Source organism: Aureisphaera sp. (assembly GCF_059726885.1).
Genome location: NZ_AP041051.1, coordinates 3,668,479 through 3,726,149, shown reverse-complemented (window position 1 = coordinate 3,726,149; position 57,671 = coordinate 3,668,479). Strand labels below are relative to the sequence as shown.

The 57,671-nt window shown below is 38.9% G+C and carries 54 protein-coding genes and 1 tRNA gene (1 of these 55 running past the window's edge); 24 read left to right on the top strand and 31 right to left on the bottom strand.

What is annotated here, in order from left to right; all coding sequences use genetic code 11:
• Nucleotides 1-113: 113 nt before the first annotated feature.
• From AC6JAD_RS16735 to AC6JAD_RS16725, 3 genes are all read right to left on the bottom strand, one after another.
• Complete coding sequence (locus AC6JAD_RS16735) at nucleotides 114-2,612, bottom strand: DUF5916 domain-containing protein (RefSeq protein WP_461303806.1); 2,499 nt, start codon at nucleotides 2,610-2,612, stop codon at nucleotides 114-116.
• Between the two features lie 204 nt (nucleotides 2,613-2,816).
• Entirely contained in the window at nucleotides 2,817-3,509 is a 693-nt protein-coding gene (locus AC6JAD_RS16730; RefSeq protein WP_461303807.1) for a helix-turn-helix transcriptional regulator, read from the bottom strand.
• 46 nt (nucleotides 3,510-3,555) lie between these two features.
• Complete coding sequence (locus AC6JAD_RS16725; RefSeq protein WP_461303808.1) at nucleotides 3,556-3,933, bottom strand: VOC family protein; 378 nt, start codon at nucleotides 3,931-3,933, stop codon at nucleotides 3,556-3,558.
• A gap of 160 nt (nucleotides 3,934-4,093) precedes the next feature.
• On the opposite strand from AC6JAD_RS16725, the gene AC6JAD_RS16720 reads away from it, so the two are divergent.
• From AC6JAD_RS16720 to AC6JAD_RS16710, 3 genes are all read left to right on the top strand, one after another.
• A complete protein-coding gene (locus AC6JAD_RS16720) occupies nucleotides 4,094-5,104 on the top strand; it encodes a helix-turn-helix domain-containing protein (RefSeq protein ID WP_497865770.1) in 1,011 nt (336 codons plus the stop codon).
• Between the two features lie 81 nt (nucleotides 5,105-5,185).
• Nucleotides 5,186-6,337 (top strand): pyridoxal phosphate-dependent aminotransferase, encoded by a 1,152-nt coding sequence (locus AC6JAD_RS16715; protein ID WP_461303810.1) that lies wholly within the window; start codon nucleotides 5,186-5,188, stop codon nucleotides 6,335-6,337.
• Nucleotides 6,338-6,467: 130 nt separating this feature from the next.
• Entirely contained in the window at nucleotides 6,468-7,211 is a 744-nt protein-coding gene (locus AC6JAD_RS16710) for a GIN domain-containing protein (protein ID WP_461303811.1), read from the top strand.
• A 159-nt stretch (nucleotides 7,212-7,370) separates the two neighbouring features.
• Here the strand turns inward: AC6JAD_RS16710 and AC6JAD_RS16705 are convergent, their stop codons facing one another.
• The gene (locus AC6JAD_RS16705; RefSeq protein ID WP_461303812.1) at nucleotides 7,371-8,303 is read right to left on the bottom strand and encodes a DUF6268 family outer membrane beta-barrel protein; all 933 of its coding nucleotides are present in this window, start codon (nucleotides 8,301-8,303) and stop codon (nucleotides 7,371-7,373) included.
• A gap of 603 nt (nucleotides 8,304-8,906) precedes the next feature.
• On the opposite strand from AC6JAD_RS16705, the gene AC6JAD_RS16700 reads away from it, so the two are divergent.
• The 9 genes from AC6JAD_RS16700 to AC6JAD_RS16660 all read left to right on the top strand — a co-directional run bounded on the left by AC6JAD_RS16700 (nucleotide 8,907) and on the right by AC6JAD_RS16660 (nucleotide 19,365).
• Complete coding sequence (locus tag AC6JAD_RS16700; RefSeq protein ID WP_461303813.1) at nucleotides 8,907-10,145, top strand: tyrosine-type recombinase/integrase; 1,239 nt, start codon at nucleotides 8,907-8,909, stop codon at nucleotides 10,143-10,145.
• Nucleotides 10,146-10,280: 135 nt separating this feature from the next.
• Entirely contained in the window at nucleotides 10,281-11,843 is a 1,563-nt protein-coding gene (locus AC6JAD_RS16695; protein ID WP_461303814.1) for a hypothetical protein, read from the top strand.
• Between the two features lie 95 nt (nucleotides 11,844-11,938).
• Nucleotides 11,939-12,220 carry a helix-turn-helix domain-containing protein gene (locus tag AC6JAD_RS16690; protein ID WP_461303815.1) on the top strand — a complete coding sequence of 94 codons (282 nt, stop codon included), beginning with the start codon at nucleotides 11,939-11,941 and terminating at the stop codon, nucleotides 12,218-12,220.
• Nucleotides 12,221-12,226: 6 nt separating this feature from the next.
• Complete coding sequence (locus AC6JAD_RS16685) at nucleotides 12,227-12,841, top strand: hypothetical protein (RefSeq protein ID WP_461303816.1); 615 nt, start codon at nucleotides 12,227-12,229, stop codon at nucleotides 12,839-12,841.
• A complete protein-coding gene (locus AC6JAD_RS16680; RefSeq protein ID WP_461303817.1) occupies nucleotides 12,834-13,895 on the top strand; it encodes a hypothetical protein in 1,062 nt (353 codons plus the stop codon). Before AC6JAD_RS16685 ends, AC6JAD_RS16680 begins: the two co-directional genes overlap by 8 nt.
• 357 nt (nucleotides 13,896-14,252) lie before the next feature.
• On the top strand, nucleotides 14,253-15,104 hold the full coding sequence (locus tag AC6JAD_RS16675) for a hypothetical protein (protein ID WP_461303818.1): 852 nt from the start codon (nucleotides 14,253-14,255) through the stop codon (nucleotides 15,102-15,104).
• 98 nt (nucleotides 15,105-15,202) lie between these two features.
• Complete coding sequence (locus tag AC6JAD_RS16670; RefSeq protein ID WP_461303819.1) at nucleotides 15,203-15,856, top strand: hypothetical protein; 654 nt, start codon at nucleotides 15,203-15,205, stop codon at nucleotides 15,854-15,856.
• Nucleotides 15,841-18,921, top strand: coding sequence for a coiled-coil domain-containing protein (locus AC6JAD_RS16665; RefSeq protein WP_461303820.1), 3,081 nt, complete (start codon nucleotides 15,841-15,843; stop codon nucleotides 18,919-18,921). The genes AC6JAD_RS16670 and AC6JAD_RS16665 overlap by 16 nt, the downstream gene beginning before the upstream one ends.
• A gap of 3 nt (nucleotides 18,922-18,924) precedes the next feature.
• Nucleotides 18,925-19,365, top strand: coding sequence for a hypothetical protein (locus AC6JAD_RS16660; RefSeq protein ID WP_461303821.1), 441 nt, complete (start codon nucleotides 18,925-18,927; stop codon nucleotides 19,363-19,365).
• 238 nt (nucleotides 19,366-19,603) lie between these two features.
• Here AC6JAD_RS16660 and AC6JAD_RS16655 read toward each other — a convergent pair whose 3' ends face one another.
• The 5 genes from AC6JAD_RS16655 to AC6JAD_RS16635 all read right to left on the bottom strand — a co-directional run bounded on the left by AC6JAD_RS16655 (nucleotide 19,604) and on the right by AC6JAD_RS16635 (nucleotide 22,896).
• Nucleotides 19,604-20,128 (bottom strand): SHOCT domain-containing protein, encoded by a 525-nt coding sequence (locus AC6JAD_RS16655; protein WP_461303822.1) that lies wholly within the window; start codon nucleotides 20,126-20,128, stop codon nucleotides 19,604-19,606.
• 261 nt (nucleotides 20,129-20,389) lie between these two features.
• Nucleotides 20,390-21,358, bottom strand: coding sequence for a hypothetical protein (locus AC6JAD_RS16650; RefSeq protein ID WP_497865766.1), 969 nt, complete (start codon nucleotides 21,356-21,358; stop codon nucleotides 20,390-20,392).
• Nucleotides 21,330-21,509, bottom strand: coding sequence for a hypothetical protein (locus AC6JAD_RS16645; RefSeq protein ID WP_461303824.1), 180 nt, complete (start codon nucleotides 21,507-21,509; stop codon nucleotides 21,330-21,332). Before AC6JAD_RS16645 ends, AC6JAD_RS16650 begins: the two co-directional genes overlap by 29 nt.
• A 370-nt stretch (nucleotides 21,510-21,879) precedes the next feature.
• The gene (locus tag AC6JAD_RS16640; protein ID WP_461303825.1) at nucleotides 21,880-22,599 is read right to left on the bottom strand and encodes an SOS response-associated peptidase; all 720 of its coding nucleotides are present in this window, start codon (nucleotides 22,597-22,599) and stop codon (nucleotides 21,880-21,882) included.
• A 33-nt stretch (nucleotides 22,600-22,632) separates the two neighbouring features.
• Complete coding sequence (locus tag AC6JAD_RS16635; RefSeq protein WP_461303826.1) at nucleotides 22,633-22,896, bottom strand: hypothetical protein; 264 nt, start codon at nucleotides 22,894-22,896, stop codon at nucleotides 22,633-22,635.
• Between the two features lie 164 nt (nucleotides 22,897-23,060).
• Here AC6JAD_RS16635 and AC6JAD_RS16630 point away from each other — a divergent pair, with 164 nt between their 5' ends.
• Nucleotides 23,061-24,290 (top strand): hypothetical protein, encoded by a 1,230-nt coding sequence (locus AC6JAD_RS16630; RefSeq protein WP_461303827.1) that lies wholly within the window; start codon nucleotides 23,061-23,063, stop codon nucleotides 24,288-24,290.
• Nucleotides 24,291-24,589: 299 nt separating this feature from the next.
• Here the strand turns inward: AC6JAD_RS16630 and AC6JAD_RS16625 are convergent, their stop codons facing one another.
• The 4 genes from AC6JAD_RS16625 to AC6JAD_RS16610 all read right to left on the bottom strand — a co-directional run bounded on the left by AC6JAD_RS16625 (nucleotide 24,590) and on the right by AC6JAD_RS16610 (nucleotide 26,738).
• Nucleotides 24,590-24,916 (bottom strand): hypothetical protein, encoded by a 327-nt coding sequence (locus tag AC6JAD_RS16625; RefSeq protein WP_461303828.1) that lies wholly within the window; start codon nucleotides 24,914-24,916, stop codon nucleotides 24,590-24,592.
• 12 nt (nucleotides 24,917-24,928) lie between these two features.
• Nucleotides 24,929-25,228, bottom strand: a complete 300-nt coding sequence (locus AC6JAD_RS16620) for a helix-turn-helix domain-containing protein (protein WP_461303829.1) — start codon at nucleotides 25,226-25,228, stop codon at nucleotides 24,929-24,931.
• Between the two features lie 975 nt (nucleotides 25,229-26,203).
• Nucleotides 26,204-26,288, bottom strand: a tRNA-Ser gene (locus AC6JAD_RS16615).
• Nucleotides 26,289-26,348: 60 nt separating this feature from the next.
• The gene (locus AC6JAD_RS16610; RefSeq protein WP_461303830.1) at nucleotides 26,349-26,738 is read right to left on the bottom strand and encodes an acyl-CoA thioesterase; all 390 of its coding nucleotides are present in this window, start codon (nucleotides 26,736-26,738) and stop codon (nucleotides 26,349-26,351) included.
• Between the two features lie 97 nt (nucleotides 26,739-26,835).
• Between AC6JAD_RS16610 and AC6JAD_RS16605 the strand changes: the two genes are divergently transcribed.
• On the top strand, nucleotides 26,836-27,474 hold the full coding sequence (locus tag AC6JAD_RS16605) for an NAD(P)H-dependent oxidoreductase (RefSeq protein ID WP_461303831.1): 639 nt from the start codon (nucleotides 26,836-26,838) through the stop codon (nucleotides 27,472-27,474).
• A gap of 204 nt (nucleotides 27,475-27,678) precedes the next feature.
• Here AC6JAD_RS16605 and AC6JAD_RS16600 read toward each other — a convergent pair whose 3' ends face one another.
• From AC6JAD_RS16600 to AC6JAD_RS16570, 7 genes are all read right to left on the bottom strand, one after another.
• Entirely contained in the window at nucleotides 27,679-28,209 is a 531-nt protein-coding gene (locus AC6JAD_RS16600; RefSeq protein WP_461303832.1) for a GNAT family N-acetyltransferase, read from the bottom strand.
• Nucleotides 28,210-28,302: 93 nt separating this feature from the next.
• Nucleotides 28,303-28,833, bottom strand: a complete 531-nt coding sequence (locus tag AC6JAD_RS16595) for a DUF5655 domain-containing protein (protein WP_461303833.1) — start codon at nucleotides 28,831-28,833, stop codon at nucleotides 28,303-28,305.
• Nucleotides 28,834-28,843: 10 nt separating this feature from the next.
• On the bottom strand, nucleotides 28,844-29,254 hold the full coding sequence (locus tag AC6JAD_RS16590) for a DUF1761 domain-containing protein (protein ID WP_461303834.1): 411 nt from the start codon (nucleotides 29,252-29,254) through the stop codon (nucleotides 28,844-28,846).
• A 63-nt stretch (nucleotides 29,255-29,317) separates the two neighbouring features.
• Entirely contained in the window at nucleotides 29,318-30,148 is an 831-nt protein-coding gene (locus AC6JAD_RS16585) for a DUF6597 domain-containing transcriptional factor (protein WP_461303835.1), read from the bottom strand.
• A complete protein-coding gene (locus AC6JAD_RS16580) occupies nucleotides 30,145-30,753 on the bottom strand; it encodes a methyltransferase domain-containing protein (protein ID WP_461303836.1) in 609 nt (202 codons plus the stop codon). The genes AC6JAD_RS16585 and AC6JAD_RS16580 overlap by 4 nt, the downstream gene beginning before the upstream one ends.
• Nucleotides 30,754-30,804: 51 nt before the next feature.
• Entirely contained in the window at nucleotides 30,805-31,287 is a 483-nt protein-coding gene (locus tag AC6JAD_RS16575; protein ID WP_461303837.1) for a hypothetical protein, read from the bottom strand.
• A gap of 12 nt (nucleotides 31,288-31,299) precedes the next feature.
• Nucleotides 31,300-31,836, bottom strand: coding sequence for a hypothetical protein (locus AC6JAD_RS16570; RefSeq protein WP_461303838.1), 537 nt, complete (start codon nucleotides 31,834-31,836; stop codon nucleotides 31,300-31,302).
• A 159-nt stretch (nucleotides 31,837-31,995) separates the two neighbouring features.
• On the opposite strand from AC6JAD_RS16570, the gene AC6JAD_RS16565 reads away from it, so the two are divergent.
• On the top strand, nucleotides 31,996-33,207 hold the full coding sequence (locus AC6JAD_RS16565; RefSeq protein WP_461304011.1) for a DegT/DnrJ/EryC1/StrS family aminotransferase: 1,212 nt from the start codon (nucleotides 31,996-31,998) through the stop codon (nucleotides 33,205-33,207).
• On the opposite strand, the gene ribB is transcribed toward AC6JAD_RS16565, so the two are convergent.
• The 6 genes from ribB to AC6JAD_RS16535 form a co-directional block, all read right to left on the bottom strand.
• The gene (ribB, locus tag AC6JAD_RS16560) at nucleotides 33,185-34,333 is read right to left on the bottom strand and encodes a 3,4-dihydroxy-2-butanone-4-phosphate synthase (RefSeq protein WP_461303839.1); all 1,149 of its coding nucleotides are present in this window, start codon (nucleotides 34,331-34,333) and stop codon (nucleotides 33,185-33,187) included. The two genes, AC6JAD_RS16565 and ribB, sit on opposite strands and share 23 nt — an antisense overlap.
• A gap of 66 nt (nucleotides 34,334-34,399) precedes the next feature.
• Entirely contained in the window at nucleotides 34,400-36,394 is a 1,995-nt protein-coding gene (locus AC6JAD_RS16555) for an LptF/LptG family permease (RefSeq protein ID WP_461303840.1), read from the bottom strand.
• Between the two features lie 12 nt (nucleotides 36,395-36,406).
• On the bottom strand, nucleotides 36,407-37,048 hold the full coding sequence (gene lolA1, locus AC6JAD_RS16550) for an outer membrane lipoprotein periplasmic chaperone LolA1 (RefSeq protein ID WP_461303841.1): 642 nt from the start codon (nucleotides 37,046-37,048) through the stop codon (nucleotides 36,407-36,409).
• A 1-nt stretch (nucleotide 37,049) separates the two neighbouring features.
• Entirely contained in the window at nucleotides 37,050-39,446 is a 2,397-nt protein-coding gene (locus AC6JAD_RS16545) for an FtsK/SpoIIIE family DNA translocase (RefSeq protein WP_461303842.1), read from the bottom strand.
• A gap of 71 nt (nucleotides 39,447-39,517) precedes the next feature.
• The gene (locus AC6JAD_RS16540) at nucleotides 39,518-39,880 is read right to left on the bottom strand and encodes a diacylglycerol kinase (protein ID WP_461303843.1); all 363 of its coding nucleotides are present in this window, start codon (nucleotides 39,878-39,880) and stop codon (nucleotides 39,518-39,520) included.
• A gap of 130 nt (nucleotides 39,881-40,010) precedes the next feature.
• On the bottom strand, nucleotides 40,011-41,693 hold the full coding sequence (locus AC6JAD_RS16535) for an MFS transporter (RefSeq protein WP_461303844.1): 1,683 nt from the start codon (nucleotides 41,691-41,693) through the stop codon (nucleotides 40,011-40,013).
• Nucleotides 41,694-41,842: 149 nt separating this feature from the next.
• On the opposite strand from AC6JAD_RS16535, the gene AC6JAD_RS16530 reads away from it, so the two are divergent.
• From AC6JAD_RS16530 to AC6JAD_RS16520, 3 genes are read left to right on the top strand one after another with little or no spacing between them, the layout of a single operon-like run.
• On the top strand, nucleotides 41,843-42,355 hold the full coding sequence (locus AC6JAD_RS16530; RefSeq protein ID WP_461303845.1) for an RNA polymerase sigma factor: 513 nt from the start codon (nucleotides 41,843-41,845) through the stop codon (nucleotides 42,353-42,355).
• A gap of 57 nt (nucleotides 42,356-42,412) precedes the next feature.
• Entirely contained in the window at nucleotides 42,413-43,336 is a 924-nt protein-coding gene (locus tag AC6JAD_RS16525; protein WP_461303846.1) for a FecR family protein, read from the top strand.
• Nucleotides 43,329-45,647 (top strand): FecR domain-containing protein, encoded by a 2,319-nt coding sequence (locus AC6JAD_RS16520; RefSeq protein WP_461303847.1) that lies wholly within the window; start codon nucleotides 43,329-43,331, stop codon nucleotides 45,645-45,647. Before AC6JAD_RS16525 ends, AC6JAD_RS16520 begins: the two co-directional genes overlap by 8 nt.
• A 4-nt stretch (nucleotides 45,648-45,651) precedes the next feature.
• Here the strand turns inward: AC6JAD_RS16520 and tpx are convergent, their stop codons facing one another.
• From tpx to AC6JAD_RS16505, 3 genes are all read right to left on the bottom strand, one after another.
• A complete protein-coding gene (gene tpx, locus AC6JAD_RS16515; protein ID WP_461303848.1) occupies nucleotides 45,652-46,152 on the bottom strand; it encodes a thiol peroxidase in 501 nt (166 codons plus the stop codon).
• Nucleotides 46,153-46,297: 145 nt separating this feature from the next.
• On the bottom strand, nucleotides 46,298-46,942 hold the full coding sequence (locus AC6JAD_RS16510) for a peroxiredoxin (protein WP_461303849.1): 645 nt from the start codon (nucleotides 46,940-46,942) through the stop codon (nucleotides 46,298-46,300).
• A 180-nt stretch (nucleotides 46,943-47,122) separates the two neighbouring features.
• Entirely contained in the window at nucleotides 47,123-48,604 is a 1,482-nt protein-coding gene (locus tag AC6JAD_RS16505; RefSeq protein WP_461303850.1) for a Na+/H+ antiporter NhaC family protein, read from the bottom strand.
• Nucleotides 48,605-48,919: 315 nt separating this feature from the next.
• On the opposite strand from AC6JAD_RS16505, the gene AC6JAD_RS16500 reads away from it, so the two are divergent.
• Nucleotides 48,920-50,329 (top strand): phage tail-like protein, encoded by a 1,410-nt coding sequence (locus AC6JAD_RS16500; RefSeq protein ID WP_461303851.1) that lies wholly within the window; start codon nucleotides 48,920-48,922, stop codon nucleotides 50,327-50,329.
• Between the two features lie 65 nt (nucleotides 50,330-50,394).
• Here the strand turns inward: AC6JAD_RS16500 and AC6JAD_RS16495 are convergent, their stop codons facing one another.
• A complete protein-coding gene (locus AC6JAD_RS16495) occupies nucleotides 50,395-51,612 on the bottom strand; it encodes an aminotransferase class I/II-fold pyridoxal phosphate-dependent enzyme (protein WP_461303852.1) in 1,218 nt (405 codons plus the stop codon).
• 168 nt (nucleotides 51,613-51,780) lie between these two features.
• On the opposite strand from AC6JAD_RS16495, the gene AC6JAD_RS16490 reads away from it, so the two are divergent.
• The 5 genes from AC6JAD_RS16490 (at nucleotide 51,781) to AC6JAD_RS16470 (ending at nucleotide 56,232) form a co-directional block, all read left to right on the top strand.
• Nucleotides 51,781-52,254, top strand: coding sequence for an Lrp/AsnC family transcriptional regulator (locus AC6JAD_RS16490; RefSeq protein WP_461303853.1), 474 nt, complete (start codon nucleotides 51,781-51,783; stop codon nucleotides 52,252-52,254).
• Nucleotides 52,241-52,879 carry a CPBP family intramembrane glutamic endopeptidase gene (locus AC6JAD_RS16485; protein WP_461303854.1) on the top strand — a complete coding sequence of 213 codons (639 nt, stop codon included), beginning with the start codon at nucleotides 52,241-52,243 and terminating at the stop codon, nucleotides 52,877-52,879. The genes AC6JAD_RS16490 and AC6JAD_RS16485 overlap by 14 nt, the downstream gene beginning before the upstream one ends.
• A gap of 97 nt (nucleotides 52,880-52,976) precedes the next feature.
• Complete coding sequence (gene lpdA / locus AC6JAD_RS16480) at nucleotides 52,977-54,377, top strand: dihydrolipoyl dehydrogenase (protein ID WP_461303855.1); 1,401 nt, start codon at nucleotides 52,977-52,979, stop codon at nucleotides 54,375-54,377.
• 336 nt (nucleotides 54,378-54,713) lie between these two features.
• Nucleotides 54,714-55,619: a T9SS type A sorting domain-containing protein gene (locus tag AC6JAD_RS16475; protein ID WP_461303856.1), complete on the top strand. Its 906-nt coding sequence runs from the start codon at nucleotides 54,714-54,716 to the stop codon at nucleotides 55,617-55,619.
• Nucleotides 55,620-55,695: 76 nt separating this feature from the next.
• The gene (locus tag AC6JAD_RS16470) at nucleotides 55,696-56,232 is read left to right on the top strand and encodes an NADPH-dependent FMN reductase (protein ID WP_461303857.1); all 537 of its coding nucleotides are present in this window, start codon (nucleotides 55,696-55,698) and stop codon (nucleotides 56,230-56,232) included.
• 7 nt (nucleotides 56,233-56,239) lie between these two features.
• On the opposite strand, the gene AC6JAD_RS16465 is transcribed toward AC6JAD_RS16470, so the two are convergent.
• A protein-coding gene (locus AC6JAD_RS16465; protein WP_461303858.1) for a TraB/GumN family protein crosses the window boundary here: on the bottom strand, nucleotides 56,240-57,671 show its 3' portion. Its footprint extends 2,051 nt past the window's final position; the window shows 1,432 of its 3,483 coding nt (coding positions 2,052-3,483); its start codon lies beyond the right edge, outside the window; it ends in the stop codon at nucleotides 56,240-56,242.

Sequence of the window (57,671 nt, the reverse complement as noted above, 5' to 3'; positions counted from 1 at the left end):
GTTGAAGTTTAATTACGAATTTCAATTGTTTCCGGAGGTGCCCATACTGTTTGGGCACCTCTTCTTTATCTACAGTGGCTAATTACTTAAAAATGATTGAAAACAATACATGATTAAATGTCTTGTGGTCCTCTAACCTTCTTCTTATTTCTAAGTAGGGAAGGAACCTGGTTAAAGTCCAAGAAATATTGAAGTTTTACAGAAACCGTATGTGTAATGGGTTGCTCAAAAAGTGTGTCGATACTTTCTAGGTAGGAGTCACGTGCAGCATTGTCGAAATTGGCAAGCTGATTTCTATATAAGGCCGTAAGGAAACTCCCTGGGGCAAATTGCCAAGAATAACTTAAATCAAAGTTCCATGTGGTGAAATTAATATCTGGATTATCTGGAATGGTCGTAGTTGTATAGCCCGTTTCATTGGTAACATACCCATCATCCTGAAGGGAAAATAATTGACGATCGTATTCTACGGTTCCCCAATAGTTACGAAGCGTAAGTGCCAAGGTATTGTTTGGGTTAAAATTGAAACTGGTATTGAAAGTTTGTTCCACTTCCAATCTTTTACGATCTCCAATAATTACATCGTCGTCTACTTGAGTTACATAACCTCGGTCGCCCGTATAGTAGTCCCAGGAAACGGTATAGGATAGTTGAAATTTATCGTTCATCCTAAACCTTGGACTGAAGCCTAACCACCAATTACCATAATCCCGGTCCTCATCGAAAAAGGTTTCAACACCAGTCCATGCATTTACAGAAAGCCTTTTGTTGGTGTTAGAAAGATACCATCCATTCACATTTGCCCCATTTTTGGTAATAAAGAAGCTACCCTCTTTTCTGGGTTCAAAGTAGTCGAATTGCCTTCCAGGCTGCAAATTTATGTTGAATCCGCCACGGTGCAGTTTTTTGGTAGTACCATTGGCCCAAAACCCGAACCCGAATCCCGTAAATGTACTAGGGCTGGCCAATCGTGTATAGTTCACATAGGTTCCAACGGCATATCTGTTCCATTTTTCGGTAGGTTCGAAGATGCGGTAACTGGCATCGACACCAAAATTGTTGAAGTTATTTCGAAATTGTAATCCGATGTCATTTATATCGTATTCGGTATCCGCGTACCTATGATCAAAACTATACCGAAGATTCCCGTGGGTTTTCCTTATAAAAAAGAAAGAACTATATCCCGTAGTGGTTTCTCCCGCATCCCTTACATTACTCATTTTAAGGTCGGTTCTTATGTTATAGGTATTGCGTTTGTTCGATATGCTAGAAACAATTCCAGTAACATTGGCGTCCCTAAAAGAACCACTTCTTAGTACATTGGTATTAATAAGCCCGATAGAGGAATTTCCATTAAATTGTTGGTCGGCTACAAGAATATTATAATTTGCAAAGGGTTCTACTTCCTGTTCCCGTACTTCACCCGTCACAGTGTTTCTAATCGTAGCATTGGTGCTTTCGGTAATCGAGTTAAATATTCCGAGACCAAGCCCATTTTTAGTACGTCCCGACACTTTTACCGCGTTCAGGACCTTCACTGTTTGTGGCATGTCCAAAACTTCTTCATCATCTGATACATCCGGGCTCGTACTAGGGGCGCTTCCAATTCTTCGGGAAAAGAATAGGTTTCCTTTATTGAATAAATCCACGCCTTCCGTAAAAAACTGCCGCTGTTCGGAGAACGTCTGCTCAAAGGGCCCTAAGTTTAGGGAAACATTGTCGAAACGTGCCTGGCTAAAATCAGGGATCAATGTGGCATCTAAAGTGAAGTTCTCCGTAATTCCGAATTTCACATCCAAACCAGCATTATAATTATCTTCCAATTCACCGTCAAAGCTGTTCTGAACGGTAGAGACAAATGGATAAAAGGCCATTCGTATAGGAGGATCTAAATTGGATAACCCTTTTAATTCACCATGGTACAATCCGATATTCCCTTTTGAAATATCGATAGGGTTCCAGGTATATTGAGAATCATCCCTTCTAAAGCGTCGGTGAAACTGAACACCCCAAGTTTCTAGGTTCTTGTTGTCAAAACGCAAGCAACGGTAAGGTATTTTCATTTCTACAGCCCAGCCGTCATCGTTAATCTGTACTGCGCTGCTCCAAACGGCATTCCACCCAAAATCTTCTCCAATGCTGGGATTGGCAATGGCATCGGCCTGCGTGCCCGATGCAAATACGAAAAATTCGGTATCGTTTTGAGCGTCGTTATTGGGGTTAAGGATGAATCCGAAAAAATCTGATTGCCCAAAGTTGTCACGGCTCGATAACTGCTTGGCAATAAGTGCGGGATCGTCATAAAGATAGGCTCCTACATAAATTGCCTGGTCATCATAGGTTAATTTCACAATGGTTTTAATAGAATCGGTATCCTTTACGCCCATATCGGGTCTAAATTGTGTGAAATCCTTGGCCTCGGGCACATTGGCCCAAATTTCGTCATCTAATACACCATCGATTTTAGGTGCAGTTTCGGTTCTTACGATCTGAAGCGTTTTCTTCTCAATAGTCTCTAAGGTGCCCTCCGATTCAGGAGCTTCCTGTACTTCTTGTGCAGCAGCCCCGAAAAAAAGGAATAGAGCAAATACTGCGAATAGGTGAGTTTTCATTTATTGGTAGTTGATTGATGATGTTGTTGTAAAGACCCATTTATTTTTAAATCGTTACAGCTTATGATTAATTAATTAACTCTAGATGTGTGGAAATATTGGCACGGGCATTAAATAGAGCTATAATTGAGGGAGTTACAAACTGTGTTAAAAAGCCGCTAAAAAAGAATTGAAATGGAAAGAAGATTGAGAATGCCCATGGCATTATTTGTCATCGAAGGGACAGTTAGCGAAATAATCCTGAATACTGAATTTTCTATCTTCAAAGGAATCTTGAAGTATTTTGAAATGGGTTATCCTATCAATCCTAAAGGCCCGATAATCGTTTCTTAAATGGCACCAAGCGATGAGAATCCATTTGTGAAAAGCCGAATACATGGCACAGGGTTCTATTTTTCGGAAGGAAACATGGGGGTCGTTTGCTTTTTGATAATTAATCTCAACATAGTTGAAGTGGGTAATGGCCAATTGAATTTCAGATAGGGCATCACTGGAAAACTCTTCATATTCCCAGTTAAGTACAAAAATTTTGTCACTGAGCAATTCACTTTTCTCCTGAACAGTAGTCCTGAAGACGGATTTAATCTTTGTAAGTGCATCGTTGAAGTCGTTCACAAATGAAGTATCCTTGGATTGACTTACCAAATGCTGCGCTGTGACCAATGCGTTGGCTTGTTTTTCGGTAAACTGTACGGGAGCCACCGTATAGTTTTCGACCAAACTATAGCCCCTACCTTCAATAGAGTATACAGGAATCCCAGCCTCCTCTAGTTTTCGTATGTCCCTATAAATGGTGCGGACACTTACACTGTATTTATCGGCCAGTTCAGAAGCGGTCAACAATCGCTTCGATTTTAACAAGGTGAGGATCGATATGAGTCGGGATAATTGTGACATAAAACAAAGATAGCGAACCCTTTTCAGGATTCGCTATGCATGGGGGTTATCCCATAGAGTGTAGAGCGACACGGTTACCTTCCGTGTCAATAAACTGTGCAATGAAGCCGTTTTCTTGAATGTCCGTTTTAGGCATGACTACAGTACCTCCCGCACCTACTACCTTAGCCAAGGGAACGTTCAGATCGTCACCACCGTTTAAATAGACCGTAGAGCCATCTGCCGAGGGGTTCATTCCTTCCATTTCTAGTAGGGCACCTCCGACCTTGTTATTTTCCATGTCATAAGGAAAGATACCGTACTTCATATCTTTGTCACCCATGTCATGATCAATAATTTCCTGTCCTAATACTTCAGAATAAAACTTTTTTGCCCTATTGTAATCACTTACAGGAATTTCAAACCAATTAATTGCGTTTTTCATGATTATGTTGTTTTTAAAAATTTGTTCTACTGCAAAATTATTTGGGCGAGTGACAGAGGGTGTCAGGGGTGATCTTTAATTTTCAATAAGATTAGCATAAATTTAAAATAGATATACAGCTCGAATTAGTAATTTGGGCTACAAAGTCTATCAATTAAGTATGGGACATGTGGTTTTGGTATCGGTGATTAGTAGTTTGGGTTTAGGCCTTAGCTTTTTTTTCGGGACCATTTTTATTAAGAGCAAAAAGAGACACAATACCATTTTGGGCCTGCTATTGTTATTCCTCGCATTGCGAATCGCAAAATCTGTCTTTTATAACTTTATGGAATTGCCATTGTTTATAAAGAATCTTGGATTAGCTGCGAACCTTGCCGTAGGACCGCTTCTTTATTTATATGGTACATCGTTAAATAGGTCCTTGGGAAGGATTAAGGCCAAGCATCTATTGCATTTTCTCCCCAGTTTTGTATATGTCCTTTTTTCTGCGGTTATTCCTAACACAAAGGATAGTACATTTTGGTATTACAGCTATACCATTATTTTGTTACAAGCCGCATGCTATGCGGTGTTGAGTATTCATTTGTACCGTATGCACATGAATCGGTGCGACAAAAAAATGAAATCCTGGTATTTGCATTTGGTTTTGGCCCTAGGCAGTATTTGGCTGGTTTATAGTTTGATATTCTTGGGCCTTATACCTATGTATATGGCAGGTCCCATGTCGTATTCGTTCCTTATTTTTTTCCTTACCTATTTGGCATTTAATAGACATGAGATTTTTTCATTGAACGGCATTGAGAAATACAGAATTTCGAAGATGTCATACGATCAGGGAGTAGGGCATATGGAAAAACTGGATCACATTATCAGGGAACGCAAATTGTACTTAGATCCTAACCTAAGCTTAGGGAAGTTGGCAGAAATGATGAATTTACCCCCGCGGGAGGTCTCGCAAATCATCAACAGACATTCTAACAAAAACTTTGCAAGCTATATTAATGGGTACCGTATTGAAGAAGCCAAATTGCTACTGGAAATGAGAAACACGGAAAGCAAAATAATTGGTATTGCACACGATTCTGGATTCAACAACCTATCTACATTTAATGTGGCATTCAAAGCAATGACACATCAAACCCCTACGGAATACCGATCTAGGTTTCGTTAATTTTTCGAGAAACCATTTTTGAAAACATGTTTTCAATAGCCTTTCGAACTACTTTACTGTTTATTTACTCAAAAACAAATTATGAGTACAATAGACAGAAGAACGTGGATTAAGAAATCTACATTGGCTACAGCCGGAATAAGCACTTTAGCATTCAATGGTTTTGGAGCAATTCAACCCAAATCCCTTTTGGAAACAGAAAACCCCTTCGACGAAAATGTGCGAAGATTACTTTACAATGAAAACCACAATGGCCCAAGTAAAGAGGTTAGAAAGACCATTAAATCCCTAGTGGGAAGAAGCAATCGATATGCTACTTTTCATGAATACGATCATACAGAACTAAAGCGTTTAATCGCACATCAAGAAGGGGTGTCTCCAGAAAATATCCTGCTGGGACATGGATCTTTCGAGCCATTAATTTGGATGGCTACACATTTTGGAAGCAAAGGGGAAGAAATAGTAGTTCCTAGCCCAACATTCGATGTAGTGGGGTTGTTTGCAAGGAAATTGGGAGCAAGTGTCGTACCCGTAGAAGTGAATAATGATTTTAAGATGGATTTGGATGCTATGGAATCCAAGGTTAGCTCCAAGACAAGTCTGGTTACTGTTTGCAATCCCAACAACCCTACAGGAACGAGTGTTGACCCTAACGTATTAAAATCTTTTTGCAAGCTGGTTTCAAAGAAATGCCCAGTACTCATTGATGAGGCTTATATCCATTATTTAGAATCATGGCAAACGCACACTATGGCACCCTTAATTGCAGAAGGGCATAATGTGTTGGTTACAAGGACATTTTCCAAAATCTATGGCATGGCTGGACTTCGTATAGGTTTTATGATGGGCCCAAAAAAATTGATCAAAGAACTGGAAACAAAATTTACTTTGGGGTTCCCGGGAAATATGCCTAATTCATTGAGCGTAGGGGCGGCAATTACGGCACTGAAGGATCAGGAATTCATTCACCAATCCAGAAAGTATAATGAACAGGCTAAAGAAATGTTTTATGCCTTGCTCAATGAGTTGAACTTACCCTATGTTAAAAGCCACACGAACTTTGTGTATTTCGATGTGACTAAGTTTAAGGAATACAAAAGCCTCATGTGGTCGTACAAAATCCTATTGGCGGGAGGTTGGCCTACCAAACCAAATTGGGCAAGGGTGACCATGGGATCTATGGAAGACTTAGACTTTTTGAAGGAAAAGATGATTGGGAAAAAATGGTTGTGAATTATTTCGGAAATGTCGCAGGGTCATAAATAAAACATGCCCAAGTGTAACGTTTTGAAAATACTTGAATCTATAGAGTAATCACAGTAGGGCAGCCTACAGGTAGAATCATCATTCAAAAAACACCATTATGAAAAAACAAACACTATTTTTTGCAGCATTTTTGATCGCTGCCATGAGCACAGCCTTTGCCCAAAAGGTTGTAAACGTGGACTCTTTCGATAAAGTAATCGTTAGCCCACATATAGAAGTAACCTTTGTACAGGGAGAGACCGAATCTGTTACCATAGAAAATTCTTTGGTAGATGATTCTAAACTGAATATTGAAGTGGAAGGAAAAACGTTGAGGGTTTACCTAGACGGAACCAAGAACATTCCGAAACAAAAAAAGGTGTATGTAGATGGAAGAAAAATGAAGCGCCCACTATATAAGGGAACACAGGTAACGGCCACCATTACTTACATAGCTGTAGATGAGTATTCGCTACGTGGAGAAGAGGACATGACCTTTCAAAGCCCTATCGAGCAGGAAAAATTACGATTGAAAATCTATGGGGAGTCCGAGGTTTCTTTTACAGAACTTCAATTGGAGGAATTGCATACGACCATTTATGGGGAAAGTACACTTATGGTCAATGCAGGAAGTATTGGGGAACAAAAGATCGTGGCTTATGGGGAAAGTAAAATAGACATGACCCAAATCGAAAATCGTAAAAGTAGGCTCACGGCCTATGGAGAGGCAGAGTTCGAGCTAAATACTTCAGATCTAATAAAGATCACGGCTTACGGAGAAGCTTCTGTGGGGTATACGGGTTCTCCCGACGTTAAAAAGGGACTGTCTTTTGGCGAGGTTAAAATCTATACACTGGACTAGTTTTAAAACATATTCATAAAAGTAAAAGCCCGCAACGAAAGTTGTGGGCTTTTTTGTTCTAGGCAACAAGTTAATTCTCTATTTGTGCTGCCCTTGCAACGGTCATTAGTGCGTTAACAGCTTGATTAAATTGAAGGGCCATGATTGCCACAAAAAAGGTTAGTTTTTACTTTCCTGAGTTTTAGGCGTTGTAGCAGGACGTTGCATTCCCAAACGGATGCCTACGGAGAAATAAGCTCCAGATCCGGGATCGAAATCGTAGATGTCGTTCACATCTTCATCCACAATTTTTAATGTGGACAGCGGAATGAATCCACCATCCAGGGTAGCGGAGAGGTATTTGGTAAATCTATAGCGGTACGAAATACCTGTTTTTACGATGTTGTACTGTAACTTGCTATTGGTAACGAACCTTCCGGGATCGGAGACAAATACAGTTGCCGAGTTGTTTCCGAAGAATCCTTCTGGTCTTGCATAGGCTGAGATACTGTGCATTTTATCAATCGTGTAAAACAATCCCGTTAGGGGTAGCCCTATAGAGTAACTAAATTGATCATTAAGCCGTTGACTGAAAGATATCATGGGCAGGACCATGGGTTCCCCAAATTGGGTGCCATACAGGGCTCCGAACATAAGTGTCGTATTCCGGTTCCAGTCGCCCCATCTCTTGGTAAAGGCGGCGATTCCCGTGTAGACCAGATCCTCGGTAGAGATGCCATCCTCAAAATTAGAGGTGAGGTTTACCCCAGCCGAAAGCATAAGCCCCCAATTGTTTTTTAGCTCACGCCTGTAGATGAGGTTGGTGCGTATTTGCTGAAATTTATCATAGGTGTGCAATGAGACTACCGCAGGCATTTCGTCATAGGACAATTTATATTGTTTATAGCCTATGCTCACTCCGAACATCCCTTTTTTTATGGGTTTCATAAGGTTTCCTTGTACGCCTATGGTTTCAATACTGGTACCGTTTAAATCGGGTACCAGGCCAAATTCTGAAGTTAGGATGTCTATATCGCCCGATGCCATGTTGGGCATTTGGGCATAGGTGAGGAAAACACTTAAACAAAGGAGAACTGGGAGGGTCTTTTTCATGTTTTTTAGCTATGGCCCAAAAGTAGACCAGCCTAAAACAGCAAAAAAAAGGGATATACCACTACCCGTATTTTATAGATGAAATATTAAAGTTAATAGATAAACCTCCCAATAGGGATTTATCGATACAAAACCCTTTTTGGTAGAGACTTCCTGCGTTTATGGCTTGGCAAGAAAGGGGATAGGGTAGAATTGGCTTTGCCGCTACTTTATTGGTAGCCAACAATGCAATATGGGGTTACTCGCTTCGCTCGTGATCCCAAAAGGGGAGACTTGCAAGCAAAAACGCATCGCTTCGCGATTCCCTTTTTTATTCACGTTCACTACCAAAAGCAAGCTTTCTTCGTTTCGGTGAATAAAAAAACGCCTCACCTTTCGGTGAAGCGTTTTGCTTGCGGAGAAAGAGGGAGCGCAAAGGTGCAAATTGACCTACAGTCCCAACCCGTTTAAATAATACAAAGGAATTTTAAGTCCAATAATAATAGGGTTTTAAGAGTATAATTCAATTTTTGTTTGGTTTGTATTGTTTTTGATTGGTTTGATAATAGCCGTACAAATGCCGTACAAAAATATTATATTTGTATTGCTCAAATACATTACATAATGGCAACTATTAATTTCTTGTACCGCTCTACTAAGGCAAGTGCACCCCTTATTCTAAGATTGCTATTTCGTTACAACGACAAGGATTATGTTTTCGGCGCAAGAACTAAGTTTGAGGTATCAAAACATTACTTTACAAAAGAACACACTCAAAAACGTCCGAAAGATATTGAAGTAACCAATAAGCAGCTGAAAGTTAATACAGAATTAAACAATATTGAAAACCACGTTTTGGGAGCGTTCAGAGGAACAGATCTGAAATCGATTTCAAAAGATTGGTTAAAACTTCAGATAGAATTGTACTACAATCCGCCTCAACAACTGGCTGAAATTCCTATTACCCTAATTGAATACATTGATTTTTATATTGATTATCGTAAGCATGAGATTAAACCCACTTCAATAGTAAAGTACAATGTTATCAAACATAAATTGGAGAGGATGCAGATAAAGCGGAAATCCCCAATTTTTATTAAGAAAATTAATGACAACTTCAAAAATGAATTTGTTGCCTATCAAAAATCAAAGGGCTATGCTCAAAACACAATACAAAGAGAACTCACATTTATAAAGACATTTTGTAAACACGCTCGATATTTAGGACTTGAAACAGACCCGCAATTAGATAGCCTTAAACTGGAAAAAGTGAAAGCAGAAAAAATATATTTAAGCTTTAAGGAACTGGAAGCAATAGAAAAAGCCAAATTAGAATACGACTATTTAGAAAATGCTCGTGATTGGCTAATAATAAGTTGTTATACGGGACAACGTATTTCAGACTTTTTGCGCTTTACTAAGGATATGATACGGCTTGAAAACGGCAAAAGTCTGTTAGAGTTTACTCAAAAGAAAACCAATAAAGTAATGACCGTTCCACTTCATAATAAAGTGTTGCATATACTTGATAAAAGAAACGGAAACTTTCCCCGCTCCATTTCAGATCAACGTTATAATGATTACATTAAAGTTGTTTGTGAGAAAGCCAAATTAAATGAAAAAGTACAAGGTGGAAAACAACTAAGAACTGATAACGGAATACGGAAAGTATCAGGAAAATATCCTAAGTGGGAATTAGTTACCTCACATATCGGAAGACGTTCGTTTGCAACCAATTTTTACGGTACAATTCCTACTTCATATTTAATCTATATTACAGGGCATAGTAGTGAAGCAATGTTTTTAAACTACATAGGAAAAAGTAACAAGGATTTGGCTATGGAAATAAGCAACTATTTTTAAACGATTGCAAAATGAAAAAAAATTATTAAGCAGGATGTATCACTTTGGGGGGATGGGGGAGTTTTATGAAATAGTAGAAAGATTTAATTGTAAATTATATAACTAAAGTTTACAGGCAACAAAAATACCGTTCAAATGGCAAAATCTGATGAATATGAAGCATCTATAAGAGTTACAAAAAAAGCTACTCAAGAAGATGCGGAAAGATTAAATATTGAACCTGGAGCGGAATATACAATTATTCCCGAACCGAAAAACAAAACGGAATTATTTGAACGCTTCAAAAAACTAAATGCCCAACGCCTATTTGAAGCACGCCAAAGATTATTTGAAAAGAAATACGGCAATGCCTCAAAAAAAGTGATTGAAGACGAACTATACCAGATTAATCATTTTATAAGCGAAGCAAATAGGCTTTCTACTACTAAAAGTTTTGAAAATAAGTATGTAGATGATGCGTACCAAAGAAATTTGCACGAGTATTCAAGGCTTACCAATGGTTACTATGAAAATCCCAACAAACCTTTTTCAGCATTTGGATATTACAATAATAATGCACCGTTAATCTATGGAGAGTATGTTTTATTCAAAGAATGGTTAGAAAGTGAATTGAATAAATACAAATCAAAGACAAAACTTACTAAAAATTTCATAGAACAACTAAGAACCTATTATGGTATTATGAATTGGGTTTTTGAAGATGAAAAAATAGAAATAGTGCCAAAAGAATTTACCCACGAAAGTCTAAAACGGAATAACCCCATTGGCGAAAATATTTTAGAATTTTACTATTTACCTACAAGTAGGTTTTTTTCCGATGCCGAATATCAAAAAAAGTTAGATAGCGGCTACAGTGGGAAAAAAGATGCCACCCTTGACCCTTATCCATTTATCATGTATGGCGCATATTTTGGTAGAATAGACTTATACACTAAACTTGCTTTTACGACTTTAGATGATAATAAGCCATATTTAAACGGAAACAATACGTTGGAATATCTTGAGGACTACATACCTTACTTTAAAGAATATTCCAACGGTTTCAAAAAGGGATATAACGATTTTGAAGAAAAATGTATTAAGCCCCATCCACAAATGGTTGGAGATAAACGGGATTTCACAATTAAAGTACACGAGTTTCTAACGAAACAAATTTTATTTGAACACGACTGGCTTAATAACCATAGTGGTTTTAAAACCCGACACACCAACGAGCCAACGGGCGGAAAAATAATAAATGCATTCGAAGACGGGCAAAAGCAAGGTTACTTTTACAAGGCTTGGACAATAGTTTTTTCCTATAGCCACCTGTTTGAACCTTTGTTTGCTGAAACAATGGGAAAAAGAACCGAAAAGGATAAAAGTAAACTAGATACTCAACAAATTCAAAAAACAAGTGACGCAAATCCCGATAAAGTTTTAACTAAACACTCTCACATATTCAGAAATAATGCTTTTGAAGTTTGGCAGTCGATGTATGACGGCTTCGACATCAAAGGGAGCAGTAGAGCCGATGTGAAATTTATGTATGAAGAAATGAAAAAAGACGGATTAATATTTGAAACAGTTAACCAAAAAACATTTTTAGATTGGATTTCACAGACCTACCAAATAGTAATACAAAAAACATCTAATTACTCTAGAACATCCATAAGAATAAGTATCTATCACAACGCTAAACAACTTTATAAGGGATAAGGTACAGAACGTACCTAAAAAGGTACAATACACAATCTTTTGGGGTATGACCACCGCCCCACATTTGCAGGGTATAACACAAAAACCCATTGCAAATGGAAACAGTACAATTTATTCAGTCAACCCCTCAACAGTTATCGGAACTGATTAATGAGGGCGTTAAAAATCAACTTTTAGAACTTCAAAAAAACCTCAACAGTCAAAAGGCAAATAATGACCTTATGACACGTGACGAAACCTGCAAATTCTTATCCATAGACAGCTCAACCCTTTGGGCGTGGACAAACAAAGGAAAATTAAATGCATACGGTATCGGAAATCGTAGGTACTACAAACGTGGCGAATTACTGGAATGTTTAACACTATTAAAAAAGTAAGACGTTATGAAAACAGGCAACGAAAAAAATCGTGTTCTACGAAACATAATTAGAAAAGTAGAAAGTGGTATTGAAAACTACGATGAAGATTTGCCGCATATCGTAGAAATGAACAAAAAGCAAGGGGTTCGAAACATCGATCAAGCAGATACTGCTATAGAATCTTACAGGAATCTCCTTCGAAGCGGTAAAAAGAAAAAACAGGAGCTAGTGGCATACAATATAATTATCGCCGCCAATGAGCCGCTCTGTGTTAAGGATCTAGTTAAAATGACGGGCATTGAAGTGCTTGCAATGGGACGCACATTCAACACCTTATGGAATAAAGGGGTAATCTACATTGCGGAAAAGAAGAAGTCAAAGTACTCCAACCAAAAGGTTAGGCACTACCTAGCATCAAGAAAAAACGGTTTCGATCCGGAAGCAAGGCAAATTATACCAACACCATCGCCAACAAGCGAAGCCGACACGGTTAGACTCCCGTCTTCAGACGGCCGTACCAAAACGAGCGACCTTAAAGTTAGAGAGTTTGACACCGAAGGTCCAGGGGGGCAAATCCCTCTTTTCGATGGACATATGAAGCCGAACCAAGACGGCAGAAGGGAGGGGATTAATGGGTAGTTTTGATTATAGCAGATCGATTGTAAAACATAAGAAAGTACCTGCCGATTTTTTTGATCGTAACGATTGGGACACATTCGAAAAAGGAACTGTTACCGATACGGAGACAGGGGAGCAGATTGAGAGAGTAAAGGCATCCAAATACGGCATAAAATATTCAAAGATGGAGGGGCGTAACCTTCAAGTAAGGGGCAGTCACCACTACATGATGAACCTGTACAATGGAGAGGGAGGTCACAATTACAATGATTTCACCCATAATAACTTTTGTGAGTGTATAGAATGGCTAAAAACAGAAAACAAAATAGACCCTAAAGATTATGAATTGAAGATGCTAGAGGTTGGAACTAATTGTGTGCTACCAATAAATCCAAATGACATTGCTGAAAATTTGGTTTCATACCAGAACCAACCGTTTTACTATGAGCCAAAAAGGAATGGTGGAATAGCTAGGGCAACGCTTCAAAAAATTACAAACAAGGCATACGGCAAAACAGCCCATTTCGAAGGGAGGGCATTTATAACACAAAACAAAACAGTAAGGGAATTTGAACCACCTAAGAACCTTTTTAGGTGGGAGGTAAAATTTACAAAAATGAGTCCGTTGCACAGTCTTGGAGTTTTTACGCTTGCTGACTTAACGGACAAAGAAAAGGCCGAAGTTTTATTTGAAAAGCTTTATGATAAATGGAACCGCACCATTCTGTATGATCCAACAATTGATGCTGAAGCATTTAACGACTTTAAGGGTAAGGAAAAATACAAATGGAATGATCCTAAATGGTGGGTGTCATTGAATAGCCAACAGCGTAGGGCAGAGAAAAACAAGATGATAAATTTTGTAAAGGAAAACTCACTCGACATGCACAGCCTCATAGGTAGAAAGATTAAGGAGAATGCACAAAGTACCCTTAATAATAATAGGGTACTTCGTGCAATAACTGATCATTTTGATACTGAGGAACTAGAGCTAAAGGCAAAGCGTAAGCGGATTATACGACCCGTTAATAAGCCATATGAAAAAAGATGCAAGGATTTGAGTAGGGCGGTGTAGCAGAGCGCACTAAAAGCGCATGTGTGAAGTCACTCCTTTAAAACTTAAAGCAGATCAACTGAATTAATTTATAATATGAAGCAAAAAAGTAAAATATTAAACAAACACGAAGAAAAAAACAACCAATACGCGCGCGCGAAGAAAAAGCAGATTTGATATTTGAATAAGAATAACCCGATTACGGTAAGATTACGTCAAGGGTGCAGAAAACGAAAACTACGGAAAACTACGGATATAGCATAGATGGGAAACTATAAATACATACTGATATTAATAGCATTTTTGGGGATCTACTCGAATTGTTTTTCACACGCTAAAAAGGAAACTATCAAAGACTTTTCCTTTATCATAACACGTATGCGGAATATTACGGGGGAAGACTTTTCTAAGATCACATACGCACACGTAAAAAACAATATCCTACAAAATCCGTTAATCCATAACCCTAAGATTACCATAAGGGATAACCGTAAGATTACCGTAAGGGTAAACTTCGAAAAACCTCGAAACGAAATCCTGAGAATACCTAAGATACATACTCCGGAAAACTACGGGTACATAACAAGCGAAAAGGGTGAGATTAGGGTTAGGATAACCCCAAGATTACCGCAAGGGTTCTACTCGAAATTACTCGAAACCCAAAAGAACAATTACACTAAGATTGCACTAAGGGCAAAAGGAAAGAACGAAATAGTAAACCGACCCGATAAAAAGACTTTTCCCACATCACAACGCACATACGGGCATTCAATAATAATTGAGTTTAAGGGCCCTATAAAAAAGGAAGGGAATGAAGACTTTTATTTACATGGAAGCAACGAAAGAATGAAAGATAATATCGGGGTCACTATGCGCATACGCACGAGGAAAAAAAATACAAACAATATGAGCAGTTTAATTGGATTGGATTTATTGCCCAAGTTTAGGCACATTAGAAAACGACAAGCTTTTAATGGGGAAATACGATGCTCTGGAAGGGTTCACCGAATTATAAAGCTAATCGGGTTTTTAAATGAATTTAGGAGTTATCCGGAATTAGCAAAGGAATTGGGGATTACTACACGATCCGTAGGTAATTATCTCAATCTGCTTTGTCAGTTGGGTTTTTCGATAGACGTAGCCCATAATAAAAGGAATTATTACCGCCTTACAAATACCAAGGAAGTTTTCGGACTGAATGATGAGGTTGTGAATAAACACGAAGAATAAACATAGAGTGTAAAATTAGCCGATTTAAGAGGCTTTTAAAGATTTATAGGCTAGACTACAGGAAGATTGAAAAAACGCTTAAAACTAAAGAATGTAAAATGGAAATAAATACTAGAATAAACTCGAATGAAGTGTCGTATAGAAAAGAGGGGTTAATGATGCCTATAGATAGTGTTATACTTGCCCTTTCGCAAAATTCCAGACAAGGGAAGGATTCTGCATCTAGTCCATCGTCACCAAGTAAGGTAAAGGAAGTGCTAAATAGAAATTCAGAAACCAAAAGCTATTTAGAAAAAGCAGAGCAATTAGGGAAAGAGGTTAAAAAGGCCTTAGTAGGTATGCTTGAAGTGCAGATTATAGCGGAACAGAACGGAGAGGGTAGCGCCGCCAATTTAGATTACCTACAAATCATTGAAAAAGAAAAGGAGTATTTGAATTTAGCTGGGGTAGTACAGAAATTATCAAAGGAGATGTTAGGTGTAAAATCTCCCGAAAAACTATTTGGGTTCCGCAAGGAAATAGGGGGTATTATCAATAAAGGGAAAACCCTTTTAATGAGTATTCAGGCTATTTCAAAAACTGTGATAGCTTCTGAAAATGCCAGGAATGTTGTTGCAAGCATAAAAGATGATTCTATTCATAGGGAAATATTGCAATCTATACAAAAAATGTCTGATGAATCAGAGAAAGAGGGGAATGTTGAATTATTTAATAAAACACAGGAGGTACTTAGCAAATGGAAAATGAATTAAAGGAACAAATAGTAGTTGCAAGAAAAGAAATGCAAGCCTTAAAGAACGATTTTAAGGAGGTTAACGAACTGGCTAAACAAGTAGGCAAAAGCGGCAATTCAGGCGGTGGAAACGGCATTACGGCACAATTGAAAAAAAATATAGAGGTTAGTAAAAAGCTAAATATAGAATTAGAAGCCCGTAAAAAGCTAGAAAGGGATTTGGACAGGGAGATTGTAAAGAACACGGGGGCGTATTCGAACCTCAACAAAGAACTACAATCCCTAAGGGTAGACACCCAACGCATTAACAAGGAAAAGCGTATAGAAGTCAAATTAACCAACCAGAATATAGGAGCCTACGAAAAACTAAAAATAAAAGTTGCTCAAGCAGAAAAAGAATATAAGGAATTAGCGGCGGCGGTAGGTACTTCTAATAAGCAGTTGGGAGAGGCTAAAAAGAAAGCCGAAGACTTGCGTAAAGCCTTGAACAAGATAGAGGCACCTGTTAAGAAATTAAAATCGGGAAGCTCTTCACTTAAAACGTTTGGAAGCATATTAGCGGGCGTTGCTGGGTCGCTTGGAGTTATAGAGGGGTTGAGGTTCGGAATAAGTTTCCTGAAGGATGCACGTAGAGTTGCGCAAGAGGCTAAAGGGGTGGAATTTGCGTTTAGTAAAATAGAAGAAAGAACAAGGGATGCGGAAGCGGCATTGGTAAGAGTTAGAAAAGCAACCAAGGGGCTACTATCAGATTTAGATATTAAAAAGGCCATTGTAGAGCTTGACAATTTCAATATATCAACAGAAGAAACAGACACGCTTTTAGAGTTTCTTGCCGTTCGTGCCGCACAAACGGGGCAGAGTGTAGACAAGTTAAGGGATTCGCTTGTAGAGGGGCTTTCTAAAGAGTCTAAACTTAGGATTGACAACCTTGGTATTAGTGCGGGAGAATTAAATGATGAACTAGAAAAATCCCCAAATTTTGTAAAAGCAGTTGCCAATATTGCACGTAAAGAAATTAAAGAAGCAGGGGATATTTTAAATGAGGCTGCAAACTCACAAGACAAGTTCAATGCCTCGCTTAAAAATTTTAAATTATTCATAGGGAAACGCTTTGTTTCGGGTATTTCTAATGCCTTTTTAGAGTTGGGCACAACTATATTAAATACTATAGCACCCGTTGAAACGATGACCGATAAGATAAGGGGGCAACAGGTAGAGTTCAATGTTTTGGCAACAAGACTTGCTGAAGCGAACCTAAAGGAAGGGGAAAGGCTAAAAATCATTAACGAGATAAATAAAAAGTACCCCGAATTTGTAAAGAATATTGACCTAGAAAAGGCGACGACAGAAGAACTAGCTGATGCGATTAAAAAAGTAAACGACCAGTATATAAACAGGATTATATTACAAAAGGAAATAGACAAAGCGGAAAAGCTTGGTGAAAGAGCGGCAGAGGCAAAAATATACCAAAGACAAAAGGAACAAGAAGCATTGGAAACCCTTATTGATGCGGAAATAGCATTGGGTATAGAATCCGATGTAACCATTTCAAGGAGTGACAGGCTTGCAAACGCTTTGGATAAAGCAAGAGAGAACGCAGGAGCCTTTAAATTAGAGGCTAACGCCCTTTTGAAATCCTTAAGCCTTATAGATGTTAGGGTATTGGAGGGTACAGGGGGTTTTTCGGTAGATAATGCAAATAACGCTACAGATGCGTATATAAAACAAGCCGATGCGGTCCAGAAATTAAGGGAAGAGTTGGGATTGATACCTGAGGTGGCAAATACCGAAGAAGCAGCGCAACAGACTGGAAGGGCGGTAGAGAAAATACGTAAGGAAATAGAAGAGCAAAAGAAGCTTTTGGAAAAGGCAACAACAAAAGCACAAGCAGATGCGATTAAGAAGGTAATTTCCGGACTTCAAAAAGAAATAGAATTGATTTTAGGCAGTACCGAGAGTAAGGTAAGGGAAAAGATCAGGTCAATTAGAAGCTTATTTAATGAGATGCAGGAAGAGGCCGTTTTTCAATTGCAAGTTGAATTAATGGATGGTAATATTTCGGCAGAGGAATATATAGATAGAATAGAAAAAATAAATGAGGCTTTTGGAGATATTACAGAGGGTATAGATGACATAGTAACAAACAAGATTAATCCTGAGGATATTATTGCCAAAGGGACGGTAACTAGAGCAGCGGAACTAGAGGAAAAAATAAAATCTGTTAGTGAAGCGTTAAAAAATCTTCCATGGGAAGAAGTGCTGAATAAGGCTGTGGGAGCATTCGGAATTTTGACCGAATTGGGGGCAACTTTCTTGGAGCGAAGCATTTCTAATACCGAAAGGGAAATAGAAGCTAACGCCGAGAAGTACGACAAATTATTAGAGCAGGAGGGGCTGTCCAATGAGGAAATAAAGGCATATAATGACCAAAGGGATGCGGAAGAAGAAAGGCTGCAAGAAAAGAAAAGGCAAAAGAGGGTTCAACAGGCTATTTTGGAAAGAACGTTTAATATTGGTCAAGTTGCATCTCAGACAGCTTTAGCGGTTGCGGCTGCTGCTTCTCCCCCTCCTGTTGGAGTTGGACCAGTTTTAGCACCAACTATTGTGCCCTTTATAATTGCAAGTGGAGCGGCGCAAGCCACAATAATAGCGGCACAACCTCTACCACAGTACAAGACTGGAAGGTCAGGTGGCCCCGAGGAATTAGCGATCGTAGGAGATGGCGGCAAACACGAACCCATTATAGACAAGCACGGGAAATTGAAAATGATTTCTCCCGACACGCCAACCCTTATAAAGCTTGCCCAGGGCGATTCGGTATTACCTGATGTGTCTAGTTTCAAACAAACTAGTTATGAAGAGATTTTGCAAAATGGTTTTCAGTTGTCACAAAGGACATTTAAGGATAGGATAGAGTTAAGTAAAAATAATACATCGAATAAAACGGCCCCATCTATTGATTTGGAGGCACAGATTAGAAAAGGCTTTTCAAATGCGAAAATAAATATTACAAACAATAATGATTTCAACTATAGGGCGTTATCGAAGGAAATTTACTTAATGATTGAAGCAAATAAGGTTTAACGTATGAAAGCGATAGACAACTGGATCAAGAGAATAGATTTTGTGTTGGATAATATGGAACCCAAAGCAGAAACCATATTAAAGAATAACGAACCAGAGATAATAAAAACTTTACAAGGACAGCTATTTAAAGGTGTTGGAGGAACAGGAGAAAAGATACAACCAAGCTATACGCCTTTTACAATCAAAAAAAAGAAAACCGAGGGACAACCTTTCAACAGGGTTACTATGAAGGATAAAGGCAATTTTTATAAAAGTCTTTTCCTTGACAAGTCGAAAATTCTTTTAAGAATTGGGTCAACTGATTTTAAGGCCCCTTTATTAAAAAATAGGTACGGCGGGGATAGTTACCAGTTAAGCCCTATCAATAAGAAAATAGTTGCTGAAGAAACCCTAAAAAAATTAAGTGTATGGGCGCAGAGTGTTATAACTAGGGGAGCATGACAATTGAGATAAAACCTTTATAACCTCAACAAATAGGTTAAATTGGTGGCTCAAAATGTAGCGGTTGTAGGTGCTGCTTTCGTTTTTTGTTATGCCGAAGTCTGAGAGGGTCGGTTTCTGCGTTGGTTCTGGTGTGTTACCAACGTTAATTCCACCGTAATTTTTAGATATTTCTGTTTGCTGCAACATCATCCCAGCCAATCGCATATCCCGTATGTTTGGATAATATGGTTTAGGATTAATTATTCCCGTTTAGTATTTTGGCCTTTTCTATTTCGAACTCTTTCATCGTTAAAACTCCATCGTCAAGAAGTTTTTTTATTTTGGCCAGTTGGTCGTATTTGTCGGATTGATTAATTCCACCTTCATTTTTGAGGCAAGGGAGAATTTCACAGCTTTCTATCGCCTCTTCAACATAAATTAAATGATTAGTTAAGTGTTTAACTCCTACCGTCATTATAACACCTTTATAATGTTTAGAGTTATATTCTTTTATCTTTTTGACCTTAACAAAGGTAAACTTAGTATTTACAGCATCCAGTGGTTGTGCTTTACCAGATGTGGCGACAGCCAATCCAGTGCTATGGATAAAATCATAAATACCATTCTGACCCGACCCCTTGCCCAATTGAAGGGTATCGCCAATTTTATATGTTACCCCATTTGTGGCTTTGTATTCTTTAAGTTTCTCAATTTTCTTTTGGGCTGTTGATTGAAGAATTATAAATAAGATAAATAAGATGGTGATAGTAGTTTTTCTCATATTCATTATGCTTGTATTATTAAAGAGTGCCGGCAGATAACTCCCCTCCCTAAGCGAATCATTTTTATCGGGCCAATTTTATTAATTTGGTAGAATTTCAAATATAAAGCCAATGCCCAATGTTCCTGCTCAACAAGCTTTACCTCTAATTTGACAAAGCATTTATTTGCAGAATCCGATACATTTTTCTCCCCCATGATCGAATAATTTGTGGTTTCAATAAAGTTAGGTATAATTTATAATTTTGTCTCTCTACTTTAATTATTGCGGAAATAATACACGGGAGATTCTTTCCGTTGGTATTTCCTCAATAACTTGCTCTTCTGATTTACGTATCGTTATACTGTTTTTGGTTCGAATCAGTAATTGTCCCTCTGTTTGACCGACAGTATTGTCTGCCTTTCGGTACTCAATCTTCACCAATATTTCACCACCATATTTAATTCCCGAAAGGAATGTATTATAAACAGGTTTTATGAAAAGCAATGATGAAAAGCCAACCACTGCAATTAGAATAATGCCCAATGTGACCTGTTTAATTACCACTTCATTCTTAATAAGCCTCGGTATAATTATTGCTAAAGGTATTATGGATATTAATAGCAAGTAGATTAAGTACAAATTTTCTTCATTATCGTAATAAGATGCAATAATTAATAAAACGGATGTAAGAAAGCCCCCAAATATGGACCCAAAAAGATTACTTATAAAATCCATTTTTTTTTGAGAGTTCCGCAAATTTTTTAATCGTAGACCCATTAAATCTTCATCATCCATACCCTCGGAAACCTCTCTGAATTTAGTAAAACTTTTAATTACCTTGTTAATGCGGTGAGATCGAAATTTTGAAAAGATGTATTTTAATAACCTTAATAGGTTATAGATTATAATTGTCCCAATTACCGATATAGTTAAAAAAGCTGCGGAAACTAAGGAGATCGATAAATCCAAATACTCTACACCTTCGACGGGAACACGAAAGTTGTTGCGAATTGCGTGTAAGTAAAGGGCATACTTATTTAGAAATCCAATTACAGATGACCCTCCAAAAATACCTATAATAGAAGTGAATATGGCTCTTTTCCATAACGGAAGGGCCCAAAACCATTCTTTAATAGTCTCAGCACCTGTCTTAAGCTTATTTAAAATACTACTCCCCATTAATTTTGATTTAAGTAATGATATACTTGTGTAACACAAATTATCCTTGAAACCAAGCAATAACTTCATCACCTTTTTTCCAATCCCAATTATACGGTCTAAAATCAGTGCCTTTCCAATCTCCTAAAAATTCACTAATTGATCCATCTTTTCTTTTAACTTGGACTTTGTACAAACCTTTTCTTTCAGGCCGCTTTTCATTTAAATTATAAAATGGCATAATTCTATATTTTATTCTTTACTAATTGAAGGGAGTATTTTTCGAACTCTAAAGGCTCGTCAAAATCCTTCCTTGCAAGAGTCCAGTAACTAGGAAAGTCTTTTCCCTCCATAAAGTTACAAACTTTAGTCAAGGTGGTAAACACTATTCTGAAAAGAGCAACTTCATTTATAAATATTTGTCGTTGGCGCAAATAAAAATATTCTACTATCCCAAAAACAAAGAATTTTATTTAGCTCAGTCCGATAAAATTGGTGGACCTATAATTTCAAAACTTGGTGAACATAAATACAATTACGTTGTATATGATAATATCTTACCTCAATACTTCATTCTTGGGTCATACAGCTATATCATGGCCTTAATTCATTTAAAATAGGGTATCCCTATCTGCCCTTTCAACTATATAAGGCTTGTTTGTATCAATACCCTTTTTATAGAAATCCCGACTTACAGGATAGGCTTCAAACTCCTTAGTAGTGAATGACACCGACATCAGTTCATTAAGTTGCTGGTCGTTGAGGTCGTCCAACCAATCCTCAATAAAAAACTCGTCCAATATAAGGGGCATCCGTTTGCGCTTGTTGTGTACTTCCGCAAAAAACTCATTGGCCTCCGTTGTAAGGATAGTAGCTGTATAAACGCCTTCATCAATCTCGTTATAGATCCCTGCAAAAACAAAGAGATCACTGCCGTTTTCGTACTTTTCTGAAGGAATATGGCAGAAGTATGGTATTGCCAATCCATTCTCATGGTGTGGTTCAAAGAAACCATCTGCAAGGACCAGGCACCTTCTTTTCCTGGCAGCATCTTTATACATGTTTGATGTTAGTAGGGTTTCGGATTTGGCATTAAGGGTGTTATATCTTTTCCTGAATGCAGGTATGTCGTTTATACCCCAATCGGCAACCAGCCCCCAAGAGGCAGGGTATATGCCTTCGGGTTCATCCATTGGTATTATATGGAGGTTACCATAGGTAAAGCCATTTAGGTGGTAGTAAGGTTCGTATTCTAAGGGTTCGATCATTTTAGCATGGTACTCTATTTCTATTTGCTCCCTTTTTTTTCGGTTGGCAGTTGAATAACACATACGGGGGTCATTATATAGTTGCAATATAGTGATTTAGTCAATCTGTGAAAGTTGGATCATTTCGTTAATCAAATCTTCGGGAGACATTCTATTGGTAAGAAAGTCCAATCTTTCATTGAATTTAAAGGCACTAATATTCGTTTTATGCAGTTGCTTCATTTCACGATAATGTGATTTCGCTCCATTAATACATCCTTCCAGATACACAATGTTGAAATAACGGTCCATCTGCTCTTGGTTGAGGTTTGGATAGCCGTGCATGCATTTGTGAACTCCAAAGTATTTCGAATAGGTCATCGAGGGGTCGTTTCTAAAATTGGAATAATTCCAAAAATAGGAATTATTCCTAAGTTTAAAATAATTTTTATAATTATTCGGAACTTTATGTTTAAGCCCTATAAAGAAATTATTAACTTAGTATAATACATCTAGGCAATCCCCAGCTTCAAATACCAAAAACAATGACTCATAAGGAGTATCGTACTTTGCTGGAGTTAGACAAGAAGGATTGGATCGAAACATTAGAAAGTGGAGAAACTAATTGGGATGCCGAAAAAGTTAAACACTTCTGGTCAGTTGTATCAAAAAATGCACCTAAAAATGGTAACTATTTCTTTTTTGATTCCTTTTTCCCAATAGGAGCTGAAACTATTGCTCAACTTACTAGAAAATTTATTGGCACAAAAAACACAAGGGATCTTATATTTGTCGATTGCAAATTCCAGGGCAAGATTGGATTCATTGATTTTAATGTATCTAATAAATTATCTTTTGTTAACTGTTTTTTTCAAGACAATTTGATTTTTAATAACCTAACCATTGGTGTTGAGTTAACTTTTTTAGGGTGTGAATTTAATGGATCTGTGGAATTTGAAAGATTAGCATCTACTGAATTAACATTCAATTCTTGTTGCTTTCATGAAAATTTATTTATAACATCAATTATTGTTGATGATTTTAAACTATTGAACAGTTCAATAAAGTATATTTTTCGGGTAACAGGAAATATATTCACAGACAGATTCTTACTAAAATACATCAATCAGAAAGCATTTTTAGACGATGTGTTTCCTGGGTATGTTCACCCTCCTGTCCTTACTTTTTCCGGCAATACAATACCCGAGAACAATAAAGTCTTTCGGATTAATATGAGAGAAACTAGATTTTCAGATGTAAATCTTGCTAAAATGAATTTCGAATTATGTGATTGGAGCTTCAAAGGAGCGAGGCTAATGCTCGCTGGGGATAGCCATAATTTAGAAGTTTCTGAATTAAATTACCGTATGCTAAAGAAGAATTTTGATTTTAATAAAGATTGGGAGCTTTCAGGTAGCGCATTTATTAGTGAAATGGAAATGCGAAAGTTAAGATTGTTTGAGCAGAGAAAACTATATCATTGGTTTGTCTATTGGTTCTATGGTTTTTTCGGAGGTTATACGCAGAATTTAGCTAGACCGATAATAAGTATTATTGGTTTAACGTTGATTTGCTCAATTGCATACTTTTTTATTGACAACAATTTAATTAATGCTATTGAAAGAGGGCTTAAGGGATCACTACCATATATCAAGATTCATCAAGAAAATCCATACCCTGGTTATTGGCTATTACTAAAGAACATCCAGTTAGTCTTAGGGGGGACATTTTTGGCGTTTTTTATTTTAGCACTTCGTAAAAGGTTCAAACAATAATTACGGAAACGGAATAAGCAAAAGTTGAGAGGCTGGAGATTGAAATAAGACTCTAAGGAAAAGGCTAAAAGGAATTGAAAATCGGAGGTAAACCGCAAGAATAGACGAGCCTGATTGGTTCGAAGAACGGTTACATAATTGAGATTTTCCAAAGATTATGAGTTGATGATCGCAGAATTACACGAACGTTGCGAAAACAATATATACGAGGAATCAAATTCATATTCATGGGGGCCGGAATATATGTTTGTGCGAAGGATTGAAATTTAGGATTATGATATTTAAACTAAAGAATTGGGCTAATTTAATCTTTCAAGCTGATTCCATTTCTTTCGGTCAAATTTTCTACCCGCTAAAACGAATAATCTTCGGTATTCCTTTTCCGAGAGATTTAGCGGTTTGTTGGTATTAGCCATTTCTTCAATTTCACCATTAATCAACCCTTTAAACAAGTGCATGGCAAAGCCATTAATCTCAAAGGGTTCATTCAGTAAGGCCGTACGTATTTTTTCAAGTGAATCGACATGTTTGCCGCTGGTAAGGTTTTCACCGACATACTTACTTTTTCTTATCAACACAGCCTTTATCAATAAGTTTTTTTCATTATTTGTAAGGGATACTTTCATAGGGAATCAGGCTTAATAATCAGAGATTAATTTAATCAATTTGTTTAAATCGGTTATGTTTTTTACCGGATAAATGTTGCCATCAAATTCAATGAAACCATTTATGCGTTTGTGCTCTTCTGTTGATTTGAATAACTCCTTAACCTCAACGTCCAATGCATTGGCAATCTTTGCTAAAGTCACAAAATTTGGTGTTTGCTTCCCGGCTGCTATTCTAGCAATACTAGTTTTAGTAAGGCCTACAATTTCACCAAGCTCCTTGTAACCAATACCCTTGTTCTTGATACACTCTTTTATGTTTAAATATTCCATTATTTGGGTTTAATGATTTAAAGTTAATGATTACATACTATGTATACAAATATAAAATAAGTAACAAAATAATTGCTTTATAATAACATAATATGTATATTTGATAAACCAAAAATACATTATATGACAACTTCAGTATTGAATCAATTTACAATAATGAACTTTAGTCGAAGACAAGTTCAGAGTGTTTTATTAAAAAAAAGGGACATGAGTTCAGAACGCAATAATAATTCGAGTATGGAAATACTTGCAAAACAGGAGACGGAAAAGAAAGCTCTAATCGAGTCTATAGAATCGAAGTTAAAGGGGGCTTTTGGCAAAGTCCCGGACACGATCAAAATTAATTGAGACCTGTGGCAACTGGCATATAAGTGCCGAAAATTCATTTTACTTATGCAAATTCTGTGCAAATAGAAAAAGGCTTAAAAAGATCAAATCTTCTTAAGCCTTATTAATTCTAGTGACCTCGGCAGGATTCAAACCTGCAACTTTCTGAGCCGCAATCAGAAGATTATAATATCATCTTATCTACCTTTATGTACTTATAACCTAATAATTAAAGGTTTCATAAAACTATACTTATCGTTAATATTGGTTTATTTATAGTTATTTTGGGCAAATTAGATTGATGGATTACAAATTATCCCTATTCCTGGATCAAAGAAGGAAATTAATAAATGGTGAGTTTCCGGTTAAGTTGATAGTGTGTCCCACCAAACAGGGAAAGGCAAAACTAACCAACAATGCATAAAATGAAAAGAGGGTGACCAATAAGACCACCCTCTTTTTTTTGTTCAAATGATTACACAGGCAACGTGTAAGCAGTTACAAAGATAGTTAATTAATTGAATGAACTTATGTAATCTAAAAAACCGAAATTATATAAAAAACAACCCTACCGTACATTAATCGTACAAAATACGAATACAAAAAACCGTAAATACTTAATTAATAAGTAATTACGGTTTTATATTGCGGAGAAAGAGGGATTCGAACCCCCGGAGGTGTGACCCTCAACAGTTTTCAAGACTGCCGCATTCGACCACTCTGCCATTTCTCCTTTAGCGGATGCAAATATACGAGGCTTTTTCTTTATCTAAAAACAAAATTTTAAGAAATACTAGGCGACGATGGCAATCGGTTTTTTATCGTCCCCCACAGCCACAAAGGTGAAGAATCCCGTTACGGCCTTATCCCTTGCATCGCTATACATGTCTTCCATAAAAATATCCACTTTTACCACACAGCTGGTCCGTCCTACTCTGTCTACCCGCGCTACCAATTCCACAATGGTCCCTTGGGGTATGGGCGTGGTAAAGTCTATTTTCTCCGTAGAGACCGTCACTACTTTTTTTCGGCTAAAGCGGGTGGCGCAGATAAAGGAGGCCTCATCCATCATATGCAGGGCCGTACCCCCAAAGAGCGTATCGTAATGGTTAGTGGTATTGGGGAATACTGCTTTATAGATGCGTGTTTCACTGTTTTCAATTCTATCTTCTATATTAGACATAGTCTTTATTGTTTGTGCTATTAGAATATTCGATGGTTTTTTGAAAAACCCTCATTTTCGATGCGTATTTTTGCACCATAAAGTTAAGCGAATTACCATGGCTTCAGATATTATTGAAAAATTAAAATGGCGCTACGCCTGTAAAAAGTTCGATCCTTCCAAAAAACTAACGGAAGCTCAGATACAAACCCTTAAAGATGCGTTCAATTTAACGGCTACGTCCTACGGACTGCAACCCCTAAAAATGTTGGTGATTTCCAATCCGGATATCAAACAACAATTGGTGCCCTTGTCCATGGATCAGTTACAGGTTAGGGATGCCTCTCATGTTTTGGTGCTGTGCAAGGAACATGGTATTTCGCCCGAGTATATTAAAGGGCATTTTAATAGGGTAGAGGACATCCGTAATACGCCCCGCGAGATCTTGGATCCGTTTCAAGAGTATTTGTTGAGCTCTTTTGCCGAAAAGAAGCAGGAAGAGATTTCCCTATGGATGGCCAAACAGGCGTATTTGGCATTGGGTAATTTATTAACTGTCTGTGCACTGGAAGGTATTGATGCTTGCCCTATGGAAGGTTTTGAACCTTCTAAATATGATGAACTTCTTGGACTTACCGATAAAGGGCTTTCTTCTGTGCTTGTATTGCCCGTGGGCTATAGGGCCGAGGATGACCTGTTCTCCGAACTCAAAAAAGTAAGACGTGGGGTAGAGGAAGTAATTATAGAATTCGATTAATTCACAATTATTCCTGGGCTTCTTCTATAAGGCTCCAGGTACTCCGAGTCTTCTTGTACAACCCGTTCCATACAGGCCAGTGGGGATTCTGAAGTTTCTTGCACGGTTTGATCCTCTGTTTTGTTTTTGCATGAAATTGAAAACAAAAAGAGAGTCAGTATTAAGAAAAAAAAATATCTTGAAATTCATATTGTAAACCCTAGGTTACAACTTTTCAAATCCTTGTCGTGTTAAACGCCACTGATTCACTTCTTGAAGGAAGTTAATGGATCCGGGGATGGTTTCGTAGGTCTTAATAAATTCGAATCCCAACTTCGCTAAGGTTTTATTGGGTGCAGGATTTAATGCATAGGGCTCACAATACAATTCTTCCAATTCGTAGTGGTTGAAATAATAGGGAAGCGATCTTTTTACCAGTTCTAATCCCAAGCCCCTTTTTCGGTTCTTTGAGTCCCAGAGATGCAAATGCATTTGTGCTTTCTTTCCGAATTCAATTTGATTTATATTTGTGTGTCCAGAAGCCATCCCATCTATTTCCCAGATTAAGGCATACGATTTTTTGTCCTTGTAGTGTGCACCTATTTGTTCTGCAAACATTTCCTCTAAAACATCGCGGGAGGGCACTTTGCTTAAATCTACACCCATACCCACAAGAAAGTCATCATCCGATTCCAGCCAGTAATTCACGAGGCTGGGAATGTCCTTTAACGCTATTTCCCTGACATTGATTTGCATTATACCATGACAAAAAAGACCCCTCGATTAAGAGTGGTCTTCCAAAGTTACTGTTTTTTGAAGTCTACAAAAACAAACTAGGCCTTGAGTATGTTAATTTGCTCTATCGTACGCTTCCCGTATCCATTCCATGAGCTCAGTATCTATGTCGTGAATGGTTTCCAATCGTACCCTGTGGGTGCACATGGATCCGAATGACCCTGAATTTTCAAGACGGTCCGTAATTTCCTTACCTTTTAGCTTCAATCCCAAATCGATCCGGGTTTTGGTGACGGGCTTTATCAAGACGAATTGTTTTTTTCTAATAAAACTCACACTGTCTTTTTTGGGTGTAACCGTGATATCGCTCCCGAAAGTGCTGATCTTAATGTGAAGCGCTTCATATATAGGTTTTAAGTGCTCTTTCCCTACGTATTGACTCGTTAATAGATCTGTGTCGTCTATGGATTCGGCGTCTGCCTTGCGTGCTTTTAAGGATACGAAATTCGCATATCCAAACGTAAAATCATGTTCCGATTTTAAAAAATCGATGATGGCTTTGTGCTTTTCGATTTTTGAAGCCTTTACCACCTTAATCCAATGGCTCAGTGGCTTTCCTGTTTTTTCAAGTAGTCCTTTTTCCATGCTTTTCTATTTACCAGGCACCTAAAACAATACCCATTACCGTTAATGCAACAATGCAATAACCTGCATTGATAAGATAGGCCTTGAGCGATTTCATTTCGAACAAATATAGAATCCCCAATAACATAGCCACCCAACCAAAACCTGCAAAAAATCCAGCACTGGCACCAAATGCTAAGTCCGCTTCAGGACCTATGAACATTTCTAATATCAAGGCCGCAATAAAAGCCAGAAGTAAAGAGAGACCAAAGGTTTTTGGGATACTTCGTTTCTTTAAATCCTCCTCCGTAAAACCGAATTCGGTCATCCAGGCTCTTCCAAAAACAGGGCCATACCATATTCCGCCAATTAAAAAGGAGGATACCGCGGCGATAATTACCGATATCCATTTAATGTTTCCAAATGCTGCTGCTAAATCCATGCGTATAGTTTTATAATTACAGCACAATACTACAGCTTAGGGAATTTTTGGGATAGTAAAAAATTAACCTTCCCTGTCCAAAGGAAAGAAATTGGGTTCGTCATTATGAAAATCGTTCTGAATAAATTTTTGGGGATTGAGTCCTGAAAAGTGTTTGAATTCCTTGATAAAATGAGACTGATCGGCATATTCGCATTGATATGCAATTTGAGACCATTCAATTTGTTCAGATTTATGGATATGCTGTAGGATTTCATTGAACCTTAAGATGCGCTGGTAGTATTTTGGAGTGAGTCCTATGTACTTTTTGAACTGATCGATCAAATGTTTTTGGGTTTTGGAGTAGTTTTCAATAATGCGATGGTAGTTTGCTATGGATTCGGATTGCAATTCCTTTACTACGCCCAGTAATTCCTCTGGCGGTGTTTGGTCCTGTGAAAATCGATGATGTAACCAATTTTCGGCCGCTTGAAACTTTTCTTCCGAAGTTTCCTTAGTTAAAATTTCTTCCCTTAATTGAAGCAGTTCATTTCCAAATAACTCATCCGAAGGTAGAATACGATCGTTCAATTGATGAATAGGGAAATGGAAGAATGGATATGCCCCAAACGGTTTAAACTGAATCACGAACATCTCCGAATTCTGATGGGCCGAAATAGAGATGTAGTTTTTATGCATCCCCGACACCCATACTTTGGTAAATTCCCTATTGGGCTTTAGGGTATCATTGTTAAAAGTATTACGCACGAAACCGTCGAGTTCGAAAATAATAAAGATATGCCCAGTGGGAATGACCCGTTCGATGGAATGATCGGGAATAAAACCCTTGAAATGAAAAATAGCTTCAATGTAATTGGCAAGATGGCCTTGTAATGGATGGGTTTCGAATGTCATAGGTCTTGCTTCCTTTTTTTCAATATACCAAAAAGTTCTTGCCCCATTCTATCGGAGACCGAATTATAAGCTCTTTCTAGTACCGTTATTTCATAATGAGTTGAGAATAATGCCATGTATTCCTCTTTGGATCCTCCAAAAGGCCTTTTCGTCATATCGTCGGTTAGGGGAATATCGAACCACACGCCAACCAATTTGCCATTGTCGGAGAGTAATTCGTGCGTTTTGGCTACATATTTTTCACGGATACCATGTATTGGAGGGAAGGAACAGAAAAAGGTTTGTTCTATGATGAGATCGAATTCATCCCGCATCTCGAAGAAGTCACCTTCTATAATTTGATCTTTGGGAAAACTGGGTACCCTTTTTTCAAAACTACGCAATGGCAAAGGGGATATATCAATAATGTATACGTTGCTAAAGCCTGAGCGATATAAATATTCTGCTTCGTAGGCATTGCCAGCTCCCGGAATCAGTATCTTTTGTTGTTTGTCCTGCAATTGGTCCACATATTCCTTAATGGGACGTGAAATACCTCCCAAATCCCAACCTGTGGAATTATCGATATAGCGTTGGGACCAGTAAAGTTCGTTATCATTACTCATAGTTTCGAAACTAACACTTTAGGGACCTTAGAAGGGCCATTTTCATAACATTTATTTTTCTATACCATTCGTTGAAGCGATGATTTCGACATTCCTCCAATTGGCCTCAATGATTCTCATTCTATTTTTTATGGCAGTACTATCAGGGCTTTGTTCTAATTCTTTCAATAGTTCACGCATAGAACCCCGCATTTCAGGATATTTTTCTACAATGGGAATAAGGGATTTCCACGAGGTCACGTATTGCTTGAATGTAACCTTGAAAGGCATGGGACAGGAGGGAAGCCTTTCAATTTTCTCCAATTCATTTATATAGCTGGAAATAGCCACACTTAAAGGGGCTTTGGTCGTTCTATTACCATAAATTGCATATAGCATGGCTTTTGCCTGTAATGCACCATGAATACAGGCTTGAGGCTTGTCCATCCTTTCGGGCTGGAGCTCCTTAGGAACTGGGTTTTCACACTTTTTTATGGCCGTAATAACTGCAAAAAACAATACAATAATTTTTATGGCTACTACAAAATCCTTCATCAGATTATAGAATTAGTGCTTGAATTCATAGGTTACCCAGTCAATCTCCCAATTAATTTTACAGTCAAAATTATATGAGCCATTTAGGGAATTGGTGCTAAAAGTTATGAGTGAATGGTCTCCAGTTCCAACAGGCTTGCAATCATCGAAATATTCAATTGTCTTAGAGAGATTTACGAGCAAGGAATCATAACTTCTTGGACTTAATTGCCTCTTCAATTCTTTATTTAATAGTGTCTCGGCATTTTTACGGAACCAGGAATCAATCAAGGAAGGTTCCATTAAGACTTTATCATGATCGATTAAGATTTCCGTCATGCTTTCAATGAGAAATAAATCAAAATCGTACTCTGTCTTGCAGATTATCATCTTTTGCATATTGCCACCAAAGCAAGAACCTTTCCATAAATCAATCCATAGCGTGTCTCCTAATTGCAAATTCTTTAAGGTATTTAAGGGGAAGGTTCTTTTTTCTGGAAAATCATTGGATGGAGAATACCCAAATGACACAAAAACAAATAATATAATGATGTATAAAATCCTTTTCAAAGCGAATGCGAAATTGCTAAGAAGCAATATACCTAAATTATATATATAGAAGCTATTCATGATTCATTTGAAAAGAAAACGCTTTGCTTGCTCGCAACGCAACCCTTATCTTTGCCAAACGTCTACATGGCGCTACCTAACCTAAAAATAAAGATTGCTATGCCAGGATTTGAAGCTTTTGGAGAAGAAGAAAAGAAACATGTAAACGACGTATTGGAAAGTGGCGTACTTATGCGCTACGGATTCGATGGAATGCGAAACGGACATTGGAAAGCCAAGGAGTTCGAAGCAGCCTTTGCCAAACGTATGCAGGCCCAATACTGTCAGTTGGTTTCCAGTGGGACATCGGCACTTACTGTAGCATTGGCTTCGGCCGGGGTTGGAGCAGGGGACGAGGTTATCATGCCTACATTTACCTTTGTGGCAAGCTTTGAGTCTATAATGATACTGGGAGCAGTTCCCGTTTTAGTAGATATAGATGACACCCTTACACTAAGCCCAGAGGCGGTAGAAGCTGCCATTACAGATAAGACCCGATGCGTAATGCCTGTTCACATGTGCGGATCCATGGCAGATCTAGATGCCTTACAGGACATTTGCACAAGACACAACTTAATTCTTTTAGAAGATGCCTGCCAAGCCATTGGGGGTACATACAGAGGCAAGCCATTAGGGAGTTATGGTGATTTGGGATGTTTTTCATTCGATTTTGTAAAGACGATTACTTGTGGTGAAGGAGGGGCTGTGATAATGAACAATGAACAATACTCGATTAAAGCTGATCAGTTTCAAGACCATGGGCACGACCATATTGGGAATGACCGTGGTGCGGAAACCCATCCAACCTTGGGTTATAATTTTAGGATCTCAGAACTTCATGCGGCTGTGGGTCTTGGGCAACTAAGCAAGCTGGATACCTTTCTGGCCAAGCAAAAGGAACATTATACGATTATGCGCAATGCCCTTGCCAATATAAACGGTGTAACGTTTAGAAGAGTGCCGGAAGGAGGGGAAGAGAACTATTCTTTTTTGAATTTTTTCCTACCTACGACCGAACTTACCCAAAAAGCACACAAAGCATTGACCGAAGCCGGAGTGGAGGCCTGTTTTTATTGGTATACGAATAATTGGCACTATATCAATGGGTGGGAGCATTTGCGAAACCTAACGGCATTGGGGCGTGTACCTTCCGAAATTCGCAACCAGATTCAAGATTTGAATTCGGCAGATTTTTCGGCAAGTGACGCGTGGATGGGAAGAACCATTTCCGCTTTAGTAAAAATTGGATGGACCGCCGAGGAAGTACAACAGCGTGCTTCAACTATGGCGCAGGTTATTTCAGAAGTTCTTAAAAAGGAATATAGTCTGTAATTTCTAGGCCGTACCCAATCATACCTACACGTTTTCCCTGTTCCCTGTTGGAAATTAACCGTATTTTACGGATGTTGAGGTCGTGAAGGATTTGTGCACCAATCCCGAAGTCTTTATTGTCCATTTCAATCCGAGGTGCCTTTACGATTTTTTGCCCATCCTGCAGTTCTCTTAATTGCGACAGACGATTTAACAGGTTCAAGGATTGGCTCTGCTGATTTATAAAAACGATCGCTCCTTTTTCATTCGAGTTAATGGCCTGAAACATATTATCCAACTTCTTGTCGGCATTGTTGGTAAGGGTTCCTAGAATATCATTGTTAACCAATGTTGAATTCACCCTAACAGGAACGGCTTCATCACTTGCCCAATTTCCTTTGGTAAGTGCTATATGAACTTGATCATTGGTCGTTTGCTTGTAGGCACGAAGTCGGAACGTACCGAATTTGGTTTCAATATCGAAATCTTCCTTTTTTTCAATCAAGGAGTCGTGTTCCATTCTATAGGCCACTAGGTCTTCAATGGAAATGAGTTTAAGATCGAATTTCTTTGCAACCTCTACCAATTGTGGTAATCGTGCCATGGTTCCATCTTCATTAAGTATCTCTACAAGTATTCCTGCGGGTTGCAAACCTGCCAAACGAGCCAGGTCAATAGCAGCTTCTGTGTGGCCTGTTCTGCGAAGTACACCGCCTTCTTTAGCCTTTAACGGAAAAATGTGCCCAGGTCGTCCCAAATCTTCCGCCCTGGTTTTAGAATCTACCAATGCCTGAATGGTCTTGGAGCGGTCATGAACGGAAATACCCGTAGTACAGCCATGCCCAATAAGATCTACCGATACGGTAAACTGTGTATGGTGGAGTACTGTATTGTTTTCTACCATCATATTAAGCTGCAACTCATCGCATCGTTGCTCGGTTAATGGAGCACAAATAAGTCCACGACCATGTGTCGCCATAAAATTGATCATTTCCGGCGTGACCTTTTCGGCAGCAGCAATAAAGTCTCCTTCGTTTTCACGGTTTTCATCATCTACTACGATCACAACCTTTCCAGCCCGAATATCATCGATAGCTTCTTGTATGGTGTTCAATTGAATCGTGGTACTTTTTTCGGTAGAAATCATAATTTCCTTTTAGCAGTTGCAAAGATAGGGAATGTATGTGATTGGACGAATATTTGCAAAAGGTAGTTAACGTATCATTTGCAATTCTTCCTTCATCCGTTTTTTAGTGTAAAAATGAATAAAGACGTATATGAGCAGTCCAAGCAGTAGAATGATTAACCAAATACCCACATCCCGTTTCTTTCCTAAAGCCTCATAGAATTTTGTATTGTTCAATGCGGATCGAATGGCGAAATAATAGAATACAAGAATGAATATAGGGCGTACATACAATAGAACTTCCGCTATACCACCGAATAGATGCAGGTCTATTGCAGCTGCAAGAATTAAAAAAGCAAAACTCAGTAGTGACAATACATAAAAAAGCAATGCTCGTTTCGAATGTTTCTTAAACAGGGTATATTGGGATTCGGCTTCAGAATATTTAGTATTCTCAAAATTGCCAGATACTTTAAGTTGCTCTTCAGTATAACCCTTTTGTTTCAATTCGCGCAACGCAGCTTTACGTACATCTTCTGAATAATTGTATTGCCTGTAATTACGAAGGATGTCCTTTAATTGACTATCTGTTCTAGACAATACCATAGCCTTCTCGTGCTGTGTAAGTATGATGGGCTCTTCAACCTCAATGTGTTCTTCTTCTTTCTTTTTTAAGAACTTAAAACGTTGTAAGAAAGAGTCCATATCGAAAATCCCTTGATCTGTTGTGGCACGATAGGTAAGCCATATGCCTAACGGAAACATGATGAAAGTGCTAAGCCAACTGGCAATGAATGGATGCATGGTGCCATCCTCTGCACTGTTTTTGGCGAATATTCCAATGAAATGATAGGTTAGGAATAATAGCACTGCCACGACCATGGGTAATCCCATACCTCCCTTTCTAATAATGGCCCCTAATGGTGCCCCCACAAAGAACAAAATGATACAGGCAATGGCAAGTGCAAACTTTTCATGAAAGGCAATTTCATGTTTGTTAAGTCGTTTGATCTTCTGTTTGAACTGTTCTTTTTTGGCCTCAACCGATTTTTTCGACCCACGAACATTATCCAATGCCGTCTGCAATACTTTGGTTTTACGGTCATTGGTAAAAATGTCCAATACCTCCGTGATGGTGTCTTTTTGCTCCTTGCGTGCCATGGAATCCTTCTTTTTAGGAAGTCCCATTCGATAATACATGTCTACCGAAAACTGGTTAATGTTATTAGAAAACTCATCGGATAGCTTGTCAATTTCGGTCACCAATTCGCGAGCACTGTACATATTGTGGTTGCTCAACTTGTTGTCTTTGTCTATATCGGCATCATTTAGCTTCGTAAGATCGATATTGATGGTGTACTGTTCGAAATAACTCTTGGCGAAGGGCAAATTACGCTGCTTCACAATATTTTTGAGTTGTACGTCCTCATAATAATTCCCGTCTTTCAATATAAGGGAAAGGGTGTTGGAACCTTCTTCACTGGCCAATTCACCTTCTTTGGCTATTATTACAGTGGAGTTCTTGGCCTTTCGCTTCGGGTTCTTTTGGTGTATGATTACTTCGCGTAAGTACTGTTCTTTATCACCGTATTTCTCAGAAACCTTGATATTAAAGTCATCCCCAATACTACTGAACTGCCCTTCTACAATGGCCATTGAAGGACTTACTTGGGCAATATTCCTCCGGAGGTTTTGCCATTTGTATTCCGAATAGGGTATCACATTATTGGCAAAGAAAAAAGCCAAAAGGGCAAGGCCTACAATAAATATGGTGAGACTGCGCATGGCCCGTTGCAATGAAATACCAGTCGATTTCATTGCGGCAAACTCATATTTTTCCGAAAAATTACCAAAGACCATCAGTGCGCTCACCAAAATGGTAAGCGGAAGCACAAGAGGAATTAATTTGGGAGAGAAATACCAAAGGAATTTCAATATGATCCATACATCCAGATCCTTCCCGGCCAATTCAGAAATATAAAGCCAAATGGTCTGGAGGACAAAAATGAACATTAAAATAATGAAGACGCTAATAAACGTCTTCAAAAATGCCATTAATATGTACCGATCGAGTATTTTCAAACAAACACCTAGTTAGTCCAATCGATTGATGTAATATCCATCTTTTTCGAACTTTTCCTGGTCAAAGGTAAAAAGTGTTTTTGATAATGGCTGATTGGTTTTAAAAGAATTAACAGTAAGCGTATATTTCGTACCATTGGCATCTGTTTGGATAAGGCGATAGATGTGCTTTGTCTGTGCATCTATGCCTAACAGGATATCTTTTATCTCTGCTCCGGAATCAATAGGTGTTAATTTCACATATTGAACCTTTCTTCCCTTTATGGTTTGAGTGATATCCATTTTAGAGGTATATCCCTTTTCGTAAAAGGTCAGTAATTTAGAAGGGGTAATCTCCTTGTCATCTTGGGAGTTATACCCGGAAATAGTCACTTCTTCATCTTCTGGAACGATGGTATAAATGCTCTTTCCATCGAACATGCGCGTAGTACCTAGCATATTGAGCAAATATTGTTCACCTTTTATGGTCACATTACCGCGGGTATCTTGGTTTACGCCCTCTTTTGCATTGTTAAGGTTCCATTTAAAGTCGATAACGATATTGTCGTAGCTCTTTACCTTATTGGATACTTCATCGAGCAATGACTTTGCACTTTGCGCTTGTGCCAAAGAAGCGCAACTTAAAATCATTACCAAAAAAATTAATTTTTTCATCCTAATCGTTGTTTTCGTTGTCTAAAAGTTGGTTTAATGCCTCAATTGTTGGAACGAGGACTTGTCTTGCTTTACTACCTTCGAAAGGTCCTACAACCCCTGCAGCTTCCAATTGATCTATCAATCGACCTGCACGGTTATAACCCAATTTCAGTTTACGCTGCAATAGCGATGCTGAACCTTGCTGAGCGATAACTAGTACCTCAGCGGCGTCACGAAACAAACTATCCCGTTCTTCCACACTTATATCAATAGTTGTGCCACCTTCATCGCTAACATACTCAGGTAGTAAATGGGCATTTGGATATGCCTTTTGAGAACCAATGTATTCGGTGATGTCAGCCACTTCTGGGGTATCCACAAATGCACATTGAATCCTTGTGAGGTCATTACCTTGGGTGTACAACATATCCCCGCGACCAATAAGCTGATCGGCACCCGCTGCATCCAAAATGGTTCGCGAGTCTATTTTACTGGTTACCCTAAAGGCAATACGTGCTGGGAAATTCGCTTTAATAATTCCCGTAATCACGTTTACCGAAGGTCTTTGTGTGGCAATGATAAGGTGAATCCCTATGGCTCTAGCTAACTGGGCAAGCCTAGCGATTGGTGTTTCTACTTCTTTACCGGCGGTCATGATTAAATCGGCAAACTCATCGATGACCAATACGATATAGGGAAGGAATTTGTGCCCGTCATGTGGATTTAGTTTGCGGGCCTTGAATTTGGTATTGTATTCTTTAATATTACGACACATGGCATCCTTAAGCAGATCATAACGCGTATCCATTTCAATGCAAAGGGAGTTCAGGGTATTGATAACTTTATTGGTGTCCGTAATGATAGCTTCTTCGGTATCGGGCAACTTGGCCAAATAATGTCTTTCTATTTTATTGAATAGTGTTAGCTCCACCTTCTTCGGATCGACTAGGACAAATTTTACTTCGGCAGGGTGTTTCTTGTAAAGTAGGGAGGTAAGAATGGCATTCAATCCCACGGACTTTCCTTGCCCCGTTGCTCCCGCCATGAGTAAATGCGGCATTTTGGCGAGATCTACCACAAAGGTTTCATTGCTAATGGTTTTTCCTAGGGTTAGTGGAAGTTCCATTTCAGCATTTTGGAACTTTGGAGATGCCACGGCGGATCGCATGGAAACTATTTGAGGATTTTTGTTGGGAACTTCAATCCCAATGGTTCCCCGTCCCGGTATAGGAGCGATAATACGTATTCCCAATGCGCTAAGGGAAAGCGCAATATCATCTTCAAGGTTTTTAATTTTTGAAATCCGGATTCCTGCCTCTGGAACTATTTCGTAAAGCGTTACCGTGGGCCCTACAGTGGCCTTAATATTTGATATGCCAATCTTATAGTTGCTTAAGGTATCTACAATGCGGTTTTTATTGGCCTCAAGTTCTTCTTGATTAATTGTGATGCCTTGGCCACCACTATAATCCTTTAAAAGTTCAATGGTCGGAAATTTAAAATTCCCCAATTCCAATGTAGGATCGAACTCCCCAAAATCATCAACCAGTTTTTTAGAAAGATTTTCAGTCACTTCTTCCTCTTCGGGAGCAGCTTCTACCTCCATGGCAACTTCGGCTACCTCGGGTTCTTCTTTGGGCTCTTTTACTATCGTTTTTAGAACAGGTTCATCTATGATTTCTTCTTCCTTGGGAGTTGCCACATCCATTTCTATTTCGTCAGACGGAACTACGAGGGTTTCGATTACTTCTTTTTCATAATCCGTTTGCTCAATAGATGCTTCGGTAGTTTCCGAATTTGCAGAACTAAAATCTTCCTGGATTTCCTTTTTTGTCTTCTTCAGGGCCGATGAAACCTTTTCAGGGGTCATTTTAAGACGTATGACCAAATAAATGATGGCAAGGAATGCCATTAGCAAAATAGCGCCTACAAGACCAATGTAGTCCTGTAGGAGGTCATTTATTTCGTATCCTACGGTACCGCTGAAAATAGTCTTCCCCAATCCAAAAAAGCCAAAAAACACAGATAACCAAACGGTCACAAGAATGCCCCAGAACCAAAACTTCAACAGTTGTTTTTTTGTGTAGTCGAAAAAGTAGTATACCCCCGTAAGTCCTATTAAGAAGGCAATGATGAATGCAGAGATCCCAAAGCCTTTACCAATAAAAAATTCGGAAAGATCCCTACCCACAGAGGAGAGCCAGTTTTGTGCTGTCACTTCCCTGTTTAATTCCCCTACGGAACTTTGATCGGCTTGCCATGTAAAAAAATAGGAGACAAAAGAAAACAATAAAGCCAGTCCAAAAAAGAAAAGGGCAGCACCCAAGATAATTTTCTGCTGCCTCGATAGAGTTAGGGATATTTTTTTTCTAGGTGTTTTGGCTGTCCTTTTTTTTGCCGTCTTTTTTTTCGCCATAGTTGGTTGTCGTTACACAAAAGTACAAATTGTAAACGTTCGAATCTATATAAAATTTTGGAGTTTCCCTCCTAGAATTTTGGAATGTAAATAATACAACCAACAATTACAGCAGCAATTGCCGCAAAGAATACAGCGCCAGCCGCCACATCCTTAATGTAGCCAATTTTATTATTGAAATCTGGATGTACAAAGTTGGCGATTTCCTCGGCAGCAGTGTTTAGGCCTTCTATACTCATAACCAAGCCAATGGCAAGGGTTTGAAAAATCCATTCGGAAGTGGATATGTCAAAATAAAACCCGGCAATTGTCATAATAATAGCGATCCCGGCCTGCACTTGAATACTGGCTTCATTTTTCAATAGCATCCATGCTCCTTTCGTAGCATATTTAAAACCGAGCAATCGTTTAAGAAGGAAGGATTTTTTCTTCACTGTAAATTGAAATCTATTTAGGCCGCAAAGGTAGTACATTGTAACCTTCCTAGCCAAAATAAAAGAGGCCGCCCCGAAGGACGGCCTACCAACTTAAACTTAACAACTAACGTAACCTAAAGAGCTAGTCTTAATTGCAGTCAACAATATCATTGGGCGTAAACCCATTACAGAATAAGAAACATTCGTTATACATGGTAATAACCGTTCCGGCAAATTCTACACATAATGGCTCATACGGTTCGGTAATACAATCTACGCAGGGTTCTACAGGATCACAATCCACATAATCCGCTTCGGTGAAGCCGTCACATTCTGCATAACAAGCATTGAAATATGTAATTATAGCTCCGCCAAATTCTACACACACAGGATCGTAAAGATCGTTGCACTCGCATGCGTCCTGACAGGTAGGTGGCTCCCATTCGATTTCCGCACAACAATCTGGGGTATCATTAATACAAACCCTAATATAGTCGTTGTCAAATCCACTAGGCTCAAAAGCAATAGTAAGTGGTAGATCGGATAATGGGAAGAACCCAATTAATTCGTCATTTCTTATATATAGATCAAAGAAATCATTACCAGCATTCTGGTGATCGAAGTCTATCGTAATGACATAACCTCCAGACGGATTACAATCTCCTACATCTACTGAGAGATTGGTGATAGAACATTCGCCACCATCACATGTTGGTGGAATCCAAGTGATTTCCGCACAACAGTTTGGATTATCATTAATACAAACGGTTACTCCACCAACACCGGTTCCATTGGATTCAAATTCAAGTGTAAGCGGTAAACTGGAAAGAGGGTAGTTGCCAATAAAATCACCATTCAAGGCATATACATCGAAGGTGTCATTAGAAGGATTAATTACTTCGAAATTGATAGTTACCGTATATACAGAGCTCGCAGGATCGCATTCACCCACTTCGACAGAAACTTCCGTAATGTCGCACACGTCGGCTGGACAATCCACAAAATCGTTCGGGGTGTATCCCTCGCATAAAGCCAAGCATTCATTGTCGAACTCTATAATATTCCCACTTGCAGTTTCTACACAGACAGGATCTATTTCGGCTGGACATTCACATTCGCTTGGGCATTCCACAAAATCATTGGGGGTAAAGCCTTCGCATAGGGCAATGCATTCATTGGCAAATTCAATAATGGCTCCGCCACTTTCGACGCACACCGGATCGTATTCGTCGGTACATTCACAATCGTTTTGGCATTCTATAAAGTCTTCTTCGGTAAAGCCTTCACATTCTGCATGACATGGGTTTGGGAAGGTTAAGACAACTGGACCTTGAGGTGTTTCTATCTCAACACATACAGGATCAACCTCATCGGTGCAGATGCAAGGATCGAAATCGCAGGTTTCGATTAAAGCAATAAACTCATCTTCATTGTTTATGGTGACCACTTCGGTTTGGTTCGTAGCAGGGTTATACCATATGACATCGAAAGGGAATTCAATCCCAACGATATATAGTTCTGGTGTCGAATTAAGGATTACTGTGATTAATTCCCCTAGATTTTCTACTGTAACGGTAGCCCCATTGTTATAAATGAGGGTTACTGGGTAGACAAATTCAAAACAAAAATCTATGATAAGATTGCCGGTTGGATTGGCTGCTTCGGTTAGTACACCGTTATCATCGAAATGGGTTCTTAACTGGGACAATGCATTTTGTACAGATTCGCTTTCCTGAACATTTTGAGGAGGCGTAATGGCATCGTCATTGGTACAGGAGACAAAAGTCAATGAAAATATACAAATGGTAATAAAGATTCTAAAATACTTCATTTTCATAGGTTTAAGGTTAATAGTAGGTGCGCTTTTTTTCGATCAATCTACCATACGACAACTCAGTTAAAAAAAACCCTACCTAAGAATAAATTTATTTTTTACATAGTTTTGAGCCAATCCCAGCACTAAAAAGTTCCCTGCAATATATGCTCAAAGAACTACAAAAAATATGTAAGCCCGCAGTTTTTGAAACTATTTTCAAAGCGCATGCCCGTGACTTAAAGCAATTTATTTTCTTTAAGACACAGGATTTGGATGTCGCAGAAGATATTCTTCAGGAGTCATTTGTGAAGCTTTGGGAAAATTGTGATAAGGTAAATTACAGTAAGGTAAAAGGATACTTGTTTACATCGGCAAACAACATCTTTATAAATTGGACCAAGCACAGAAAGGTAGTCCGAAATTTTGAGAAAACATCCTTGTCCAGGAATAATCCGGAATCACCAGAATATATTCTATTGGAAAAGGAATTTTTGGTGAAGTTGGAGAATGCAATTGATAGTTTGCCACCCACCCAAAAGGAAGTTTTTTTATTGAGCAGGATGGAGAAGAAAAAATATTCAGAAATAAGCGATCAGTTGGGCATATCGGTAAAGGCAGTAGAGAAACGTATGCATCTTGCATTGAAAACGATGCGGGACAAAATTGGAAAAGTGTAAAAAAGACACACGTAGGTAGGGTTTTTTGCCCCTGAGTTGTCATAACACTGGAATTCTATGGAAAAAACAAATTTAAATAGCGAGCAAGAGACCTACTTGGCCAAGTGGATGGGAGGGGAACTTAGCGATTCTGAATTGGCACAGTATATTCCAGAAGCAGAAATCAATTTTTACCGAAAGCTTCGATTGGGAAGCGATTTGCTCAATGACCCCGGTGAAGAAACGTTCATGGCTATACAAGGGAAGATTGGGGAGAAATCTAAAGTGAGGTCTTTTGGAAAACGAAATATAAGATGGGCCATGGCTGTGGCTTCCTCCTTGCTTTTGTTCTTGGCCAGTTACTTTTATTTTGAAGACGGATCGACCGTTATCTCTACCTCCTATGCAGAACAGAAAACGGTCACCTTGTTGGATAATTCTGAAGTTACTATTAACGCAAATACCCAGTTGAGTTATGAAAATGATAATTGGGAAGAACGAAGGGAAGTCCGCTTAGATGGAGAAGCTTATTTTAAGGTACAAAAGGGTAGTACGTTCGAGGTGGTAACAGATAATGGAAATGTTGAGGTACTCGGGACACAATTTAATGTAAAAACCACCCTAGATTATTTTGAAGTAACTTGTTATGAAGGTAAAGTGGAGGTTAGAAGTAACGGAAATGCCAAAATTCTTTTGCCGGGTATGACCGTAAGAAGAATTAACGGGCATCCTACCGAAGATGGAACTTCCACTAGTGAGCAACCCAGTTGGATGCACGGGGAAAGCACCTTTAAAAGTGTTCCATTGGTGTATGTGCTGGCCGAATTGGAGAACCAATATTCCCTTACCTTTAATACCGATGCGATAGACGATGGAATACGGTTCACTGGTAGTTTCGGACACGACAATGTGAAAGTAGCTTTGGCCGCAGTATTTAATGCCATGCGAATAGCGTACAGTTACAATGACCAAAAAGTTATTGTGCTTCATCCATATGAATAGAAAGAATACCCTAATTTGGATCATCATCCTATTCTTTCCCTTAACAGCAACCATTTCACAAGAAGCGGTTGCTTTTCGTGTTGAATTTAATGAGACTCCCGTTGCCCAAGCCCTTGAGACCCTGGAAGAGTTGTTCGATGTTCGGTTTTCCTATCAGGATAATCTTCTTCAGGAAAAGGTAATTACATTAGACAGTGAGGTTAGAACCTTCGAGGAGGTATTGGCGGTATTGGAAACTTACTATCAACTTCGATTCGAAAAAATTGACGATCGGTATATCTCCGTGTTTAGTGATGAAAGCAATTTGGTGGGGGTTCAGCAATTGGAAGATGTGATTGTTATGGGATATCTCACCCAAGGAATCGATAAGCGAAAAGATGGTACTTTCAAGCTGAGTCCTAAGGTGCTTGGGGCCCTTCCTGGGCTTACCGAAGCCGATGTGCTCGAAAGTATTCAGTTACTGCCAGGTGTCATTAGCCCTAATGAAACTGCCACTGGATTTAGTGTCCGTGGAGGCAGGGCAGATCAAAATCGAATTTTATGGGATGGCATAAACATTTATCATAAGGGGCATTTATTTGGGATGATTTCTGCGTTTAATCCCAATAGAATACAAGATGTCGAATTTCAGAATAAAGGAACGAACCCACGATATGGCGAACGGTTATCCAGTGTTGTTTCTATAACATCAAATAATCGGGTTTCCGATACGTTTTCGGGTGGGATAGGCATAAACGGTCTTGGGGCAGATGCCTATTTGACTCTTCCTTTGTTGAAAAACAAGTTGGATGTGCAAGCGGGGGTAAGACGTAGTTACGATGAGCTTTATGAATCCTTTACGTTCGATAGAATGGCCCGAAAAGTATTTGAGAGTACTAAGATTACGAATGCAGATAATACCAACAACGATTTTTTCTTCCTGGATTATGATGTGAAAGTGAATTACAGGCATAGCGAAAAACATAGCTTTCACCTAAGTACGATTCAGATTGACAATAATTTGGACTATGTAGTCCGGGAAACGGATAGCACGACTACATTAAATGACCAATTGAAAATTAATAATGAAGGGTATGCATTTCGATGGAATGCACAGTGGGACGAAAACCTGCGGCAGGAGGTAGTTGCTACCCTGTCAAAATACCGATTCACGTATAATTTCCTTGAGTTTAATGATACCGAACTGGTTTCGGATTTCGAAAAGAAGAATGTAATTTTCGATTCAGGGGTAGCTACCGAGTTTTTCTTTGAAACGAAAAAGGATCATCTTTTTTCCTTAGGATATCAGTATTCCCTTAAGGATGTGAGCTATGCGTTTTTAGAAACGGCCCAGCTTTCCTTTGTATTGGATAGTGACCAAACGGTAGAAAATGCACATGCGCTTTTTGGGAATTACCAATATAGGAATCCAGATTTGTTTGATGCCGATGTGGGAGTTCGGGTAAATTACTTCCAGCACTTAGATGCTTTTCGGGTAGAACCTAGGGTATTTATTTATAGGGATCTGTTCAGGAACGTTCGTCTTCAGGCATCTGCAGAAATTCGCAGTCAGATCATTAGCGAGATAGATGAAACCGTATTTAGTGACCTGTCCCTAGAAAACCGACTATGGCGCTTGGCAGATGGTGATACATTTCCCATTATAAAAAGTCATCAGTTTTCCACTGGGATTGTTTTTAACAATAAGGGCTGGACGCTTGATTTGGATGCATATTACAAGAAGATTGATGGCCTTACGGCATTGGCTTTGGGTTTTTTGAATCCATTGGATAGCCAGTTTCACATTGGAACCCAAAAAATATGGGGCGCAGATCTTTATATTAAAAAGGGATATGGGAATTTTAGCACTTGGTTCAGTTATTCCATCAATAATGTGCAAAGTAAATATAGGGAACTAAACAACGATGATTACTTTACGGCCAGCAATAGTATACGCCATAACATAACGGTTTCCTTAAATTATAAATTAAAGGCGTTTCAGGTAGCATTGGGGTGGAATTGGCATACGGGTCGTCCCTATACCGAAGCGCTTGTGGAACCTTCTAGTAACGAATTGTTTTTTCAAAATATCAATACAGAAAGATTGCCAAATTATCACCGATTGGACTTCTCGTCCACATATGCATTCAGGTTTTCCAAAGAAAAACCGCTTAGGGGTAAAATTGGTTTTTCAATTCGAAATGTATATGACAAACGCAATTATCTAAGTCGGGAATATTTCGGTAATAATAACTTAAACGATCCCGTAACGGTAATCGATAGATTTTCCTTAGGGTTCACCCCCAACTTCCTGTTAAGGTTATTCTGGTAGCCCTTTATGAAAGAGCATTTAAAGCCGCCTCATAATTGGGCTCCTGTCCAATTTCCGGCACTTGTTCCGTATACAGAACTTTATTGTTTTCATCAAGTGCAATAACCACCCTAGCATGTAATCCAGTAAAGGCACTCTTGGTTATTTCTAAACCATACTCCTTGCCAAAAGCCCCATTGTTGAAGTCACTGAGCATCTCTACGTTTTCAATCCCCTCTGCAGCACAAAAGCGAGCCTGGGCAAATGGTAGGTCCCTAGAAATACATAATACTTGGGTGTTATCTAAAGCTGCCGCTGCCTCATTAAATTTCCTAGAGGAGGCAGCACAAATTCCTGTATCCACACTAGGGAAAATATTCAACAATTTTCGCTTGCCATCATAATCCGAAAGGGATTTCGAAGAGAGATCATTGGCAGTTAATGTGAAGTTTGGAGCCGTACTTCCAATTTCTGGTAAGTTTCCTATAGTTTCTGCAGGGTTTCCACCTAATGTTATTTGAGCCATTTTTGTAAAGATTGGTTTATGAACCCTAAAATTACGACTAAGATTTTACTTAAATGTGAAGGTTATGACAAAAAAACACTCCCTCCCAAATCGGGAAGGAGTGCGTCTAACCTAACTTAAAAAATAAACTAATACAAAGGTGTAATTAGTTTAAGTGCTGTGAAAGATATGCAGCGACCCCATCTCGGTCGGCGTGCATGGCCGTAGCCCCTTCTTGCCAGTTTGCGGGACAAACTTCGCCGTTCTTTTGAACATGGCTATAGGCATCTATTAATCGGATAAATTCTTCTACATTCCTACCAACGGGCATATGGTTAATGCTCTCATGGAAAACGGTTCCCTCTTCATCCAGGAGATAAGTAGCGCGGTAGGTAACGTTATCTCCTTCGACCAAAACGGTATGGGTTTCATCATCATAACGCTCATTGGTAATGTCCAAGATGCCAAGTTGAGAAGAAAGGTTTCTGTTACTGTCTGCGATAATTGGATAAGTGATTCCTTCGATTCCACCCATGTTTTTAGGTGTGTTTAACCAAGCGAAGTGTACTTCGGGAGTATCACAGGAAGCGCCGATAACAAGCGTGTTCCTTTTTTCGAATTCCCCCATTGCTGCTTGAAAAGCGTGCAGTTCGGTAGGACAAACAAAAGTGAAATCCTTGGGATACCAGAAAAGCACGATTTTTTTGTTCTCTTTCTGTGCTTTTTCAAGAATGTTCAATTTTTCGGTGATTCCGTTTTTGCCGATTGCGTCCACTGTAAGGTTTGGGAATTTTTTGCCTACAAATGCCATTTATGATAGATTTAATTATACCTGTTTTTTGAGGCGGCAAAATTACAAAATAGACTTCCGGGGAAAAAGGAAATAAGACTATATATTCTGAAAAAAACACAGGTTTTTCACAACAAATAGAGTATCAATATTTTACAAAATTGAATGCGAATTGATGAATTCAATTTTCATTAAGGCAAACTAGGCTTGCACTGTTTTTGGCGAGACCATCATCTTGATTTTGATACGGAAGGCTGCAAATAACAAAGTGGTAAATGGACTCATCCAATTAAAGATCGCATACACAAAATACTCTCCGACCCCTACGCCCAAAACACCACTCTGATATGCTCCACAGGTGTTCCACGGGATAAGTACAGAGGTAACCGTCCCACTATCTTCCAATGTTCGCGAAAGGTTCTGCGGTGCCAATCCTTTATCGTCGAATGCCTTCTTGAACATTTTTCCGGGTATAACTATGGCCAAGTATTGATCGCTCGCAATAGCATTCAGGCCCAAACAGCTAATCACCGTACTTGCAAAAAGACCAAATATGGATGTAGCCAGCTTAAGAAGTTCTTTCGTTATTCGGGCCAATGCACCAATGGCATCCATGACACCTCCAAAAACCATCGCGCAAATAATTAGGGCAATGGTCCAGAGCATACCTTTCATTCCGCCTGCAGAAAATAAATTGTTCAGGGTTTCATTATCGGTCGTAATTGAGGTGTCGGTAAATATAGAAGTTACAATGCTGTTCAGTTTTGAAGACCCTAAAGTGTTGAGTATTTCAGGCTGAAATATGAAAGCAAATACCGCTGCAGACAGCACACCGGCGCCCAATGCAATTAAAGGCTTTGTTTTCAATAATATTAAGGCTATTACAATACAAGGAACTAGAAATAACCAAGGGGTAATATTAAAAGTAGTATCAATAGTGCTTAATAGGCCGCTTAAATCTGCATCACCCGTTGTGTCAATGGTCGTACTTAGAATAGAAAACACAATGAGCGTTACTATAATTGTAGGGACAGTGGTAAGGGCCATATACCTTATATGGGTAAAAAGATCGGTTCCTGCCATGGCGGGTGCCAAGTTAGTGGTATCGCTTAATGGAGACATTTTATCACCAAAATACGCTCCCGAAATAACAGCCCCAGCGATCATACCTCCAGAAATGCCCAATGCACTTCCAATTCCTATGAGTGCAATTCCTACAGTAGCCGAGGTGGTCCAAGAACTTCCGGTTGCGATCGAAATGATGGCTGCAATAATCACGGAAGCTGGTAAGAAAATCTCTGGGCTCAACACTTTTAATCCATAGTATACCATAGCTGGAATGATTCCGCTCACCAACCACGACCCGGCCAATGCTCCTACCAATAACAAAATCATAATGGGAACGAAGACACTCTTTAGGTTTTCCCATATTTCCTGTAACATGGTACCTATATTCACTTTGTTCCAAAAGCCTACAATGGCCGCAACACCACCACCCATTAAAAGGATAAATTGATTGGAGTAATCCCCTAACCATGCCCCATCGGCAAAAAAGATGTTATAAGCCAACAGTCCCATAAGGATAAGAACAGGAATGAGGGCTTCAAGAAAATTCAGTTCCTTGTTCTCAATAATTTTTTGGTCTTCGATATCGATTTTAGAGAGATTGTCTTGTTGCTCCATTGCCCGTTTTTAAAATGAAATGTAATGTTACGATTTTGAATTCTGCTATGCAAATGAAGATTACGTGATACGGTTTGTAAGAAAAGAAGCGTGAATTGAGTTTGAAAAAATAAAAAAACGTCAAAAAGTAAATAAATCAGTTAAAATGAATTGATTGACTTACAACAGATTAGAAATATTCCTACGGTTTTACCGTAGAATATATCATTTAATCGAGTAAAATTATAATTTCATCGAATAATATATAAAGTACTTGTAAGTAAAAGATTACAAAAATAAATTTGACATCAGTTATTGACCCAAATTAAATTACTTATGAAAATTCTGGCCCCCGCTTTTTTATTTCTTTCATTTACATTTTCCGTACAGGCCCAGGTGGGAATAGGAACTACGGCTCCCATGTCTTCCTTGGACATAGCAATTAGCGATCCGGCCAATCCCGCCTATAATGATGGGTTTTTACTGCCTAGGTTAGACGCTTTACCAATTAATGATCCAAAAAATGAGCAACATGGTATGCTCATCTACCTTAATACCGCTTCGGGTTCCAAAAGTCCTGGTTTCCACTATTGGGATAAGGATGAAGGTGTTTCAGGAGATTGGATCCCACTTAATAATGACTGGAAATTAAGCGGTAATAGCAATGCAACCAAGGGAACACATTTTATTGGAACTACGAATTCCGAAGAGGTTGATTTTAGAGTGAACAATAAACATGTTTCCCGACTAACCGAGCAAGGACAATGGGAAATTGAAGCCGATGAAAAGACCGTTCTAATTGGTGTAGAAGCAGGGGAGAACTATGACCCTGCCGGGACTTCTGCAGAACAAAATGTGTATATTGGATATCACGCAGCCCGTGCATCCACCTCAGGAAGGGATAACGTAGCAGTTGGGGCATTTTCTATGCTTTCGAATACGACAGGAAACTTTAATGTAGGTGTAGGGGACGAAACCTTGGAAAATAATACTACCGGTAGTGATAATACTGCATTGGGGAATGATGCCCTTCGCGCAAATATTGACGGTCAATCGAACTCGGCTGTCGGAAGGGATGCCCGGAGGGTAAATACAACCGGCGATAACAATACCTCCGTAGGAAGAAACTCTTTAGATTCGAATACGTCCAGTAATAATACGGCTGTTGGTTATGAAGCTGGCGAAAGCAATACCTCGGGAAGTAGTAATACCTATATTGGTTATGATGCCGATACATCTAGCGGGTCTATTTCTAATGCAACGGCTATAGGCAATGGGGCACGAGTATCCAGTTCCAATCAAGTTCGAATCGGGAATACAGCGGTTACCAGTATCGGAGGATATGCTAATTGGTCTAATGTTTCGGATGCCAGATTCAAATTGAACGTACAGAAAAATGTACCTGGGTTGGATTTTATTTTAAACATTGAACCCGTCACTTATACATTAAATTCCGAGAAACTGAGCTCCTTTAAAGGTGAGACGAATGCCGTTAAAAACACCTCAAAAGTGGAAACTGGTTTTTTGGCTCAGCAAGTAGAGGAGGTAGCACAATCCCTAGGGTATGAGTTTAACGGTGTTAACCGTCCTGATGATCTCAATAAAGATAATTATACGGTTTCTTATGCAACATTTGTAGTTCCATTGGTAAAAGCAGTGCAAGAACAGCAATCTGAGATTGATCACTTAAAAGCAGAGATTCAGGAATTAAAAGCTTTAATAAAGGCGTCGAACGCCAGTAATTAATTTCCTATCTGCAAGAGCAGGTAGTTATACAAACCGTCTAATGGGGGTTAGACGGTTTTTCTTTTTTACACTAGTACCATTTCCAAGACACCAACTTCAATCATGCATTCTTTCATAAGTTGGTAAGTGCGTTCTATATCGTTGTCCAAACCAATTGAAAAACGAATAAGTCCATCGGTGAGTCCCATTTCTGCCTGCTCTTCTTCAGGGATTTCTGAAGAAGTTGAAGAACCAGGGGCACTGAACAGTGTTTTGTAGAATCCAAGACTAACAGCAAGGTATCCCAAATTACGTGCTTGCATGAGCTCCATCAGTTCATTGGCCTTGTCTAGGCTTCCTACATCCAATGTAAGCATCCCCCCAAAACCGTATTCTTCATTCATCATACGTTTAAAAAGATCATGACCTGGGTGGGAGTGCAGCCCTGGGTATACCGTTTTTAGACCATCTGCTTCGAATTTTCTGGCTAAGAATAATGCATTGCTACTATGTTGTTTCATACGAATATGGAGGGTCCTCAGGTTTTTTAATATGGAAGCTGCTCGTAGGCTATCCATAGACGCTCCCAATAGCATACTGGCTCCATCATTCACATTTCGTACCGCATCGATAAATTCCTGGCTAGCACAAATAACACCACCCATGGTATCACTGCTTCCATTTATGAACTTGGTAAGACTGTGCATTACGACATCCGCGCCAAGGTGGGCTGGGGAAATGGACAAAGGAGAAAAGGTATTGTCTACCAATAGCATGAGATTATGCTTCTTAGCAAGTAGCGCAAGGTTTTCAATATCTGCAACCTCTAGAAGCGGATTGCTCACACTTTCACAATAAAGGATTTTGGTTTCCGGGCGAATAGCCGCCTCCACTTTGTCCAATTTGGTAATATCCACAAAATCGGTTGAAATATGAAGTTGTGGGGTAAAGTTCTTTAGGAATGCATAGGTCCCTCCATAAATGGTCCTACTGGAAACGATATGATCGCCCGCTTTGCATAACTGAAGGATAGCAGCTGTAATGGCTCCCATACCCGTACCTGCCACGTTTGCTGTTTCAGTACCTTCCATGGCCGCCAACGCTTCACCCAAGTAAAGATTAGAAGGGGAGGTGTGTCTTGAATATAGGTAACAACCATCTGCATTTCCCTCAAAAGTATCGAACATAGTCTTGGCCGAAAGAAATGTATATGTAGATGAATCGGAGATGGATGGGTTTACCCCTCCAAATTCCCCAAAGTATTGCAGGTCTTGAATCTGATTTGCAGGTTCGAATTTTTTCATGATCGCTGGAGTTTTTCAAAAAATATATCAATCAAAAATACTTCAAGGTGGATAATATATCAATGATTATAATCATAATTAGATATATATTCTTTATTCAGTTAACATATTAGTTTATTTTTCTATATTTTTGGCATAAACTAAAAAGAACCAGATTAATTTTCGGCAATGACTTTAGACCGTATAGACAGACGCCTTTTGGGGTACCTTCAACAGGATTGTAAACAGACAAATAAGGAACTTTCCTTTAAATTAGATCTTTCCGTAACTGCCGTGTATGAACGGATTAAGAAATTGGAACGTTCGGGGATAATAGAAAGTTATTCGGCCAAACTCAATAAAGAAGCGGTTGGACTGGGCTTTTTGGTGTTTTGTCATATAAAACTAGAACAACATGCGAAGAATGCCATTGGTCATTTCGAGAAGGAGGTAAAGAAATTAAATGAAGTGTTGGAATGCTTTCATGTGAGTGGTGATTATGATTACCTATTGAAAGTGGTGGTGAAAGATATGGAGCACTTTCGTAACTTTATGGTAAATAAACTCACCACTATAGCCCATATTGGCAGTACACAAAGCTCCTTTACTATTAGTGAAGTGAAAAACACGACCGAATTAACACTAATTGATGACGCATCCTAGATACCTCCTTGTTGAATTTTTCCTCATTTTTATTGCCATACCAGTAAGTTTTGCGCTCCCATATTCCATTTGGGTAAAGGGTGCGATTGCCATTTTGGGGTTGGCTTATATAGTGTATGTCCTGTTGCGGGTTGAAAAGATCAAGTTTAAGATGAAAAGGGGACTTGCTTGGAATGCTTTTTGGAAACGAACCCTCACCATTTTTGCGCTTATTGCCATAGTGACGACTGTATTTGTGTATTATACCGAGCCCAAAAGCCTGTTTTTCGTTCCATTGAATAAGCCACAACTATTTATTACAATCCTTTTTATTTATACGTTTCTATCGGTTTGGCAACAGGAAATCATTTACAGAACATTTTTTTTTAAACGGTACGAGAAGCTCTTTAAAAATCAATATTTATTCCTTTTTGTAAATGCCATAGTGTTTAGCCTGGCACATATCTTCTTTCGCAATACCCTGGTAATGATACTCACATTTATTGGAGGGCTTTTGTTCGCATGGACCTACCTTAAATTTCGAAGTACCACTTTGGTAAGTATAGAACATGCGCTATACGGTAATTGGCTTTTTACAGTGGGCATGGGGCAAATGCTAGGTTTTCCTGGTATGGAAACCCCTTAATTAAGGAATGCCAATTTGTACGACCAACTAATAAAGCTTATCCTTTTAAACTACGAAGGAGCTTCGTAACTTTGCATTCGCATTTAAAAAAATAGATATGTCAAAATATGATGTTGCTGTTATTGGTTCTGGCCCAGGAGGCTATGTAGCCGCTATTCGTTGTGCCCAATTGGGAATGAAAACTGCGATCATTGAGAAGTATAATACCTTGGGCGGTACCTGCCTAAATGTAGGTTGTATTCCCAGCAAGGCATTATTGGATTCTTCACATCATTATGAAGATGCAGTAAAGCATTTCGAAGAGCATGGGATTGAAATTCCAGGCGAAGTGAAGATCAATTTCAAAAAAATGATCGAACGCAAGCAAGGAGTAGTCGATATGACAACCAAAGGAATTGATTTCCTTATGGGTAAAAACAAGATTGATGTATATCATGGTCTGGGTTCTTTCAAAGATGCGACTCATATTGAAATAGATGGCGAGAAGAAACAAACCATTGAGGCAGCAAATACGATTATTGCCACTGGTAGTAAACCGGCTACGCTTCCTTTTATTGAGATAGATAAGGAGCGAATCATTACTTCTACAGAGGCACTAAGCTTAACCGAAATCCCAAAACACATGATTGTAATTGGAGGTGGAGTTATTGGCTTGGAGTTGGGTCAGGTATACCGTCGCTTGGGATCGGAGGTTTCCGTTGTGGAATATATGGATAGAATAATCCCGACCATGGATGGTGCCCAAAGTAAGGAGCTAACCAAAGTGATGAAAAAACAGGGCGTCAAGTTCTTCGTTTCCCATCGTGTATCTGCAGTAGAAAGAAAAGGAAAGGATGTTACGGTAACGGCTACGAATAAAAAAGATGAGGAAGTTACCTTCACAGGAGATTACTGTCTGGTGTCTGTAGGCCGCAGGCCATATACTGATGGTCTTGGATTGGAGAATGCAGGGGTAAAGGCCAATGAAAGGGGACAGGTGGAAGTAAATGATCACCTGCAAACCAATGTGTCCAATATCTATGCTATTGGTGATGTGATCCGTGGTGCGATGCTGGCTCATAAGGCAGAAGAAGAAGGTGTTTTGGTGGCAGAAATATTGGCCGGTCAAAAACCACATATAGATTATAACTTGATTCCCGGGGTAGTATATACTTGGCCGGAAGTGGCAAGTGTTGGAAAAACGGAGGAACAATTAAAAGAAGCGGGTATTTCCTACAAATCGGGTCAGTTTCCTATGCGTGCTTTAGGAAGAAGCCGAGCAAGTGGTGATACCGATGGTTTTGTAAAGATTTTAAGCGATGCAACCACCGATGAGGTACTTGGGGTACACATGGTGGGTGCCCGTGTAGCCGATCTAATTACCGAAGCTGTAACGGCTATGGAATTCCGTGCCAGTGCTGAAGACATTGCTCGTATGAGCCATGCGCACCCAACATATGCCGAAGCTGTAAAAGAAGCTGCCTTGGCTGCTACGGAAAACCGACCACTACATATTTAAGAACCCGAATAAAGGTGAATATATCTAACCACTTTCCTTGAATGGGGAGTGGTTTTTTTGTGACTAAAATTCAAGTTTATAGACTATTACAAAGATATGATTCATCATTTTTTTGTAACTTAAAGTGCAACTAAAAGACTTTTTAATGAAAGTTTCGGCACTTTTTGGCGAGGGTGCCCAACGCAACTACCATGTGAACAGGTAATGATTTCCTTATGAATTACTTTGTTACATTATTTCAATTTTCGTAAAAGTTTTTTGGTTACTAATCATTGTTTGGCGTCAGTATTATAGCTGATGCAGGACCTTTTGTTAATCAACTAAATACCAAACCGTATGAAACACAAGTATTTTTTAGCGACAGTGCTTTGCACATTCTTTGTTTTTTCGAGTACTAACGCACAATTTATTGATGATTTTGATTGGGTAGATGGAGGCACGTGCCCATCTTGGTGGACCAATTGGTCTGGTACCGGATGTGATATATTGGGTTCCAATTCTGGGTGCAGTGGTATCTGGAGTGGTCATGTACCGGGAGACCCAGCGGCTTATGATCCAGTATTGGATTTAGGCAATAAGATTTTTGGCATGTGGCGTTTAAAATTTTGCATGTACATACCTAGTAATAAAGAAGGGTATTTCAATTTACAGGGTACGGTTCCAATAGCCGGTGGAGAATGGATTGTGGGTAATATCTTTTTTAATCAGGATTTATTGACACCTGGGGAAGGGCTTATAGATAATTCTGCACTTGGGGCGGTTACCTTCAATTTTCCACATGACGAATGGTTTGATGTGGAGATGGTTTTTGATATTAATTCAGGTATTTCTTTGGCTACTTGGGAGATGTTGGTAGATGATGTCGTAGTTATTCCTGCAGGAACGGCATTCACTAATTCCAATGGGGATATCCCTGCGAGTTTGGGAGGGGTTAATTTCTTTTCAATTTCTGCTAATAACGAATTCTTTCTGGATTATATGATTTTTGATGCCCCTATAATCGGTGTTGAAGATTTTTCTAACCTTACATTCGCCATTTCACCAAACCCCGCACAAGATGAATTACGTATTTCTACCAACGATCCTTATGAGAATGTTCGTATTCATAACATGGAAGGCAAGTTGGTAATGCAATCGGGGAATGAATCCACCATTGATATTTCAGTATTGCAATCCGGTATGTATTTTGTGGAAATAAGTAGTGATCAAGGCAAGAGTGTTCGGAAACTAGTAAAACGATAAACCTTTAATAATTGCCTTTTAAAATTGAGCCACCCTTATTCCCGGGCGGTTTATTGGTTTTCAATATATTTATGGTATGAAAAAAATAATTGCTTTCGCTGGGAGTAATAGCAGTACTTCCATTAACCATCAATTGGTTTCATATGTAGCTTCAACTATTGAAAACAACCAAGTTTCAGTTATAAAATTGACCGATTATCCTTTACCGATTTACAGTGAAGACTTGGAAAAAGAGGAGGGCTTTCCCGATCAGCTTTCCAAATTACTTGAAGTAGTAAAGCAGGCCGATGGGTTAATCATTTCTGCAAGTGAACACAATTCTGGGATATCGGCTTTTTTCAAGAACGTATTCGATTGGTTGTCTAGAATAGATCGCAAGTTTGGTGAAGGAAAGAAAGCATTTGTTTTAAGTGCTTCACCTGGAGGAAGGGGAGGCCTTTCTGCCAATGAATATATTTCTGGAGCCTTACCTAGAACAGGAGCAGAAGTAGTGACATCGGTCACATTCCCCGGTTTTTACGATAATTTTTCGGTAGCAGAAGGCAAGATTAGTTCTGAAGAAAGTCGACTAAAAATACAAGAGCACCTTCATCAATTTTTAAATAGTTTGTAAATCGTAATTAGTTCGAATTAATGAGTTCTTGCGCTTGTTCGGACCAGTTCTCTTTATCCAATTCTTCCCAATTAACGAAACATTCGTTCATGTTGAAGTCATCTAACTCTGCAGCTTTCAATTCGGCTACGCCAAAATAGCCCCCATCGTATGCATCATATGAAAAACTGAACACACGATATTCAATACCATCGTTCATTACATTACCTAATGTCTCAATTTTGTCAGGGTATTCGTCGTCGTAACCCATTCTATTATAAAAGGATAGATAGGTAAATTGGTCTTTGGCCAGATAATCCTTCGGAATTATCTCTTGTTTTTGTGCTTTGACCAATTCCTCCATTATTTCAAATCTGGAATAGGGGTCTTCCATTTTTTTCAATAAGACGCTTTCATCCACATCATACCCTAGATGAAGTGAGGTTATGATAGATTGCGTTTTTAGCCAATCCGAGTTCTCCGTCTCCCGGGTAAGCAGTTGAAGGCTCTCACTAACATCTTGGGACTTTGTATTGGTCCTGCGAATAATATTGAGATAGTTGCTGATCAATGAATAATTGAGGTGTGGTTTTTCTTTTCTTTGAACTGTATCTACATACCCTTTGGTGTCCTGCACTAAATGGGTAAGGATATGCTCTTTCATTTTTAACAAACGGTGTTTGCTAAGACTATCATTATATATTTTACCATTATACAACCCCACGATTCCATCCCTGTAATTAGGTACATCCATGAGTTCTATTAATCGTTCCTGATTGGCTTCGATACGTTCAAGGCTGTCACTTAAAGGATAGAAAACGTTGAACCATCCGTTATTTTCCCGTTTGGGTCTGCGGTTTTTCAAAAAATCGAAATATACTTCCTCTGCCGATGGTACTTTATAGGTCAAAAAGGTGGGCAAAACATGTGCCCTGTTACTCTCACTAGCATACGCCTTTAAATAATATTCCTTTACTTTTTCAAATGTCTCAGCATCCCCAATGCTAGCCAGGGTATTTATAATAGATTGTCTGGTATTGTAATAACCTCCTTCGTCCAGAAGTGGCTTATTTAGGATTTTCAATAGTGCTGGGGTGTCATTGGCATCGAAAGTTAAATACCGCAATGCAGACTTTGCTTCATAAAATACTACGGAATCTTTCGATTTGAGATTTTTAAAGAATTTCTTCCTCTTTGGAGCAAAAGGATCGAAATCCGATTTAAATTTTTTAATCTTAAATGCGTCAAAAAACTGTTGACTGGAAGGCATACTTAACTCTTCCTCATTCGCATAGGCCAGAAATAAAAAGATACTTCTATCGTGTAGAACCATTCTCAGCTTTTGTTGGATATCCTGCTTGTTGTTCTTAATAAGTACCTCCCGGGCCGGAACCCCAGATATTTTAACATCCTTAGTCTTGATAATACTATCTCCTTCCTCCAATATCCATTCGGTATAT

Coding starts and splice junctions, on each gene's coding strand:
- AC6JAD_RS16635 (WP_461303826.1), bottom strand. CDS start 22,896: ATGACCTATTCGAAATACTTTGGAGTTCACAAATGCATGCACGGCTAT.
- AC6JAD_RS16730 (WP_461303807.1), bottom strand. CDS start 3,509: ATGTCACAATTATCCCGACTCATATCGATCCTCACCTTGTTAAAATCG.
- AC6JAD_RS16565 (WP_461304011.1), top strand. CDS start 31,996: ATGCCAGGATTTGAAGCTTTTGGAGAAGAAGAAAAGAAACATGTAAAC.
- AC6JAD_RS16600 (WP_461303832.1), bottom strand. CDS start 28,209: ATGCAAATCAATGTCAGGGAAATAGCGTTAAAGGACATTCCCAGCCTC.
- AC6JAD_RS16595 (WP_461303833.1), bottom strand. CDS start 28,833: ATGGAAAAAGGACTACTTGAAAAAACAGGAAAGCCACTGAGCCATTGG.
- AC6JAD_RS16735 (WP_461303806.1), bottom strand. CDS start 2,612: ATGAAAACTCACCTATTCGCAGTATTTGCTCTATTCCTTTTTTTCGGG.
- AC6JAD_RS16545 (WP_461303842.1), bottom strand. CDS start 39,446: ATGGCGAAAAAAAAGACGGCAAAAAAAAGGACAGCCAAAACACCTAGA.
- AC6JAD_RS16585 (WP_461303835.1), bottom strand. CDS start 30,148: ATGACATTCGAAACCCATCCATTACAAGGCCATCTTGCCAATTACATT.
- ribB (WP_461303839.1), bottom strand. CDS start 34,333: ATGATTTCTACCGAAAAAAGTACCACGATTCAATTGAACACCATACAA.
- AC6JAD_RS16725 (WP_461303808.1), bottom strand. CDS start 3,933: ATGAAAAACGCAATTAATTGGTTTGAAATTCCTGTAAGTGATTACAAT.
- AC6JAD_RS16475 (WP_461303856.1), top strand. CDS start 54,714: ATGAAACACAAGTATTTTTTAGCGACAGTGCTTTGCACATTCTTTGTT.
- AC6JAD_RS16620 (WP_461303829.1), bottom strand. CDS start 25,228: ATGGAATATTTAAACATAAAAGAGTGTATCAAGAACAAGGGTATTGGT.
- AC6JAD_RS16495 (WP_461303852.1), bottom strand. CDS start 51,612: ATGAAAAAATTCGAACCTGCAAATCAGATTCAAGACCTGCAATACTTT.
- AC6JAD_RS16700 (WP_461303813.1), top strand. CDS start 8,907: ATGGCAACTATTAATTTCTTGTACCGCTCTACTAAGGCAAGTGCACCC.
- AC6JAD_RS16650 (WP_497865766.1), bottom strand. CDS start 21,358: ATGAAGTTATTGCTTGGTTTCAAGGATAATTTGTGTTACACAAGTATA.
- lolA1 (WP_461303841.1), bottom strand. CDS start 37,048: ATGAAAAAATTAATTTTTTTGGTAATGATTTTAAGTTGCGCTTCTTTG.
- AC6JAD_RS16605 (WP_461303831.1), top strand. CDS start 26,836: ATGGCTTCAGATATTATTGAAAAATTAAAATGGCGCTACGCCTGTAAA.
- AC6JAD_RS16705 (WP_461303812.1), bottom strand. CDS start 8,303: ATGAAAAAGACCCTCCCAGTTCTCCTTTGTTTAAGTGTTTTCCTCACC.
- AC6JAD_RS16680 (WP_461303817.1), top strand. CDS start 12,834: ATGGGTAGTTTTGATTATAGCAGATCGATTGTAAAACATAAGAAAGTA.
- AC6JAD_RS16710 (WP_461303811.1), top strand. CDS start 6,468: ATGAAAAAACAAACACTATTTTTTGCAGCATTTTTGATCGCTGCCATG.
- AC6JAD_RS16520 (WP_461303847.1), top strand. CDS start 43,329: ATGAATAGAAAGAATACCCTAATTTGGATCATCATCCTATTCTTTCCC.
- AC6JAD_RS16470 (WP_461303857.1), top strand. CDS start 55,696: ATGAAAAAAATAATTGCTTTCGCTGGGAGTAATAGCAGTACTTCCATT.
- AC6JAD_RS16580 (WP_461303836.1), bottom strand. CDS start 30,753: ATGAGTAATGATAACGAACTTTACTGGTCCCAACGCTATATCGATAAT.
- AC6JAD_RS16655 (WP_461303822.1), bottom strand. CDS start 20,128: ATGAGAAAAACTACTATCACCATCTTATTTATCTTATTTATAATTCTT.
- AC6JAD_RS16625 (WP_461303828.1), bottom strand. CDS start 24,916: ATGAAAGTATCCCTTACAAATAATGAAAAAAACTTATTGATAAAGGCT.
- AC6JAD_RS16660 (WP_461303821.1), top strand. CDS start 18,925: ATGAAAGCGATAGACAACTGGATCAAGAGAATAGATTTTGTGTTGGAT.
- AC6JAD_RS16695 (WP_461303814.1), top strand. CDS start 10,281: ATGGCAAAATCTGATGAATATGAAGCATCTATAAGAGTTACAAAAAAA.
- AC6JAD_RS16630 (WP_461303827.1), top strand. CDS start 23,061: ATGACTCATAAGGAGTATCGTACTTTGCTGGAGTTAGACAAGAAGGAT.
- AC6JAD_RS16665 (WP_461303820.1), top strand. CDS start 15,841: ATGGAAAATGAATTAAAGGAACAAATAGTAGTTGCAAGAAAAGAAATG.
- AC6JAD_RS16500 (WP_461303851.1), top strand. CDS start 48,920: ATGAAAATTCTGGCCCCCGCTTTTTTATTTCTTTCATTTACATTTTCC.
- AC6JAD_RS16675 (WP_461303818.1), top strand. CDS start 14,253: ATGCGGAATATTACGGGGGAAGACTTTTCTAAGATCACATACGCACAC.
- AC6JAD_RS16535 (WP_461303844.1), bottom strand. CDS start 41,693: ATGAAGTATTTTAGAATCTTTATTACCATTTGTATATTTTCATTGACT.
- AC6JAD_RS16645 (WP_461303824.1), bottom strand. CDS start 21,509: ATGCCATTTTATAATTTAAATGAAAAGCGGCCTGAAAGAAAAGGTTTG.
- AC6JAD_RS16720 (WP_497865770.1), top strand. CDS start 4,094: ATGGGACATGTGGTTTTGGTATCGGTGATTAGTAGTTTGGGTTTAGGC.
- AC6JAD_RS16505 (WP_461303850.1), bottom strand. CDS start 48,604: ATGGAGCAACAAGACAATCTCTCTAAAATCGATATCGAAGACCAAAAA.
- AC6JAD_RS16575 (WP_461303837.1), bottom strand. CDS start 31,287: ATGAAGGATTTTGTAGTAGCCATAAAAATTATTGTATTGTTTTTTGCA.
- lpdA (WP_461303855.1), top strand. CDS start 52,977: ATGTCAAAATATGATGTTGCTGTTATTGGTTCTGGCCCAGGAGGCTAT.
- AC6JAD_RS16670 (WP_461303819.1), top strand. CDS start 15,203: ATGGAAATAAATACTAGAATAAACTCGAATGAAGTGTCGTATAGAAAA.
- AC6JAD_RS16525 (WP_461303846.1), top strand. CDS start 42,413: ATGGAAAAAACAAATTTAAATAGCGAGCAAGAGACCTACTTGGCCAAG.
- AC6JAD_RS16690 (WP_461303815.1), top strand. CDS start 11,939: ATGGAAACAGTACAATTTATTCAGTCAACCCCTCAACAGTTATCGGAA.
- tpx (WP_461303848.1), bottom strand. CDS start 46,152: ATGGCTCAAATAACATTAGGTGGAAACCCTGCAGAAACTATAGGAAAC.
- AC6JAD_RS16485 (WP_461303854.1), top strand. CDS start 52,241: ATGACGCATCCTAGATACCTCCTTGTTGAATTTTTCCTCATTTTTATT.
- AC6JAD_RS16590 (WP_461303834.1), bottom strand. CDS start 29,254: ATGGATTTAGCAGCAGCATTTGGAAACATTAAATGGATATCGGTAATT.
- AC6JAD_RS16530 (WP_461303845.1), top strand. CDS start 41,843: ATGCTCAAAGAACTACAAAAAATATGTAAGCCCGCAGTTTTTGAAACT.
- AC6JAD_RS16610 (WP_461303830.1), bottom strand. CDS start 26,738: ATGTCTAATATAGAAGATAGAATTGAAAACAGTGAAACACGCATCTAT.
- AC6JAD_RS16685 (WP_461303816.1), top strand. CDS start 12,227: ATGAAAACAGGCAACGAAAAAAATCGTGTTCTACGAAACATAATTAGA.
- AC6JAD_RS16640 (WP_461303825.1), bottom strand. CDS start 22,599: ATGTGTTATTCAACTGCCAACCGAAAAAAAAGGGAGCAAATAGAAATA.
- AC6JAD_RS16490 (WP_461303853.1), top strand. CDS start 51,781: ATGACTTTAGACCGTATAGACAGACGCCTTTTGGGGTACCTTCAACAG.
- AC6JAD_RS16715 (WP_461303810.1), top strand. CDS start 5,186: ATGAGTACAATAGACAGAAGAACGTGGATTAAGAAATCTACATTGGCT.
- AC6JAD_RS16510 (WP_461303849.1), bottom strand. CDS start 46,942: ATGGCATTTGTAGGCAAAAAATTCCCAAACCTTACAGTGGACGCAATC.